56 protein-coding genes (1 of these 56 cut by a window edge) are annotated in these 55,847 nt (G+C 63.8%); 21 read left to right on the top strand and 35 right to left on the bottom strand.

Translation table 11 applies throughout. From position 1 onward, the window contains the following. From folC to ACEN9T_RS15090, 19 genes are all read right to left on the bottom strand, one after another. Positions 1–469, bottom strand: the 5' portion of a protein-coding gene (gene folC / locus ACEN9T_RS15180) for a bifunctional tetrahydrofolate synthase/dihydrofolate synthase (RefSeq protein WP_413708158.1). Its footprint begins 830 nt before the window's first position; only the first 469 of its 1,299 coding nucleotides appear in the window; the start codon lies at positions 467–469; its stop codon lies off the left edge, out of view. Positions 470–561: 92 nt separating this feature from the next. Then, entirely contained in the window at positions 562–1,434 is an 873-nt protein-coding gene (gene accD, locus ACEN9T_RS15175) for an acetyl-CoA carboxylase, carboxyltransferase subunit beta (protein WP_092969676.1), read from the bottom strand. Positions 1,435–1,464: 30 nt separating this feature from the next. Further along, positions 1,465–2,262: a tryptophan synthase subunit alpha gene (gene trpA, locus ACEN9T_RS15170; RefSeq protein ID WP_413708157.1), complete on the bottom strand. Its 798-nt coding sequence runs from the start codon at positions 2,260–2,262 to the stop codon at positions 1,465–1,467. Positions 2,263–2,277: 15 nt separating this feature from the next. Continuing rightward, on the bottom strand, positions 2,278–3,099 hold the full coding sequence (locus ACEN9T_RS15165; RefSeq protein ID WP_413708156.1) for a DNA-methyltransferase: 822 nt from the start codon (positions 3,097–3,099) through the stop codon (positions 2,278–2,280). Between the two features lie 16 nt (positions 3,100–3,115). Continuing rightward, positions 3,116–4,309: a tryptophan synthase subunit beta gene (gene trpB, locus ACEN9T_RS15160; RefSeq protein WP_413708155.1), complete on the bottom strand. Its 1,194-nt coding sequence runs from the start codon at positions 4,307–4,309 to the stop codon at positions 3,116–3,118. A gap of 95 nt (positions 4,310–4,404) precedes the next feature. Beyond that, positions 4,405–5,106, bottom strand: a complete 702-nt coding sequence (locus ACEN9T_RS15155) for a phosphoribosylanthranilate isomerase (RefSeq protein ID WP_413708456.1) — start codon at positions 5,104–5,106, stop codon at positions 4,405–4,407. A 14-nt stretch (positions 5,107–5,120) separates the two neighbouring features. Next, positions 5,121–5,945, bottom strand: coding sequence for a tRNA pseudouridine(38-40) synthase TruA (gene truA / locus ACEN9T_RS15150; RefSeq protein ID WP_413708154.1), 825 nt, complete (start codon positions 5,943–5,945; stop codon positions 5,121–5,123). Between the two features lie 83 nt (positions 5,946–6,028). Then, positions 6,029–8,935 carry a FimV/HubP family polar landmark-like protein TapV gene (tapV, locus tag ACEN9T_RS15145; RefSeq protein ID WP_413708153.1) on the bottom strand — a complete coding sequence of 969 codons (2,907 nt, stop codon included), beginning with the start codon at positions 8,933–8,935 and terminating at the stop codon, positions 6,029–6,031. Between the two features lie 387 nt (positions 8,936–9,322). Continuing rightward, a complete protein-coding gene (gene asd / locus ACEN9T_RS15140) occupies positions 9,323–10,426 on the bottom strand; it encodes an aspartate-semialdehyde dehydrogenase (protein WP_252691217.1) in 1,104 nt (367 codons plus the stop codon). A 340-nt stretch (positions 10,427–10,766) separates the two neighbouring features. Then, entirely contained in the window at positions 10,767–11,837 is a 1,071-nt protein-coding gene (leuB, locus tag ACEN9T_RS15135) for a 3-isopropylmalate dehydrogenase (RefSeq protein WP_092969660.1), read from the bottom strand. A 33-nt stretch (positions 11,838–11,870) separates the two neighbouring features. Continuing rightward, positions 11,871–12,521, bottom strand: coding sequence for a 3-isopropylmalate dehydratase small subunit (gene leuD / locus ACEN9T_RS15130; protein WP_027681084.1), 651 nt, complete (start codon positions 12,519–12,521; stop codon positions 11,871–11,873). Between the two features lie 23 nt (positions 12,522–12,544). Further along, a complete protein-coding gene (gene leuC / locus ACEN9T_RS15125; protein WP_092970689.1) occupies positions 12,545–13,954 on the bottom strand; it encodes a 3-isopropylmalate dehydratase large subunit in 1,410 nt (469 codons plus the stop codon). A gap of 226 nt (positions 13,955–14,180) precedes the next feature. After that, entirely contained in the window at positions 14,181–15,482 is a 1,302-nt protein-coding gene (gene gltA / locus ACEN9T_RS15120) for a citrate synthase (protein WP_092969658.1), read from the bottom strand. Positions 15,483–15,604: 122 nt separating this feature from the next. Then, positions 15,605–15,892 (bottom strand): succinate dehydrogenase assembly factor 2, encoded by a 288-nt coding sequence (locus ACEN9T_RS15115; RefSeq protein WP_009241006.1) that lies wholly within the window; start codon positions 15,890–15,892, stop codon positions 15,605–15,607. A gap of 71 nt (positions 15,893–15,963) precedes the next feature. Further along, a complete protein-coding gene (locus tag ACEN9T_RS15110; protein ID WP_009241007.1) occupies positions 15,964–16,665 on the bottom strand; it encodes a succinate dehydrogenase iron-sulfur subunit in 702 nt (233 codons plus the stop codon). A gap of 22 nt (positions 16,666–16,687) precedes the next feature. After that, positions 16,688–18,466: a succinate dehydrogenase flavoprotein subunit gene (gene sdhA / locus ACEN9T_RS15105; RefSeq protein WP_045206860.1), complete on the bottom strand. Its 1,779-nt coding sequence runs from the start codon at positions 18,464–18,466 to the stop codon at positions 16,688–16,690. Positions 18,467–18,469: 3 nt separating this feature from the next. After that, complete coding sequence (gene sdhD, locus ACEN9T_RS15100; protein WP_004637532.1) at positions 18,470–18,835, bottom strand: succinate dehydrogenase, hydrophobic membrane anchor protein; 366 nt, start codon at positions 18,833–18,835, stop codon at positions 18,470–18,472. A gap of 10 nt (positions 18,836–18,845) precedes the next feature. Beyond that, entirely contained in the window at positions 18,846–19,256 is a 411-nt protein-coding gene (sdhC, locus tag ACEN9T_RS15095) for a succinate dehydrogenase, cytochrome b556 subunit (RefSeq protein WP_012436028.1), read from the bottom strand. Between the two features lie 272 nt (positions 19,257–19,528). Then, the gene (locus tag ACEN9T_RS15090; RefSeq protein ID WP_413708152.1) at positions 19,529–20,305 is read right to left on the bottom strand and encodes a GntR family transcriptional regulator; all 777 of its coding nucleotides are present in this window, start codon (positions 20,303–20,305) and stop codon (positions 19,529–19,531) included. Between the two features lie 385 nt (positions 20,306–20,690). Between ACEN9T_RS15090 and ACEN9T_RS15085 the strand changes: the two genes are divergently transcribed. The 10 genes from ACEN9T_RS15085 (at position 20,691) to ACEN9T_RS15040 (ending at position 32,274) form a co-directional block, all read left to right on the top strand. Beyond that, positions 20,691–21,677 (top strand): malate dehydrogenase, encoded by a 987-nt coding sequence (locus tag ACEN9T_RS15085; protein WP_024975343.1) that lies wholly within the window; start codon positions 20,691–20,693, stop codon positions 21,675–21,677. A 118-nt stretch (positions 21,678–21,795) separates the two neighbouring features. Then, the gene (locus tag ACEN9T_RS15080) at positions 21,796–22,776 is read left to right on the top strand and encodes an HpcH/HpaI aldolase/citrate lyase family protein (protein ID WP_413708151.1); all 981 of its coding nucleotides are present in this window, start codon (positions 21,796–21,798) and stop codon (positions 22,774–22,776) included. A 23-nt stretch (positions 22,777–22,799) separates the two neighbouring features. Next, entirely contained in the window at positions 22,800–23,696 is an 897-nt protein-coding gene (prpB, locus tag ACEN9T_RS15075) for a methylisocitrate lyase (protein WP_413708150.1), read from the top strand. 258 nt (positions 23,697–23,954) lie between these two features. After that, the gene (locus ACEN9T_RS15070) at positions 23,955–24,494 is read left to right on the top strand and encodes a hypothetical protein (RefSeq protein ID WP_413708149.1); all 540 of its coding nucleotides are present in this window, start codon (positions 23,955–23,957) and stop codon (positions 24,492–24,494) included. 35 nt (positions 24,495–24,529) lie between these two features. After that, positions 24,530–24,928, top strand: coding sequence for a 2-methylcitrate dehydratase (locus ACEN9T_RS15065; protein WP_413708148.1), 399 nt, complete (start codon positions 24,530–24,532; stop codon positions 24,926–24,928). A 77-nt stretch (positions 24,929–25,005) separates the two neighbouring features. Further along, complete coding sequence (gene acnA / locus ACEN9T_RS15060) at positions 25,006–27,711, top strand: aconitate hydratase AcnA (protein ID WP_413708147.1); 2,706 nt, start codon at positions 25,006–25,008, stop codon at positions 27,709–27,711. 217 nt (positions 27,712–27,928) lie between these two features. After that, on the top strand, positions 27,929–28,210 hold the full coding sequence (locus ACEN9T_RS15055; RefSeq protein ID WP_092969640.1) for a hypothetical protein: 282 nt from the start codon (positions 27,929–27,931) through the stop codon (positions 28,208–28,210). Positions 28,211–28,307: 97 nt separating this feature from the next. Then, positions 28,308–29,519, top strand: coding sequence for a DUF2863 family protein (locus tag ACEN9T_RS15050; protein ID WP_092969638.1), 1,212 nt, complete (start codon positions 28,308–28,310; stop codon positions 29,517–29,519). 161 nt (positions 29,520–29,680) lie between these two features. Continuing rightward, positions 29,681–31,279 (top strand): ABC transporter substrate-binding protein, encoded by a 1,599-nt coding sequence (locus tag ACEN9T_RS15045; protein WP_413708146.1) that lies wholly within the window; start codon positions 29,681–29,683, stop codon positions 31,277–31,279. Positions 31,280–31,437: 158 nt separating this feature from the next. Beyond that, positions 31,438–32,274, top strand: coding sequence for a BspC domain-containing protein (locus ACEN9T_RS15040; protein WP_413708145.1), 837 nt, complete (start codon positions 31,438–31,440; stop codon positions 32,272–32,274). 40 nt (positions 32,275–32,314) lie between these two features. Here the strand turns inward: ACEN9T_RS15040 and ACEN9T_RS15035 are convergent, their stop codons facing one another. Continuing rightward, positions 32,315–33,460 (bottom strand): M14-type cytosolic carboxypeptidase, encoded by a 1,146-nt coding sequence (locus ACEN9T_RS15035; protein ID WP_413708144.1) that lies wholly within the window; start codon positions 33,458–33,460, stop codon positions 32,315–32,317. Between the two features lie 14 nt (positions 33,461–33,474). Further along, positions 33,475–34,248 (bottom strand): peroxide stress protein YaaA, encoded by a 774-nt coding sequence (yaaA, locus tag ACEN9T_RS15030; RefSeq protein ID WP_413708143.1) that lies wholly within the window; start codon positions 34,246–34,248, stop codon positions 33,475–33,477. Between the two features lie 37 nt (positions 34,249–34,285). On the opposite strand from yaaA, the gene ACEN9T_RS15025 reads away from it, so the two are divergent. Then, the gene (locus tag ACEN9T_RS15025) at positions 34,286–34,810 is read left to right on the top strand and encodes a putative toxin-antitoxin system toxin component, PIN family (protein WP_413708142.1); all 525 of its coding nucleotides are present in this window, start codon (positions 34,286–34,288) and stop codon (positions 34,808–34,810) included. Positions 34,811–34,822: 12 nt separating this feature from the next. Next, the gene (locus tag ACEN9T_RS15020; RefSeq protein WP_092969627.1) at positions 34,823–35,995 is read left to right on the top strand and encodes a pyridoxal phosphate-dependent aminotransferase; all 1,173 of its coding nucleotides are present in this window, start codon (positions 34,823–34,825) and stop codon (positions 35,993–35,995) included. A gap of 20 nt (positions 35,996–36,015) precedes the next feature. Here the strand turns inward: ACEN9T_RS15020 and ACEN9T_RS15015 are convergent, their stop codons facing one another. Beyond that, positions 36,016–36,669 (bottom strand): glutathione S-transferase, encoded by a 654-nt coding sequence (locus ACEN9T_RS15015; protein ID WP_092969625.1) that lies wholly within the window; start codon positions 36,667–36,669, stop codon positions 36,016–36,018. A 109-nt stretch (positions 36,670–36,778) separates the two neighbouring features. Here ACEN9T_RS15015 and ACEN9T_RS15010 point away from each other — a divergent pair, with 109 nt between their 5' ends. The 4 genes from ACEN9T_RS15010 to ACEN9T_RS14995 are packed head-to-tail and all read left to right on the top strand — an operon-like array spanning position 36,779 to position 40,967. Next, positions 36,779–38,287 carry a 3-hydroxyacyl-CoA dehydrogenase gene (locus ACEN9T_RS15010; protein ID WP_413708141.1) on the top strand — a complete coding sequence of 503 codons (1,509 nt, stop codon included), beginning with the start codon at positions 36,779–36,781 and terminating at the stop codon, positions 38,285–38,287. A gap of 26 nt (positions 38,288–38,313) precedes the next feature. Next, a complete protein-coding gene (locus ACEN9T_RS15005; RefSeq protein WP_413708140.1) occupies positions 38,314–39,093 on the top strand; it encodes an oxepin-CoA hydrolase, alternative type in 780 nt (259 codons plus the stop codon). A 12-nt stretch (positions 39,094–39,105) separates the two neighbouring features. Beyond that, a complete protein-coding gene (locus ACEN9T_RS15000; protein WP_092969619.1) occupies positions 39,106–39,840 on the top strand; it encodes a histidine phosphatase family protein in 735 nt (244 codons plus the stop codon). A gap of 38 nt (positions 39,841–39,878) precedes the next feature. Then, positions 39,879–40,967, top strand: coding sequence for a phosphotransferase (locus ACEN9T_RS14995; protein WP_413708139.1), 1,089 nt, complete (start codon positions 39,879–39,881; stop codon positions 40,965–40,967). Positions 40,968–40,977: 10 nt separating this feature from the next. Here the strand turns inward: ACEN9T_RS14995 and ACEN9T_RS14990 are convergent, their stop codons facing one another. Then, the gene (locus tag ACEN9T_RS14990; protein ID WP_092969615.1) at positions 40,978–41,382 is read right to left on the bottom strand and encodes a glyoxalase; all 405 of its coding nucleotides are present in this window, start codon (positions 41,380–41,382) and stop codon (positions 40,978–40,980) included. Continuing rightward, entirely contained in the window at positions 41,379–42,092 is a 714-nt protein-coding gene (locus ACEN9T_RS14985; protein ID WP_413708138.1) for an SDR family oxidoreductase, read from the bottom strand. The genes ACEN9T_RS14990 and ACEN9T_RS14985 overlap by 4 nt, the downstream gene beginning before the upstream one ends. A 120-nt stretch (positions 42,093–42,212) precedes the next feature. Here ACEN9T_RS14985 and ACEN9T_RS14980 point away from each other — a divergent pair, with 120 nt between their 5' ends. Next, positions 42,213–43,217: a LysR family transcriptional regulator gene (locus ACEN9T_RS14980; protein WP_413708137.1), complete on the top strand. Its 1,005-nt coding sequence runs from the start codon at positions 42,213–42,215 to the stop codon at positions 43,215–43,217. 52 nt (positions 43,218–43,269) lie between these two features. Here ACEN9T_RS14980 and ACEN9T_RS14975 read toward each other — a convergent pair whose 3' ends face one another. Next, positions 43,270–44,214: a LysR family transcriptional regulator gene (locus ACEN9T_RS14975; protein ID WP_045206216.1), complete on the bottom strand. Its 945-nt coding sequence runs from the start codon at positions 44,212–44,214 to the stop codon at positions 43,270–43,272. A gap of 93 nt (positions 44,215–44,307) precedes the next feature. Here ACEN9T_RS14975 and ACEN9T_RS14970 point away from each other — a divergent pair, with 93 nt between their 5' ends. The 4 genes from ACEN9T_RS14970 to ACEN9T_RS14955 all read left to right on the top strand — a co-directional run bounded on the left by ACEN9T_RS14970 (position 44,308) and on the right by ACEN9T_RS14955 (position 47,731). After that, a complete protein-coding gene (locus ACEN9T_RS14970; RefSeq protein WP_413708136.1) occupies positions 44,308–44,745 on the top strand; it encodes a PaaI family thioesterase in 438 nt (145 codons plus the stop codon). A 76-nt stretch (positions 44,746–44,821) separates the two neighbouring features. Continuing rightward, positions 44,822–46,081 (top strand): acyl-CoA dehydrogenase family protein, encoded by a 1,260-nt coding sequence (locus tag ACEN9T_RS14965; protein WP_045206214.1) that lies wholly within the window; start codon positions 44,822–44,824, stop codon positions 46,079–46,081. A gap of 169 nt (positions 46,082–46,250) precedes the next feature. Then, positions 46,251–46,943 carry a glutathione S-transferase N-terminal domain-containing protein gene (locus ACEN9T_RS14960; protein ID WP_413708135.1) on the top strand — a complete coding sequence of 231 codons (693 nt, stop codon included), beginning with the start codon at positions 46,251–46,253 and terminating at the stop codon, positions 46,941–46,943. A gap of 128 nt (positions 46,944–47,071) precedes the next feature. Beyond that, positions 47,072–47,731, top strand: coding sequence for a methyltransferase family protein (locus tag ACEN9T_RS14955; protein WP_413708134.1), 660 nt, complete (start codon positions 47,072–47,074; stop codon positions 47,729–47,731). Between the two features lie 109 nt (positions 47,732–47,840). Here ACEN9T_RS14955 and ACEN9T_RS14950 read toward each other — a convergent pair whose 3' ends face one another. The 10 genes from ACEN9T_RS14950 to urtE form a co-directional block, all read right to left on the bottom strand. Continuing rightward, complete coding sequence (locus ACEN9T_RS14950; protein ID WP_413708133.1) at positions 47,841–48,143, bottom strand: hypothetical protein; 303 nt, start codon at positions 48,141–48,143, stop codon at positions 47,841–47,843. Positions 48,144–48,208: 65 nt separating this feature from the next. Further along, positions 48,209–48,835: an urease accessory protein UreG gene (gene ureG / locus ACEN9T_RS14945; RefSeq protein ID WP_009241038.1), complete on the bottom strand. Its 627-nt coding sequence runs from the start codon at positions 48,833–48,835 to the stop codon at positions 48,209–48,211. A gap of 11 nt (positions 48,836–48,846) precedes the next feature. Next, the gene (locus tag ACEN9T_RS14940; RefSeq protein ID WP_413708455.1) at positions 48,847–49,536 is read right to left on the bottom strand and encodes an urease accessory protein UreF; all 690 of its coding nucleotides are present in this window, start codon (positions 49,534–49,536) and stop codon (positions 48,847–48,849) included. Next, positions 49,529–50,197: an urease accessory protein UreE gene (ureE, locus tag ACEN9T_RS14935; RefSeq protein ID WP_413708132.1), complete on the bottom strand. Its 669-nt coding sequence runs from the start codon at positions 50,195–50,197 to the stop codon at positions 49,529–49,531. The genes ACEN9T_RS14940 and ureE overlap by 8 nt, the downstream gene beginning before the upstream one ends. 895 nt (positions 50,198–51,092) lie before the next feature. Further along, the gene (ureC, locus tag ACEN9T_RS14930) at positions 51,093–52,811 is read right to left on the bottom strand and encodes an urease subunit alpha (protein WP_413708131.1); all 1,719 of its coding nucleotides are present in this window, start codon (positions 52,809–52,811) and stop codon (positions 51,093–51,095) included. Positions 52,812–52,824: 13 nt separating this feature from the next. After that, positions 52,825–53,130, bottom strand: coding sequence for an urease subunit beta (locus tag ACEN9T_RS14925; protein WP_004630755.1), 306 nt, complete (start codon positions 53,128–53,130; stop codon positions 52,825–52,827). 11 nt (positions 53,131–53,141) lie between these two features. Further along, a complete protein-coding gene (locus tag ACEN9T_RS14920; RefSeq protein ID WP_413708130.1) occupies positions 53,142–53,759 on the bottom strand; it encodes a HupE/UreJ family protein in 618 nt (205 codons plus the stop codon). 34 nt (positions 53,760–53,793) lie between these two features. Further along, positions 53,794–54,096 carry an urease subunit gamma gene (gene ureA / locus ACEN9T_RS14915; RefSeq protein WP_045206205.1) on the bottom strand — a complete coding sequence of 101 codons (303 nt, stop codon included), beginning with the start codon at positions 54,094–54,096 and terminating at the stop codon, positions 53,794–53,796. Positions 54,097–54,175: 79 nt separating this feature from the next. Next, the gene (locus ACEN9T_RS14910; protein WP_413708129.1) at positions 54,176–55,063 is read right to left on the bottom strand and encodes an urease accessory protein UreD; all 888 of its coding nucleotides are present in this window, start codon (positions 55,061–55,063) and stop codon (positions 54,176–54,178) included. A 90-nt stretch (positions 55,064–55,153) separates the two neighbouring features. Then, positions 55,154–55,846, bottom strand: coding sequence for an urea ABC transporter ATP-binding subunit UrtE (gene urtE, locus ACEN9T_RS14905; RefSeq protein WP_004630761.1), 693 nt, complete (start codon positions 55,844–55,846; stop codon positions 55,154–55,156). Position 55,847: the final 1 nt, after the last annotated feature.

The raw sequence follows: 55,847 nt of genomic DNA, 5'->3' as shown, positions 1-55,847 counted from the left end.
CGATGATGTTAACCGCATCCAACCGGCCGCCCAGGCCGACTTCCAGGATCACCGCATCAAGGCCTGCATTGGCGAACAGATGCATGATCGCCAGCGTGGTGAATTCGAAATAGGTCAGGCTGACGGGCTCGGGGAAGCTGCAGCGCGCACGCTCCACCGCGTCAAAGTGCGGCAGCAACATCGCGTCTGTGGCGATCTCCCCATTCACGCGAGCACGCTCGTTAAAGTCGATCAGGTGCGGCGAAGTATGGCAACCCACCTTGTAGCCGGCCGCCAGCAGGATCGCCTCCAGCATCGCGCAGGTCGAGCCCTTGCCATTGGTGCCGCCCACCGTGAAGACGACTGACTTCAATTCCAGCCCGAGCGCCTCGCGCACGCGACTGATGCGGGCCAAGCCCATGTCGATGCCGACCGGGTGTGCGGTTTCCAGGTGGGCCAGCCAGTCGGGCAACGTGTCGAATGTAGGCATGCGAAATAGGTGGCGCGGCTTCAGGAAATGGGCCGCGCAAAAACAAGAAGCGCGGACTCACGCCCGCGCTTCGGTTCAACAGATGTGCTGCATCAGGCCAGTGCGTCGGCCGGTTGCTTCTGCAGGAGCGCCAGGAGCTCGGCGATCTCGCGGCGCATGTTGCGGCGGTCGACAATCATGTCGATGGCGCCCTTCGTCAGAAGGAACTCAGCGCGCTGGAAGCCTTCCGGCAGCTTTTCCCGAACGGTCTGCTCGATCACGCGCGGGCCGGCAAAGCCGATCATTGCCTTGGGCTCGGCGATCACCACGTCGCCCATGAAGGCGAAGCTGGCAGACACACCGCCCGTGGTCGGGTCGGTCAGCACGCTGATGAACGGCAGCTTGGCTTCCGCCAGCTTCTGGACCATCGCAGTGGTCTTGGCCATTTGCATGAGCGACAGCAGGCTTTCCTGCATGCGCGCACCGCCCGACGCCGTCACACAGATGAACGGAACCTTCTGTTCCAGCGCCATCTGTGCACCACGCGCGAAACGCTCGCCCACTACAGAGCCCATCGAGCCCGTCATGAACTCGAACTCGAAGCAAGCTACCACCACCGGCAGCGCATGGATTGCGCCGCCCAGCACGACCATGGCATCGGTCTCGCCGGTGTTGTCCATGGCCGCCTTGATGCGGTCGGGGTACTTTTTGCTGTCCTTGAACTTGAGCGCGTCGACCGGAAGGATCTCCTGGCCCAACTCATAGCGGCCCTCGGCGTCCAACAGCGCGTCCAGACGGGCACGCGCGCCAATGCGCATGTGATGATCGCACTTGGGGCAGACGTGCAGATTGGCTTCGACGTCGGTACGGTACAACACCGACTCGCAGGCCGGGCATTTGACCCAGAGGCCTTCCGGAATGCCCTTGCGTTGCGACGGATCGGTCTGTTGGATCTTGGGCGGAAGCAGTTTGTCCAGCCAGCTCATGCGTGCTCCTTGAATGCAGTGTCGCCGAGATCAGGCGTCGAGCGCCTGGCGAATCTCTGCGATGAAATCAGTCAAGTATTGTACCGCTTGTTCGCGAGGTGCTTCTTCAAGCAATTGCACAATGCGGGATCCGATGACTACCGCATCCGCCACACCGCTGATCGCGCGTGCTGTTGCCGCATCACGGATACCAAACCCGACACCCACCGGCAACCGCGCGTGCTGGCGAATTTGCGGAATGCGCGCGGCGACCGCGTCCAGGTCGATGGTGGCCGCGCCTGTCACGCCTTTAAGCGACACGTAGTAGATGTAGCCGCTCGCCACGCGGGCAATCTGGGCGATGCGCGCCTCGGTGGACGTGGGCGCCAACAGGAAGATTGGATCGATGCCGGCGGCGCGCATGGTCTTGGCAAAGGCCTCGCACTCTTCGGGCGGATAGTCGACCACCAGCACGCCGTCGACACCCGCTTCGGATGCGGCCTTGGCAAAGGCATCCACGCCCATGCGTTCGATCGGGTTGGCGTAGCCCATGAGCACCACGGGCGTCGTTGAATCCGTGGTGCGGAATATGCGCACATAGTCCAGCACCGTGCGCAGGCCCACCTTCTTGGCCAATGCGCGCTCCGACGCACGCTGGATGACAGGGCCGTCGGCCATCGGGTCTGAGAACGGCACGCCCAGTTCGATGACGTTGGAGCCGCCCTTGACCAGCGCGTGCATCAGGTCGACGGTCATCTCGGGGTACGGATCGCCGGCCGTGATGAACGGAATCAGGCCTTTGCGGCCCTGCGCAGAGAGTTGTGAGAAGGTTTGAGCAATGCGGGACATAGCGGGATCAGTGTGTCAGGCGACCTTGATGGTGGCGGGCGCCGGAGATTCAGTCGGTTGGGCGGCAAATTCGGCGGCGGCATGCACAGCAGCCACGCGCTCGCGTGCCACGCGGCAATAGTCGGCGTTGATCTCGAAGCCGGCGAAGCGGCGGCTGAGCCTTGCACACGCGGCAGCCGTCGTGCCACTGCCCAGGAACGGGTCCAACACCAGGCCGCCCGGCGGGCAGCTTGCCAGGATCATGCGCTCCACCAGTTCCAGTGGCTTCTGTGTCGGATGCTCAGCGCGCTCCGGGTCTTGCCGGTGCAGGCGCGACACGCTCCACACGTCTTTCGGGTTGTAGCCGACTTCCAGCCACTTCTTGCCCTCGAAACGCTTGCGGCTGCGCGCCTTCTTCGTCTCGGCATCGTACGGAATGCGCACGGCGTCGACATCGAAGTAGTAATCGCGCGAAGCAGCAAAGAAACCGATGTTGTCGTGCACCGACGAGAACTTGCGCGTGCTGCCGCCCATGCTGGGCACGCGGCGATCCCAGATGATCTCGTTGACCATCGTGAGGCGCCGCTTAAGCATGACGAACAGTTCCGGCGCGTATTGCCACGTGCAGAACAGGTAGAGCGATCCGTTGCGCGCCAGCTTCGGCCGCACCGCATCGATCCAGCGCTCGGACCAGGCGAGGTACGCGTCGCCCGACAGCTTGTCGGAGTCGTTGCCGTAATCCTTGCCCAGCCCGTACGGCGGATCGGCGATGACGAGGTCCACGCTGCCGTCGGCCAGATGCCCGACCCCGGTAATGCAGTCCTCGTTGAAGATGCCGTCGATGGCGCGCTCGGTCATGCGTGTGCCAGTGCCGTTAGAGTTTGATGCCGGAGAATTCGGCGACGGTATGCATGTCCTTGTCGCCACGGCCGGACAGGTTCACCAGCAGGATCTTGTCCTTGGGTAGCGTCGGCGCCAGCTTGCACGCATACGCCAGCGCATGGCTCGATTCCAGCGCCGGGATGATGCCCTCCATGCGGCACAGGTCGTGGAAGGACTGCAGCGCTTCCTTGTCGGTAATGCCGACGTATTCCGCGCGCTTCACATCTTTCAACCACGCGTGTTCCGGACCGACGCCCGGATAATCGAGCCCGGCCGAGATCGAATGCGTCTCGATGATCTGGCCGTCTTCATCCTGCAGCAGATAGGTGCGGTTGCCGTGCAGCACGCCCGGCGAGCCACCCGTGAGCGACGCGGCGTGGCGACCAGTCTCGATGCCCTCGCCTGCTGCTTCCACCCCGATCAGCTTCACGTCGGCATGGTCAATGTACGGGTAGAAGATGCCCATGGCGTTGGAGCCGCCGCCCACGCAGGCGATGACGGCATCGGGCTGACGCCCGGTCATCTCCGGCATCTGCACTTTGCATTCCTCGCCGATCACAGCCTGGAAGTCGCGCACCATCATCGGATACGGGTGCGGGCCTGCCACCGTGCCGATGATGTAGAAGGTGTCGGCCACGTTGGTCACCCAGTCGCGCATCGCTTCGTTCAGTGCGTCCTTGAGCGTACGCGAGCCGGACTCCACCGGCACCACGGTCGCGCCCAGCAGCTTCATGCGATACACATTGGCGGCCTGGCGGCGCACGTCTTCGCTGCCCATGTAGACGACGCATTCCATGCCGTAGCGCGCAGCGATCGTGGCGGTGGCCACGCCGTGCTGGCCGGCACCGGTTTCAGCAATCACGCGTGGCTTGCCCATGCGGCGTGCCAGCAGCGCTTGGCCGATCACGTTGTTCACCTTGTGCGCGCCGGTGTGGTTCAAGTCTTCGCGCTTGAGGTAGATCTGCGCGCCGCCGCAGTGTTCGGTCAGGCGGCGTGCGTGATAGATGGGCGACGGACGGCCAACGAAATGCTTCAGCTCGTATTCGTATTCCTTGACGAATTCGGGATCGTGCTGGTAACGCGCGTAGGCGTCGCGCAATTCATCGAGCGCGTGAGACAGCGTTTCCGCAACGAAGGTACCGCCGTAGGGGCCGAAATGGCCGTGGGCGTCGGGCAGGTTGTACATGGCAATCTCTCGAGGCATCCGCCGAGGTCAGGTTGAAGACCTGTCGGCGGAGATGTTCAGGAAGGCGTACGTCGCGAGAAACCGGCCAGATCGGCTCAGGCCTGCACCGATGCGTCCTGGGCTGCATCGGCCTCGCGGACCGCACGCACAAATTCGGTCATCCGGGCGTGGTCTTTCACGCCCCGTGCGGCTTCGATTCCGCTGCTGACGTCAACAGCGTACGGCCGCACGCGTTCAATCGCGCCAGCGACGTTTTGCGCGCTCAACCCACCACTCAAAACGAGCCGAGGAGCGGCGCTTGTGGTTGGCAAGGATGGCGATTGCGGGAGCCATTGCGGAGGAATGAGGGTCCAGTCGAAGACATGGCCGCCACCGCCATAACCCTCAACAAATGCGTCGAGCAGCAGACCTTGGGCAGCGGCAAACCGATCGGCGAATTCTACCAAATCGGCCCCGGGCTGAACACGCAGGGCGCGCAGCCAGGGCAGCCCCACCTTCCCCGCAATCTCGGCGCACAGCTCTGCCGGCTCGTCACCGTGGAACTGAAGCAACGTAAGCGGCACTTGGTCAAGCACCCGCGCCACGTCATCCGCGCTGGCGTTGACGAACAGGCCGGTCACGGTGACGAATGGACCAGCGCGGCGTGCCAGCTCTGCCGCACGTTCGATGGTGACGTAACGCGGGCTGGGCGGATAGAAAACGAGCCCGATCGCATCGGCGCCGAGCGTGACGGCGTGGTCGACGTCGGCCGGCTGGGTCAGGCCACACAGCTTGATACGGGTACGGTGCAACGGCATGGCGGAAGCGGAATTCACGGACCGGCGTATTCGTCGAACACGCCACGAAACAGGCTGGACGATGCCGGAGAGGCCGGCAACGAGAAAGCATCAGGATAGCCGACCTCGGCCAGATACAAGCCGTCGGGCATGAAAGTCGGGGCGGCGGCTACGCGGCTGCGGGCAGCCAGCACATCGCGCATCCACGACGCGGGCTGCCGGCCGCGCCCGATCGCCACCAAGCACCCCATGATGTTGCGCACCATGTGGTGCAGGAAGGCGCTGCCGCGAATGCGCACGAATACCCATTCACCCTCGCCTCGCACCTCGATGGAGTACATCGTTTTGACGGGCGACTTGGCTTGGCATTCGGCCGCGCGGAACGACGAGAAATCGTGCTCGCCGACAAGCGCCTGTGCAGCCTCGTTCATGGCTGCCACGTCAAGGGATTGGCCAGGCGGCAGCATCACGTAGCCGGCCTTGTCTTCGAGCAGCGGTGCGCGCGTCGGGCCGAAGGTCAGCGCGTAGTAATACGTGCGGCGATGGGCGGAGAAGCGCGCGTGGAAATCCTCCGGCATCTCCTGCGCCCATCGCACGGCCACCGTGGGCGGCAGAAAGGCGTTGGTGCCACGCACCCACGAGAACGGCTCGCGCACGAGGTCGGTATCCAGGTGGACGACCTGGCCCAGCGCGTGCACTCCTGCATCGGTGCGGCCGGCCACCGTGGTCGGCAACGCCACGCCGGCAAACTGCCGCAGCGCCTCCTCCAGCGCATCCTGCACAGTGTTGCCGTGCGGCTGTGATTGCCAACCCGAAAACGCGGCACCGTCGTACTGGATGCCAAGCGCGATGCGCGTCATGCCGTGTGAATCCTCATGCGGAAAGAAAAACGCCGGCAGGATACCACCCTGCCGGCGCTGTCGATGGCGTAAAACGCGTTGCGTCAGCCGATCTGGCGCATCAAGGCTTGCGCCTCGGCGTGGAACGACGGATCGCCCAAGTCCAGCACTTCCTGCAGAAGTTCGCGGGCGCCTTCCTTGTCGCCGATCTCGATGTAGGCCTTGGCCAGGTCGAACTTGATCTGCAGATCGCGCACGCCGTCGGCACCGTGCTCGCCGGACAGCGTGTGCGGCAGGTTGGTGTCCAGACGGATGGCAGATTGCGGTTCGTCGTTCGCGACCTCGGCGTGATGCGGCTCGGATTCGAAATGCATCGGGGCCTGCGACAGGTCGGTCGGCTGAGCCCAGCTCGGCAGGCTTTCCTCCGCGGCAACCGAGGCTGCCGGAGCCGCCGTTTCTGCGGCGGGCGGCGTCGGGTTCAGATCCAGCGACAAATCCGACAGATCCATATGCAGCGGGGGCGCAGCGACGGGCTGATAAGCCTCGCCAGCGTGCGCGTTGAACTGCGGCAGATCCGCCTCGGGTTCGGCGTGCACCTTGAAGATGTCCGATGCTTCTTCCGGCGCGGTGATCGGCTCGCCTGCTGCCGGCGCCGGGAACGACTCCAGCGGCAGATCGAAATCGGCCAGTTGCGGCGCCTTGGTCGACGGCGCGGACGGGTCCAGATCCGGAGACAGCGTAGTCCAGTCGTCCCCACGACGGGTGGTCTGCCCCGTTACCGTCGGGCTGAAGGCCTCGGCAGCCACCGCAGCGCCCACACCGGCCAGCGCAGCGGCACCTGCCACTGCGGCGCCAGCGTGGCTCGGCTCCGCATGCGCTTCGGCACCAACATGGCTTCCATCACCCTGCACCGTCAGGTACAGCGGGTTAGCTGGGTCGAACTTGCGGCCCATCGCAGCAGCCTCTGCCCATTCCGAAGAGGCCGCGCCAACTTGCGCCAGCATCTCTTCAGCAATGGTCTGGAAGCCATGGGCGTCCTGACGATTGGCGTAAATTTCCATCAACTTCAGGCGAATGGCTTGGCGCTCCGGATGCTGCTCCAGAGCCTCGCGCAGGATTTCTTCGGCTTGTACGTCGCGACCGTAGGCGATATAGACATCGGCCTCGGCAATCGGGTCGACTTCATTGCTCTCGTTGCCGCCGCCAATGCGGAAATCCGCACCGAACACGCTGTGCTGCGAGGTGTCGACGCTTTGACCACCGGCCGCGCCAAACAGCGAGTTGGCACCCGCCATCACGGTACTTTCCTGCGACAACAGACTGTCCTGGAAGCCATGTGCCTGCTCAGGCTTCTGCTGGCGGCGGCGATACACCACCAGACCACCCAGCAAGGCGACCACCAAGCCGCCCAGACCCAAAGCCATCGGGTTGCCCAGCAGCGACGAGAGGAACGATTCCTCTTGAATCGGGGGCGGCGGGGCCACCACGACCGGCGCCTTCTTCGGCGCGGCAGCGGGTGCCGAGGCAGCCGCCATCGGGGCGCTGGCCGCCTGCGGTGCCGAGGCTGCAGCCACCGGCGCCGATGCCGCTTCCGGTGCCGAAGCTGCCGCCGTGGCCGTTGTCGAGGAGGCCGGTGCGGCGGCTGCCGTTTCTGCAAGAGCAGCGGCAGCAGGAGCCGGCGCTGACGATGCGGCTGCCACCGGCGCGGGAGCCGGCGCATTGGCTGCCGCCACTGCCGGAGCAGCCGTCGACGGTGCAGCACCAGCGGCCGGCTTGGCAGCGCTGGCAGCCTTGGCCAGTTCAGCGTTCTTCAATTCAACCAGGCGCTGCATGTCAGAGAGATTCTTCTCCAACTGTGCAACGCGTGATTCCATTTCCTTGAGCGCCCGTTCCTTGGCGACGAGTTCCTCATCGCGGGCCGCAGCCGCCCCGGCCTTACCGGTGCGGTCGGCCTTGGACAGACGCAATTCATCACGGCCGCTGGCAGCAGGCGTGGCTTGATCCTGCACACGGGCCGACACGCTGCCGCTCTGCTGGCGGGCGGAGTCGGTATCCGTGGCCGCGTTGGCTTCAGCCGCCGTTGCGAGGCGGTTCCGGTAGCCTGCGAAGCCGGACGTTTGCGCAATGACTTCGCGGCGCGCCTCGCGCGCAGGCGTTTTCTGCGCTTCGGCCTGCGACGGCACTTTCAGCACCGAGCCGGTACGCAGCCGGTTGATATTGCCGCCAATGAAAGCGTTGGGATTGTTCCGATACAGGGCCAGCAGCATCTGGTCGAGCGACACGGCGTCTTGGCCTTGCGCGGCGGTCGATGCCACGTCGTACAGGCTATCGCCGCGCTGCACGGTGTACGAGCCACCGGGCGTAGCGTCCGGGGTGGCAGCAGCAGGAGCAGCTTGCTGGGCACGCGCGGCTTGGCGAGCAGCACGGGGCTGGCGTGCCGGTGCGGGCGCTGCGGCAGCCGGCGCCGCAGCTTGCGGTTGGGCGGTCGAAGCAGCCGGCGCCGACTCAACGGTGCCGGGCGTGGTGGCCTGCACCACCGGTGTCGGCGCAAAATTCTGTGCGGTATTGCTGGAACCCACCGGGTCAAGCAGGAACGTATAAGCGCGCGAAACGTGGCCGCTTGCCCAGTTCAGGTCAACCAGGACATCAACGAACGGCTCAGCGACGGGCTGGGTCGAGCGCAGACGCACCACGTAGTTGCCATTCGACTGGCGCTCCAGCGAGGCACGCAGCGAGGAGACGATCGGGTTGTAGGTCAGCCCGGCGCGCGAATAGGCATCCGGCGCAGCCAATTTGGCGACCAGGTTTTGCGCCTCTTCGGGCGTCACGCCGGTCAGATCGATTTCGGCCTGCAGCGGCTGGCCGAGGCTGGAACGCACGTGCAGCGCGCCGAAACCGGCCGCTTGCGCTGCGGGCTGAATCAGCAGCAGGCTCGCCGCAGCAAACGCGACGGCCGACCAGCGAGGACTGCGATGGGACGATTCTCTCCGGCGGTATTGGCTCACCCTCACCTTCGACTCCGTTATCTTTTAATGTGCAAACGAACTTAACATCAACGAGTTAGCGCAGCAAGTTCACCCAAAAAGTGAAGTGCTGGATAAGAACCGCCGTCAATCTTTATGAAAACGACACAATTGGCGAGATTCTGAAGCACCCGACGTACCCCCCGGAATGCGCGTGCTTCATGTGGCGCTAACCCTTCCCCGTGCCCCGTCCACCCCACGAATGGGCGGACAGCGTTCCGGCCGCTATTGTGTACCAACGTTACAGACCGTGGGCATCCAGATGGCACAACGCCGCGCAGGCCGCGCGGCGTTGGTAGAAAAAGCGTACTTTCTGTTGTCAGGCCGCAACGACAGCTGCCGACGGCCAGCCTGACAAGGAAAGCAAAGCTCGAATCACTTGTCCAGCAGGATACGCAGCGTGCGGCGCAGCGGCTCGGCAGCACCCCACAGAAGTTGGTCGCCAATCACGAAGGCGCTCACATACTCGGGCCCCATGTTCAGCTTGCGCACACGGCCCACACCGATTTCCAGACCACCAGTGATGGATGCCGGCGTCAGCTCCTTCTCGGTGATGCTGCGGTCGTTCGGCACCCACTTCACCCAGGGGTTGCCCGAGCGGATGATCTGCTCGATTTCTTCGAGCGGCAGGTCGCGCTTAAGCTTGAGCGTCAGGCCCAGGCTGTGGCAGCGCATTGCGCCAATCCGCACACACAGGCCGTCGACCGGAATCGTCTGCGCCGTGCCCAGGATCTTGTTGACCTCGGCCTGGCCCTTCCACTCTTCCTTCGACTGACCGTTGTCGAGCTGCTTGTCGATCCAGGGGATCAAACCGCCCGCCAGCGGGGCCGGGAAGAATTCGGTCGGCACGTCCTCGCGGATGGTCTTGGCAACCTTGCGATCGATGTCCAGGATGGCGGACGCCGGATTGGCCAGTTCATCGGCCACGGCGCTATGGATCACGCCCATGCCCTTGAGCAGTTCGCGCATGTGGTTTGCGCCACCGCCCGAAGCTGCCTGATAGGTCATCGAGCTGACCCATTCGACCAGGCCTTCGCGGAACAGGCCGCCCACGCCCATCAGCAGAATCGAGTTGGTACAGTTGCCGCCGATGAAATTCTTGGTGCCGGCCGCCACCGCATTCTTGATGAGCGACAGGTTGACCGGGTCCAGCACGATCACGGCGTCATCTTCCATGCGGAGCGTCGAAGCGGCGTCGATCCAGTAGCCGTTCCAGCCGGCAGCGCGCAGCTTCGGGAAGACTTCGGTGGTGTAGTCGCCACCCTGGCACGTGATGATCGTGTCGCATGCCTTGAGCGCTTCGATGTCGTTGGCGTCAGCCAGGGGCGCATCCGTCTTGGCGAATGCGGGCGCCTTACCGCCGGCGTTGCTGGTGCTAAAAAACACCGTGTCGATCAGGTCGAAATCCTTTTCTTCCTGCATGCGCTGCATCAGCACGCTGCCAACCATGCCGCGCCAACCGACGAGACCTACCTTCATGATTGTGAACCTCTAGTGATTTTCCCCGCCTCGGTCGCCCGGCGTGACCGCGCGGGGAAGGCGAACGGACACGACGGACGATCTACGAGATCGTTTTTTTGGTAATGATTTTCGTGGTCGTGCGAATCTCGACAGGCGTCATGCGAGCGCGCGCGGCGGTGCCCTTGGCGACGATAGCCAGGGTGCCCAGAATGCCCAGTACGAGGACGGGGAGCGCGATCGAGATCATCTGCAAAAATATACACGATTTGGCGGTCGCACAATGCACTGCAACATGTGTCCGCCGAAAAAATGACGATTGCGGCGCCGCATGTGACGGCACCGCAACGCACGTTTTGATTTACAAGGCAGCGACCACCGCGTCGCCCATCTCCACAGTGCCGACTTGCTTGCAGCCCGGCGTCAGGATGTCGCCGGTCCGGTAGCCCTGTGCCAGCACCTTCTTGACAGCCGTTTCGATGCGATCAGCCTGCTCGGCCTTGTTCAGCGAATAGCGCAGCATCATCGCCGCCGACAGGATCGTCGCCAGCGGGTTGGCAACGCCCTTGCCCGCGATGTCCGGCGCAGAACCGTGCGACGGCTCATACAAGCCTTTGTTGTTCGCGTCGAGCGACGCCGACGGCAGCATGCCGATCGAGCCGGTCAGCATGGCTGCCTCATCCGAGAGGATGTCGCCGAACATGTTGCCGGTGACGATCACGTCGAAGTTCTTCGGCGCCTTGACGAGCTGCATGGCCGCGTTGTCGACATACATGTGCGACAGCTCGACTTCCGGATACTCCTTGTGCACATCGGTGACGATGTCCTTCCAGAACTGGAACGTCTCGAGCACGTTGGCCTTGTCGACGCTGCACAGTTTCTTGCCGCGCTTGGCGGCAGCCTGGAAGGCGACGTGCGCGATGCGGCGGATTTCTGGCTCGGCGTAGCGCATGGTGTCGAATCCTTCGCGTGCACCGGCGAACGCGCCGTCCGGGGCCGAACGCACGCCGCGCGGCTGGCCGAAGTAGATGTCGCCGGTCAGTTCGCGCACGATCAGGATGTCGAGGCCGGAGACGATCTCGGGCTTCAGGCTCGATGCACCGGCCAGCTCCGGATAGCAGATCGCAGGACGGAAATTGGCGAACAGCTGCAAATGCTTGCGCAAGCCGAGGATAGCCTGCTCGGGGCGCAGTTCGCGCGCCAGCGTGTCGTACTTCCAGTCGCCCACGGCACCGAACAGGATGGCATCAGCCTCCTTGGCAAGCTTGAGCGTGTCTTCGGGCAGCGGATGGCCCTTGGCTTCGTAGCCTGCGCCGCCCACGGGGGCGAATTCCATCTCGAACGGCTCGCCCAGTACCTTGAGCACCTTCACGGCCTCGGCGACGATTTCCTTGCCAATGCCGTCACCCGGCAACACTGCAATCTTGGTCATGTGTTTGGTTGTCCTTGTTGTTCTAGCGTCAGCTCAGCCGACGAGCTTGTGCGCGAGCCACGGCATCTTGGCCAGGCGCTGCGCTTCGTAAGCCTTGATCTGGTCGGCGTAGCGCAGGGTCAGACCGATGTCGTCGAAGCCGTTCAGCAGGCAGTATTTGCGGAACGCCGTGATGTCGAACGGATACGCCGTACCGCCCGGCGTGACGACGACCTGCTTGTCCAGATCGACGGTCAGCTGGTAGCCCGTAAAGGCTTGCGTTTCGTTGAACAGATGGTCGACTTGCGACTCCGTCAGCACGATCGGCAGCAGGCCGTTCTTGAAGCAGTTGTTGAAGAAAATGTCGGCAAAGCTCGGCGCGATGATGGCGCGAAAGCCGTACTGCTGCAGCGCCCACGGCGCGTGTTCACGCGAGCTGCCGCAACCGAAGTTCTTGCGCGCCAGCAACACGGAGGCGCCCTTGTAACGCGGCTGGTTCAGCACGAAGTCCGGGTTCAGCGGACGCTTGCTGTTGTCCTGACCAGGCTCGCCGACGTCCTTGTAGCGCCACTCGTCGAACAGGTTCGGGCCGAAACCCGTGCGCTTGATCGACTTGAGGAATTGCTTCGGGATGATGGCGTCGGTGTCGACGTTCTCGCGGTCAAGCGGGGCAACGAGGCCGGTGTGGATGGTGAATTGTTCCATGATTGCTCTCTCTATCCTGCCGCTCAAGCGAGCTTGCGCACGTCAACGAAGTGGCCTTCCAGCGCGGCCGCTGCAGCCATCGCCGGGCTTACCAGATGGGTGCGGCCACCCGCGCCCTGACGGCCTTCGAAGTTGCGGTTGGACGTGGATGCGCAGCGCTCGCCCGGGTCGAGGCGGTCGGCGTTCATTGCGAGACACATCGAGCAGCCCGGCTCGCGCCATTCAAAGCCAGCCGCCTTGAAGATCTTGTCGAGCCCTTCGCGCTCGGCCTGCTCCTTCACGAGGCCCGAGCCCGGCACGACCATCGCCAGCTTCACGTTCGAGGCAATGCGCTTGCCGAGCTTCTGCACGACCCACGCGGCAGCGCGCATGTCTTCGATGCGGCTGTTGGTGCAGGAGCCGATGAACACCTTGTCGATGTTGATGTCGCTGATGGCGACGTTCGGCTGCAGACCCATATATTCGAGCGCGCGCTCCATGGCGTTGCGCTTGTTCGGGTCTTTCTCCTTGTCGGGATCCGGCACGCGGTCTTCAATGCTGACCACCATTTCCGGTGACGTGCCCCAGCTCACCTGCGGACGGATCTCTTCAGCACGCAACTCGACCACGTGATCGAAATGCGCACCTTCATCGGAATGCAGCGTGCGCCAGTACGTCACGGCCTGATCCCATTCCACGCCCTGTGGCGCGAACGGACGACCCTTGATGTATTCCAGCGTGACATCATCCACGGCGACCATACCAGCGCGAGCGCCGCCTTCGATTGCCATGTTGCACACCGTCATGCGGCCTTCCATCGACAGCGCGCGAATCGCCGAACCGCCGAACTCCATGGCGTAGCCCGTACCGCCTGCGGTGCCGATCTTGCCGATGATGGCGAGCACGATGTCCTTGGCCGTGCAGCCACGCGGCAGCGTGCCTTCCACCTTCACGAGCATGTTCTTGCTCTTCTTGGCGAGCAGCGTTTGCGTGGCCAGCACATGCTCGACTTCCGACGTGCCGATGCCGTGCGCGAGCGCGCCGAATGCGCCGTGCGTGCTGGTGTGCGAATCACCGCAGACCACTGTCATGCCCGGCAGCGTCGCGCCCTGCTCCGGCCCGATCACGTGCACGATGCCCTGACGCTTGTCGTTCATCTTGAATTGTGTGATGCCATAGCTGTCGCAGTTGGCGTCAAGCGTATCGACCTGGAGCTTGGAAACCGGATCGGCAATGCCGTGCGAGCGGTCGGTGGTCGGCACGTTGTGGTCCGACACAGCCAGGTTGGCGCTGATGCGCCACACCGGGCGCTCGGCCAACTTCAGGCCCTCGAAGGCCTGCGGGCTCGTCACTTCGTGCAGCAGTTGACGATCGATGTAGAGGACAGTCGTGCCGTCTTCTTCGGTATGAACGACGTGATCGTCCCAAAGTTTGTCGTAGAGCGTCTTGGCCATGATGCGATCCGTGCACAACGCACCCATTTTGAAATTCTGGGCCGCTGCGCGAGCAGTTTCGTGGGGAGTGATCGATTATGCCACCCGGTGCATTGGGCACCGGACGTGACTGACGAAAGGGGGTTTCGCCATTTCGCGAAGGCCCTTTCCGGGCACCTCAAGCGGCGCGCAACAAAAAACCCCGCCGGTTTCCCGGGCGGGGTTTCTGCAAGGCGAACAACTTGGCTTAGCGCTTGTCGATCGACGGCACTTCGCGGGTGGCGGCGCCGTTGAACAGTTGGCGCGGGCGGCCGATCTTGTATTCCGGATCGGTGATCATCTCTTCCCATTGCGAAATCCAGCCCACCGATCGAGCCAGCGCGAAAATGCAAGTGAACATCGAGGTGGGGATGCCCAGCGCGCGCTGAACGATGCCCGAGTAGAAGTCGACGTTCGGGTACAGCTTGCGGCTGACGAAGTACTCGTCTTCCAGGGCGATCTTTTCCAGCTCCATGGCCAGCTTGAACAGCGGGTCATTGTGCAGGCCCAGCTCTTCGAGCACTTCGTGGCAGGTTTCGCGCATCAGCTTCGCGCGCGGATCGTAGTTCTTGTACACGCGGTGGCCAAAGCCCATCAGGCGCACGCCGCTGTTCTTGTCCTTCACCTGCTTGATGAACTCGGGCACCTTGTCGACGGTACCGATTTCTTCCAGCATGTTCAGCGCAGCTTCGTTCGCGCCGCCGTGCGCCGGGCCCCACAGGCAAGCGATACCGGCGGCAATGGCAGCGATCGGGTTGGTACCCGACGAACCCGCCAGACGCACCGTCGACGTCGACGCATTCTGTTCGTGATCCGCGTGCAGGATGAAGATGCGGTCCAGTGCCTTTTCCAGCACCGGATTCACCTTGTAGTCTTCGCACGGTGTGGCAAACATCATGCGCATGAAGTTGCCGGTGTACGACAGGTTGTTCTGCGGATAGATGAGCGGCTGGCCGATGTTGTACTTGTATGCCATGGCCACCAGCGTCGGCAGCTTGGCGATCAGGCGAATCTGCGAGATTTCGCGCTCGCGCGGGTCGTTGATGTTGGCAGCGTCCGGATAGAACGCGCTCATGGCGCCAACCAGGCCCGTCAGCACGGCCATCGGATGAGCGTCACGACGGAAACCGCGCAGGAAGAACTGCATCTGTTCGTGCACCATGGTGTGATTCGTCACCACATGGTTGAACTCTTCCTTCTGCTTGGCGTTGGGCAGCTCGCCCTTCAACAGCAGGTAGCAAATTTCCATGAAATCGCACTTGCTGGCCAGATCGTCGATGGCGTAGCCGCGATACAGCAGCTCACCTTTGTCACCATCGATGTAGGTGATCTTGGAATTGCACGACGCGGTCGACATGAAGCCGGGGTCGTACGTGAACTTGCCCGTCTGACCGTACAGCTTGCGAATGTCGATCACGTCCGGGCCAACCGTGCCCTTATAGATCGGCAGCTCGACGCTGGGCGAGCCATCGGAAAACGATAGGGTGGCTTTCACTTCGGACGGCGTCATGTCGGTTTCCTTCTCTGCTGTTTATAAAAATGAAGTCGGGAGACTCCCGCCAGACGGATCGAGGGGCGCCGGCCGGGGGCGGCTGGAACGATTCGTCTTGCGGCAACCTCTCGCGCGCCGGTTCAGACCGAGCGCAGCAAGGTCAGGACGTGCTGGATATGAGGCACGTCGAGTTCGCCCTCCGGCTCCTTGCGCGCAAGCAGGAGATCCATCAGGTCGTTGTCGGGTAGCTCGAACAACTGCGAGAGTGCGGCAACGTCGTCATCCGACAGCTCCGTCTCGTAGCGGTTGAAAAAGCGCTCGACGATGATGTCGTTCTCAAGCAGGCCGCGTCGGGCACGCCAGCGCAAACGGGCACGCTTGTGCGGATCGGACTGATGGGAGAACGTTGGAGTGTTCACAGCAACCATACTTCCTGAAAATGTGTCGCCGGAGAAACCGCTCCGGCGACACACAATGCCAAAGTGCGCTGACTCGCGGCTTACACCGCGCGCCGCACCATCAATTCCTTGATCTTGCCGATGGCCTTGGTCGGGTTGAGACCCTTCGGGCACACATCGACGCAGTTCATGATGGTGTGGCAGCGGAACAGGCGATACGGATCTTCCAGATTGTCCAGACGCTCGCTGGTAGCCTGGTCGCGGCTGTCGGCGATGAAACGATACGCCTGCAGCAGACCGGCCGGGCCGACGAACTTGTCCGGATTCCACCAGAACGACGGGCACGACGTCGAGCAGCTCGCGCACAGAATGCACTCGTACAGGCCGTCGAGCTCTTCGCGCTCTTCCGGCGATTGCAGGCGCTCCTTCTCGGGCGGCGGCTCGTCGTTGATCAGGTACGGCTTGATCGAGTGGTACTGGTTGAAGAACTGCGTCATGTCGACGATCAGGTCGCGCACCACGGGCAGCCCCGGCAGCGGGCGCAGCACGATCTTCTCGGGCAGCTCGCGCATGTTGGTCAGGCAGGCCAGACCATTCTTGCCGTTGATGTTCATGGCGTCGGAGCCGCACACGCCTTCACGGCACGAGCGACGGAACGCGATCGACTCGTCGAGCTTCTTCAGCTTGACCAGCGCGTCGAGCAGCATGCGCTCGTGACCGTCGAGCTCAACCTCGTAGGTCTGCATGCGGGGCGCTGCGTCCTTGTCCGGATCGTAGCGATAGACTTCAAAAATACGCTTCATTTTTGTGGGCCCTTCTTATCCGTTAGAACGTACGCGCCTTGGGCGGCACCGATTCCACCGACAGCGGCTTCAACTGCACGGGCTTGTAGTCGAGGCGGTTGCCTTCGCTGTACCACAGCGAGTGCTTCATCCAGTTTTCGTCGTCGCGGTTCGGGAAGTCGCTGTGTGCGTGGGCACCGCGCGATTCCTTGCGGGCGGCGGCCGACACCATCGTCGCCTTTGCCACTTCCACCAGGTTGGCCACTTCCAGCGCTTCGACGCGCGCGGTGTTGAACACCTTGGACTTGTCCTTCAGGTGGATGCTGCCAGCGCGCTCGGCCACTTCCAGGATGCGCTCGACGCCTTCATCCATCAGCTTTTGCGTGCGGAACACGCCGGCGTGCGACTGCATGTTGCGGCGGATGTCGTTGGCGACGTCCTGCGCGTACTCGCCCGAGCTGGACGAATCGAGCTTGGCCAGGCGCGACAGTGCGCGGTCCGCTGCATCGGCCGGCAACGGCTTGTGCTCACGGTTCTTCAGGTTCTGCGCAATGATGTGGTTGCCCGCCGACCGGCCGAACACCACCAGGTCGAGCAGCGAGTTCGTGCCCAGGCGGTTGGCGCCGTGCACCGACACGCACGAGCATTCGCCAATCGCGTAGAAGCCGTTGATGACCTCGTTCGGGTTGCCGTTCTTCGGCACCACGACCTGGCCGTGATAGTTCGTCGGAATGCCACCCATCTGGTAGTGGATGGTCGGCACCACCGGGATCGGTTCCTTGATGGCGTCGACGTTGGCGAACTTCAGGCCGATCTCGCGGATCGACGGCAGGCGCTTCATGATGGTCTCGGCACCGACGTGGGTCAGGTCGAGCAGCACGTAGTCGCCGTTCGGGCCGCAGCCGCGGCCTTCCTTGATCTCCTGATCCATCGAGCGCGACACGAAGTCACGCGGCGCCAGATCCTTCAGCGTCGGGGCATAGCGCTCCATGAAGCGCTCGCCATCCTTGTTACGCAGGATGCCGCCCTCGCCACGCACGCCTTCCGTGATCAGCACGCCCGCGCCGGCCACGCCGGTCGGGTGGAACTGCCAGAACTCCATGTCTTCCAGCGGGACGCCTGCGCGCGCTGCCATGCCCAGGCCGTCACCGGTGTTGATGAAGGCGTTGGTCGAGGCTGCGTAGATCCGGCCTGCACCGCCCGTGGCGAACAGCGTCGTCTTCGCTTCGAGGATGTAGACCTCGCCGGTTTCCATTTCCAGCGCGGTCACGCCCAGCACGTCGCCGTCCTGGTCGCGGATCAGATCCAGCGCCATCCATTCGACGAAGAAGTGGGTCTTGGCCTTGACGTTACGCTGGTACAGCGTGTGCAGCAGCGCGTGGCCAGTACGGTCAGCCGCGGCGCAGGCACGCTGCACGGGCTTCTCACCGTAATTCGACGTGTGACCGCCGAACGGACGCTGATAGATGGTGCCGTCGGCGTTGCGGTCGAACGGCATGCCGAAGTGTTCCAGCTCATAGACCACGTTCGGCGCCTGGCGGCACATGAACTCGATCGCGTCCTGGTCGCCGAGCCAGTCGGAGCCCTTGACGGTGTCGTAGAAGTGATAGTGCCAGTTGTCTTCGCTCATGTTACCCAGCGAAGCGCCGATACCACCCTGCGCCGCAACGGTGTGCGAGCGGGTGGGGAAAACCTTGGACAGCACGGCCACGGAGAGGCCGGCCTCTGCCAGCTGCAGCGATGCGCGCATGCCCGAACCGCCCGCACCGACGATCACGACGTCGAATTTGCGGCGCGGCAGCCCAGTCTTGACTGCGACCATGTCTTAAACCCTCCAGAGAATCTGAGCTGCGTAGCCCGCACAACCGACGAGCCACAGAATCGTCAACACTTGCAGCGTCAAACGCACTGCCACGGGCTTCACGTAGTCCATCCAGATGTCACGGACACCGATCCAGGCGTGATACGTGAGCGACACGAACGCCAGGAACGTCAGCATCTTCATCCACTGGTTGGAGAACAGCCCCGCCCAGCTTTGGTAAGACGTGTCTTTGGAGAGCAGGAACGCAGCCAGCAGCACGACGGTATAGACCGCCATGATCACGGCGGTGACGCGCTGCGCGAGGAAGTCCTTCAGGCCGTAGTGCGCGCCGACAACGAGGCGCTTGGGACCGATATTGTTATTTGCCATCAGGGGCTCCTCAGAACAGGCCGAACAGCTTGGCGCCGAACACGACGGTCAGCAGCAGGCTGACGATCAGCACGCTCACAGCCGACTTGGAGGCCGAAGCCTTGTCGATGCCGATATGCAGATCGAGGATCAGGTAACGGACACCTGCGCAGAAGTGGTGCAGGTATGCCCAGATGAGGGCAAGGACAACAACCTTGGCAAAGCCGTTGGACAGAAGCGCCGAGAACTTGGCGAAACTGATTTCCGACGTGAGACTTTGCTCGAACAAGTACAGCACGAACGGAAGAAGAAGGAACATCAGCGCACCGCTGGCACGGTGCAAGATGGACACCTTACCGGCCCAGGGCAAGCGGTAACGGGCGATATCGCCCAAACCGATGTTCCTGTATACCGGCCTGGCTTTCTTGATGGCTTCTGCCATGGTCAGACCCCAATTGGCTAATCAACAAACAAAACAGCTTTGCACAAATCCGCGAGATTCTAGCGCGCTTTTGTTGCGCAGCGCACCATTAATTCCATGCGACGCGCTCCACTTTTGTGCTTCCTGCCCTCGCCTGCCAGTGGCGTGATACGGGGGCCGATTGTCCTCTCTACATTGCCTTCATGACGCGCAATACGCCGTTGCGCGACGCACAAACCGCGATGCCACCGAAGTGGCAACGGCCCGCACGAATCGGGCCCGGCAACGCGTCGTCAATTCAATTCGTTCTGGTAGTAGTGCCGCGTCGTGACGTACAGGCCACGACGTATCTCCACCGGTTTGTCGCCGAACGTGTGCGACACACGCTCCACCGAGAGCAGCGGCGATTCAACTGCAACTGATAGCAGCTCAGCCGTGGTCGCGTCAGCCGCTACCGCACGGAGGCGCTCGGTAGCACGCAACATGCGGACACCGAATTCCGCCTCGAAAAACGCGTACATCGGGCCCTTCCACTCGGTCAGCTTTTCAGCCGTCAGCCCTTTGAAACTCGCCCCCGGCAGCCAGATTTCTTCCAGCACGGTCGGTTCGCCCGAAAAAAACAGGATGCGGCGGATCTGCACGACGCTGTCGCCAGCCTTGAGTTCGAGCAGGCGTGCGATCTCGGCCGGGGCGCGCATACGCTTGCACTCCAGCACGCGACTGCTCGGATAGTGCTGCTCACCCTGCTCCGGCATCAGACGCAAGAAACGGAATTGCACCCCTTCTTCGTAGTGCGTGGTAACGAAGGTGCCTTTGCCCTGGCGCCGGGCGACCAAGTTTTCGGCCGCCAGCTCGTCGATCGCCTTGCGCACGGTCCCTTGGCTGACCTTGTAGCGGGCGGCCAATTCCATCTCACTCGGGATCATCTCGCCCGGCTTCCATTCGCCGGCCTGCAAGCTTTGCAGGATCAGGGTCTTGATCTGCTGATACAGCGGGCTGAAGGTGGGAGAGCCGCCCCCGCCTCCCGCAGAAGCGGGCGATGCGCCGCCTTCGCCGCCCGGAGGAGGCATCGCAGCGGATAGAGGGCTGGGTGTGCTCGACATAACTGCCGATTTCACCACAAAAGCGACAAGGGCGTCCAGCCCGTTTATAGAATGTCTTATGTCTTATATAAGACAGAAGATTCATTGACTTTCCCACGGGCACCGACCTACACTCGCGCCTGTTCCGGGCGACGGCCCACACACACGCCACGATGGCTCAAAGGTCAATCGCAAGTGTGTTTCCACATCGTCATGCGGACGCAGTAAACTGCGAGGCTCTTGCCGTTCCCGAGCCGACCGCCCACGAGGCGCCGACCGTTGCCGGCAACGCCTGCGAGGCTGCACCGACATCCTGCCGGGATGCGCGCCGCGCGCAGTGCGATCCGCTTTCACTACCGTTTGGAGAGTTCTCATGGCAAAAGCACCCATGCGCGTCGCAGTGACCGGCGCTGCTGGACAGATCGGTTACGCCCTGCTGTTCCGCATCGCCGCCGGCGAAATGCTGGGCAAGGATCAACCCGTCATCCTGCAACTGCTGGAAATCCCCGATGAGAAGGCCCAAAAGGCGCTCAAGGGCGTGATGATGGAGATCGAAGACTGCGCATTCCCGCTGCTGGCTGGCATGGAAGCGCATTCCGACCCGATGACCGCATTCAAGGACGCCGATGTGGCTCTGCTGGTGGGCGCCCGCCCCCGTGGCCCGGGCATGGAACGTGCGGATCTGCTGTCGGCCAATGCCCAGATCTTCACGGCACAAGGCAAGGCACTGAACGCCGTGGCTTCGCGCAACGTCAAGGTGCTGGTGGTCGGCAACCCGGCCAACACGAACGCCTACATCGCCATGAAGTCGGCGCCGGATCTGCCGCGCGAGAACTTCACCGCCATGCTGCGCCTGGACCACAACCGCGCCCTGTCGCAGATCGCCGCCAAGACCGGCAAGCCGGTGTCGAGCATTGAGAAGCTGTTCGTGTGGGGCAACCACAGCCCGACGATGTACGCCGACTACCGCTACGCCACGATCGACGGCAAGAGCGTCAAGGACATGATCAACGACCCGGTGTGGAACAACGACGTGTTCCTGCCGACCGTTGGCAAGCGCGGCGCCGCGATCATCGAAGCCCGTGGCCTGTCGTCGGCTGCTTCGGCTGCCAACGCCGCCATCGACCACGTGCGCGACTGGGTACTCGGCACCAACGGCAAGATTGTCACGATGGGCATCCCGTCGAACGGCGAGTACGGCATTCCGAAGGACGTGATGTTCGGCTTCCCGGTCACCACCGAGAATGGCAAGTACAAGATCGTCGAAGGCCTGGAAATCGACGAGTACAGCCAAGGCAAGATCAAGATCACGCTCGACGAGCTGGAAGGCGAGCGTGCGGGCGTGCAGCATCTGCTGTGATCCGCATGATCTAAAAGAAGAAACCGGAGCGGATCGGCAGCGAACCCTCCGGTTTTTTTACACCTGCATTTCGAACAAAACGCAGGCGTTACCCGCGCCGCCCAACCGATACCAACCCGTGCACCCCACCGAGGTTTTGTTCCAGGACGATGCCCTGCCGGCCCAATTGCCGGTCTGCGACCACTACGCGGGCGCAGAAAAACTGATGCGCAAGTCGCTCGCCCTGCAACAAGCCCTTGGCCCCGTTTTCGATATCACGTTTGACTGCGAAGACGGCGCTGCCGTCGGCCAGGAACGTGCGCACGCCGAAATGGCCGCCGCACTCATCAACGGTGACGACAACCGCTTCAACCGCGTTGGCGTGCGCATCCACGATCCGAACCACGATGCGTGGACGCAGGACGTCGACATCCTAGTAGGCCTTGCCGGCCGCCGACTCGCCTACGTGACCGTGCCCAAGGTACGTGACGTGGTGGAAGCGGCGCGCGTGACCGATCGCATCAACCAGGCCGCCAAGGCTGCGGGCATTGCGCGACACCTGCCGATCCACGTGCTGATCGAAACGCATGGCGCGCTGGCGCAGGTGTTCGATATCGCTTCGTTGGTGCAGGTGGAATGCCTGAGCTTCGGCCTGATGGATTTTGTTTCGGCGCACAACGGTGCGATTCCGGGCGCGGCGATGGGCTCGCCCGAGCAGTTCGAGCATCCGCTGATCCGCCGCGCGCTGACCGATATTTCCGCCGCGTGCCACGCGCACGGCAAGGTGCCATCGCACAACGTCAGCACCGACATCAAGCACCCGGAGCGGGCCGGCGCCGATGCCGCCCGTGCCCGCAACGAGTTCGGCTATCTGCGCAAGTGGAGCATCCATCCGGATCAGATCGCGCCAATCGTTTCCGCCTTCCGCCCATCGCACGAAGAAGTGACACACGCGAGCGCCATTCTTGCGGCTGCGCAGGATGCCGCGTGGGGCCCGATCCAGCATGAAGGCCGGCTGCATGACCGCGCAAGCTATCGCTATTGGTGGGCCGTGCTGCAACGCGCGCACACCACCGGCGTGGAAATGCCAGCCGACGCCGTAGCGCGCTTCTTTGCGTGACGAGCATAAAGAGGAGATTCGCCATGACGGCAAACACCCAAACCAGCGCAGGTGCGCGCTTCCGCCAGGCGCTGGTCGAAGAATCGCCGTTGCAGATCGTCGGCGCCATCAACGCCAACCACGCGCTGCTGGCCAAGCGCGCCGGCTATCGCGCAATTTATCTGTCGGGCGGCGGTGTGGCTGCGGGCTCGCTGGGCTTGCCTGACCTCGGCATATCGGGCCTGGACGACGTTCTGACCGACGTCCGCCGCATCACCGATGTGTGTGACGTGCCGCTACTGGTGGACGTCGACACGGGTTTCGGCGCTTCCGCCTTCAACGTGGCGCGCACGACCAAGTCGCTCATCAAGTTTGGCGCTGCAGCCATGCATATCGAAGACCAGGTCGGCGCCAAGCGCTGTGGCCATCGACCCAACAAAGAGATCGTCTCGAAGGACGAGATGGTCGATCGCATCAAGGCGGCCGTCGACGCGCGCACCGACGCCAGCTTTGTCGTCATGGCCCGCACCGATGCGCTGGCCGTCGAGGGATTCGACCGCGCCCTTGAACGCGCCGTGGCCTGCGTGGAAGCCGGCGCCGACGCGATCTTTCCCGAGGCGATGACGGAACTGTCGATGTACCGCAGGTTTGTCGACGCGGTGAAGGTACCGGTGCTGGCCAACATCACCGAATTTGGCCAGACGCCGCTTTTCACGCGCGATGAGCTGGCCTCCGCAGGCGTGTCGATGATCCTGTACCCGCTGTCGGCATTCCGCGCGATGAACAAGGCCGCAGAGAACGTCTACGCCGCTATTCGTCGCGATGGCACGCAACAAAATGTGGTCGACACCATGCAGACGCGCATGGAACTGTACGACAGCATCGGTTACCACGACTACGAGGCCAAGCTGGACGCGCTGTTCGCACAGAATCGCAGTTGAGCCGGGCCAAGATCCACACCAACGCAAACAAGGAGAACGGAAGGCAAAACTGCGGGGGTAAGTTGCCCGGGAACGCCCCGAAAAACGACGCTGATGCTAGCGCGACACCTCCGTTTGGCGGAGATGCCGGGCAAGCATGTAACAGAACGTTGGGCACGGCGGGCAAATCGGTCAAAATACCGGCCGGTGTGCGAAATGCCGTGGCATTCCGTGGCCTGGCAGCCGCCTCCCCCACTCTGTCTTACCGAAGGAAACCCTATGAACAAATTCATCGTGGGCGCCTGTGCTGGCGTTCTTTCGCTGGCTGCATCGCAATATGCAACCGCCCAGGCCCCGGCCAAGCCGGCTGCCAAGAAGGCTCCGGCCAAGAAGCGCGCCGCCAAGAAGGCCGCGCCTGTTGCCGCCGTCAAGCCGGAAGGCGTCGAATGGAAGTGTGAGCTTGGCAACGAGCTGTATCTCAAGGGCGACATGGCCCGCGACCAGATCATCACGATGTACTGGAAGGGCAAGAACTACCAGCTGCCGCGCCAGATGACCCGCACCGGCGCCGACCGTTACTTCGACCAGAAGACCGGCATGGACCTGGTGGTGATCCCGTCCAAGGCCATGCTGTTCGATCGCAACGAAGGCCACCGCCTGGCCGACGAGTGCCAGACCGCCGAGATGGCTGCCGGCGCACCGGCCCCGACGCAAGCCGGCGCCCTGCGCGCCCCGGCCGGCCTGCCGCTGATGACGCCGGACAGCCCGGCTCCAGCTCCGGCCCCGGCGCCGGGCACGGCCCAACCGGCCCAGCAGTAATCCGCCATCGCGCAAGAGGCCCAGAGGAACCGCCCATGTCCGCGCCGGTTGCGAACACACGCACGAATCCAGACAAGGTCATCGTCGACGATATGACCTTGCCCGGATGCGCCGGGCGCCTTGGGCCCACCGTATCCGGGACCGTCGAGCCAACTGGCACGATGGCTCCCGGTACCGCCCTCTTCGCCTATCAGGCCATCGAGGGGCACCAGGATACCGTCGCCCGCGGCGCTCGCAGCACTGTGCTGCGGATGAAAAACGCCCGCGTGGACGACAAGCCTTTCACCACGAATGACCACGACGCCAAGAAGCGTCCGATCGCCCATGGCATCACCGCCCGCATCAACGGCGGCAAGACGTTCAGCGGGGTCGTGGCGAAGTACCAGACCGGTCAGAAGCCAGGCCGGTCAACGCGTTTGTCGGTTTGTACCTGATTTGATTTTGTCGATTTGATGTATCCGCAAGGGGCGCCCCGGCACCCCGCGCAATCCTCAAGCCTTGGAGTCATGCCATGCCCCACAATCTGAAAAAAACACTCAAGGAATTTAAGATCAACGGCGGCCAGACCGGCAAGTTCCACTCCCTGCCGCAACTGGGCAAGGAACTGGGCGTGGCGATCGAGCGCCTGCCGGTGTCGATCCGCATCGTGCTGGAGTCCGTGCTGCGCAACTGCGACGGCAAGAAGGTGACCGAAGAGCACGTTGCGCAACTGGCTAACTGGAAGCCGAACGCCGAGCGCGTCGACGAAATCCCGTTCGTGGTTGCCCGCGTGGTGCTACAGGACTTTACCGGCGTGCCGCTGCTGGCCGACCTGGCCGCCATGCGCAACGTGGCCGAGCGCATGGGCAAGAACCCAAAGAAGATCGAGCCGCTGGTGCCGGTCGACCTCGTGGTGGATCACTCGGTGCAGGTCGACCACTTCCGCGAGAAGAAAGCCCTGGACCTGAACATGCAACTGGAGTTCTCGCGCAACAACGAGCGCTACCAGTTCATGAAGTGGGGCATGCAGGCATTCGACACGTTTGGCGTGGTGCAGCCGGGCTTCGGCATCGTCCACCAGGTGAACCTGGAATACCTGGCACGCGGCGTCCATAAGAAAGACGGCGTGTTCTACCCGGATACGCTGGTCGGCACCGACAGCCACACCACCATGATCAACGGTATTGGCGTGGTGGGCTGGGGCGTGGGCGGCATCGAGGCCGAGGCCGGCATGCTGGGCCAGCCGGTGTATTTCCTGACGCCGGACGTCGTGGGTGTGGAGCTGAAGGGCCGCCTGCGCGAAGGCTGCACGGCAACGGACCTTGTGCTCACGATTACCGAAATGCTGCGCAAGGAGAAGGTCGTCGGCAAGTTCGTCGAGTTCTTCGGCGAAGGCACGGCCAGCCTGTCGCTGCCGGACCGCGCGACCATCGGCAACATGGCTCCGGAATACGGCGCCACGATGGGCTTCTTCCCGGTGGACGACAAGACCATCGATTATTTCAAGGGCACGGGCCGCACGAAGGAAGAAATCGCTGCGTTCGAAGGCTACTTCAAGGCGCAGAAGCTGTTCGGCGTACCGAAGGCCGGCGAAATCGACTACACCAAGACGCTGACGCTGGATCTGGGCACGGTGGCCCCGTCGCTCGCCGGCCCGAAGCGTCCGCAAGACCGTATCGAAATCGGCAACGTGAAGTCGACGTTCTCGTCGCTGTTCTCGAAGCCGGTCGCGGAAAACGGGTTCAACAAGAAGTCGGAAGACCTCGACAAGACCTTCACGACCACCAACGGCGTCGACGTGAAGAGCGGCGACGTGCTGATCGCTGCGATCACCTCGTGCACGAACACGTCCAACCCGAGCGTGCTGCTGGCGGCAGGCCTGCTGGCCAAGAAGGCCGTCGAAGCCGGCTTGGAAGTGGCTCCGCACATCAAGACGTCGCTCGCCCCGGGAAGCCGCGTGGTGACGAAGTATCTGGAAGCCGCCGGCCTGCTGCCGTACCTTGAGAAGCTGGGCTTTGGCGTGACCGCATACGGCTGCACGACCTGTATCGGCAACGCCGGCGACCTGACGCCGGAACTGAACGAAGCCATCGTGAAGAACGACATCGTTGCTGCCGCTGTGCTGTCGGGCAACCGCAACTTTGAAGCGCGTATCCACCCGAACATCCGTGCCAACTTCCTGGCCTCGCCGCCGCTGGTCGTTGCTTACGCCATCGCGGGCAACGTGACGCGAGACCTGATGACCGAGCCGGTCGGCAAGGGCAAGAACGGCAAGGACGTGTATCTGGGTGACATTTGGCCGACCTCGGATGAGATCGCCAAGCTGATGAAGTTCGCGATGAACGCCGACACGTTCCGCACGAACTACGAGCAGGTCAAGAAGCCGTCCAAGCTGTGGGCCAACGTCAAGGGCACGAAGGGCCAGGTCTACGACTGGCCGAAGTCGACGTACATCGCCGAGCCCCCGTTCTTCGAAGGCTTTGGCATGACGCCGGCTGCTGCCTCGGCATCGGTCAAGGGCGCACGCGCACTCGGCGTGTTTGGGGATTCCGTGACGACTGACCACATCTCCCCGGCCGGTTCGATCAAGGAAACGTCGCCCGCCGGTAAATACCTGCTGGCCAACGGCGTGCTCAAGGCCGACTTCAACAGCTACGGCTCCCGCCGCGGCAACCATGAGGTGATGATGCGCGGCACGTTCGCCAACGTGCGCATCAAGAACCTGATGATCCCGGCCCAGGCCGACGGTTCGCGCGTGGAAGGCGGCGAGACGCTGTTCCAGCCGAGCGGCGAACAAATGTCGATCTACGACGCTGCCATGAAGTACATCGCCGAAGGCACGCCGACGGTCGTGTTTGGTGGCGAAGAGTACGGCACGGGCAGCTCGCGCGACTGGGCCGCCAAGGGCACGCAGCTCCTGGGCGTGAAGGCCGTGATCGCACGCAGCTTCGAGCGTATCCACCGATCGAACCTGGTCGGCATGGGCGTGTTGCCGCTGCAGTTCAAGGGCAGCGACTCGGCACAATCGCTGGGCATCGTGGGCGACGAGACCTTCGACATCGAAGGCCTGGACGGCGAAATCAAGCCGCAACAGGACGTCACACTGGTCATCCATCGCGCCAACGGCGAGACCACGCGTGCGCAAGTGCTGCTGCGCATCGACACCCCGATCGAAGTCGACTACTACAAGCACGGCGGCATCCTGCCGTTCGTGCTGCGTCAGCTGCTGGCGGCTTAAGCTTCACGCATTGCGCTGCCCCGGTGCAGAACGGAAACCGGCTCTTCGGAGCCGGTTTTTTATTGCCTGCCGAATCAAACAAGGTGACGATGCTCCAATCCGCACGCAGGCTTTGATACAGTGTGCCGAATCGGCCGCGTGATGTGCTCGTCCCCCCTCGGCGGCGAAATTGCCATCCGCCCTTGCCTGACCGTTTCATTGCTGGAGTCCCGCACCCATGGCCCAAGTAGTACTAGCCTTCATCGTCGTGGCGGCTGCCGTGTTCTACATCCTGGTCAAGGCACCCCAGACCGACGCCCAGACGCCAGCCTCCGCCGCGCCCGCTGTAGCGGCTGCGCCCGTGCCCCCGCCTCCACCGCTGGCTGCCTCCGCGCCCGTTGCCGAGGCTCAGGTGGCACCAGCCAGCACGCCGGCCGCATCAGAACCCACAGCGGCTTCCGTACCTGCGGCCGCAAGCAGCGTGGCCTCGGGAGCATCGATACCCGTAGCCAAGCCTTAACGTTTTCGCCCTATGGGTTTCGCTATGGGCGTCGCGCAGCAGCGTACAAGGGTAAAATAATGCCCCTTCATTCTTCCAACGAACGGTACGGCACAGCATGGCAGGATTCCGCTCCAAGGCTCCCCAACGTCTTTCCCCCGATGCAGAACGGCTGGTGGCCGATGCGCTGGCGCTCGACGCGTCGGGCAGCCGCATCGAAGACGTCTATTGGGAACAAAGGCTGTCCGAACGTCTTTCCCGGCTGCTCAAGAACGGCAGCCAGACCGCGCTCGACGCCGCGCTAGACCATCTTTTCAAACACAACGAGGAAGCTTCCGACGTGCTGGCCGAACAGGCCGAGACACTGGCCGAATCGGCCATCCTCAGCTCGGGCGGCGTCGAATATGACGCGTTGCTGATCGCAGCGCCGATCCTGGCACACACGCGCTACATGATCCCGTCGGGCACGATCAAGCCCGAGATGGCGCAGACGCTACAGGTGCACCTGCAGGCCCACGTGATGGCTTCAAACGCTCGCGTGGCGCTCGCGCCGTATCTGTACAGCATCGACCAGCTGCCGCGCACCCATTCCGACACCTTTGCGCTTACGCACAAGCTGGCAGCCTATGCGCTGTCGGGCCAGCCTGCCAAGGTCGAATTGCGCGATATGCCCGAGACGGCACCGATCCTGGCCGATCCGCGCTATCTGGTGGCAATCGTCGTGGCGCAGCACGGCCAGGCGCTGTTCCGCTGGCAGGAGGACGCCAAGGAGCACCACGCAGAGCGCTCCGCCTGCCTGGAGCAATGGCGCGAACAGGTCACGCCGACCATCTCAACGCTGATGCCCGGCTGCGAGTTCGATCTGCTGCTGCCGGACGCCTTCTTCCTGTCCTGCCGCGAGTCCGACAAGCAGATCCGCCCGCTGACCGTCCGCGCTGCCGTCAATTACCTGCAGGGCGCGCTCGATATGCCGGCCAACCGGTTCGGCGCCATCATCGGCGCATTCGGTGAAGAGCAGATCGAGGAGTACCGCGTGGCTTTCACAGTGCGCGGCGAAAAAGATCTCATCTACGGCATCGTCTGGCCAGTCTACGGCCGCGACGGCGGCGCCACGGATGTCGCCGCGGAAGGCGAACCCGGCAGCCCCCTGGAGCAGATCTGCGACGAGTTGCGCGCCTGCGGCATCGAAGACATCTTCCGCCACGGCCAGCTCTTCGAACCGGAGTACTGCGAAGACTGCGGCGCCCCGCTCTATGCAGACCGCTCGGCCGAAATCGTCCACGCAGAAATGCCGGAAGACGCGCCGACCCAGCAGCCGCTGTTCCACTGACGGGCAACGCGCGTGATCAAAGCCACCTCCGGGTGGCTTTTTTATTGCTCCGCGATCGTTCATATTGATTGTCGGTTTGCGTCGCACGCGCCCCGCCGGGCTGCGGCACAATGACGGTCTTCCGCCACATGGCATCACCGCCGAACCCCAGGAGCCTCCCGATGACAACCCGTGCCCTCTTGTGTGTTCCCATCCGCGCCCTGATCCGCAACCTCGCAGCCTGTGCGCTGGCAGCGGCTGCCGCGGCGCCGTTCGCCGCGCACGCCGACGACCTGCGCATCGGCCTATCCGCCGACGTCACGTCGATGGACCCGCAGTGGAACAACGCCGGCCCCAACAACGCCATGGCGCTGCACATTTTCGAGTCGCTGGTCTTTCTCGACAAGAACGGCCGCTACACGCCTGGCTTGGCCACGTCTTGGAAACCCGTCGACGCCAACACCTGGGAGATCAAGCTCCGCCCCAACGTGAAGTGGAGCGACGGCACGCCGTTCACCGGCGAAGACGTGAAGGCATCGATCGAGCGGCCCGCGCGCCTGACCAACAGCCCGGGCCCGTTCACGAGCTATACGAAGTCGATTACCGACGTACAGATCGTCGATCCGCTCACAGTGCGACTGAAGTTGTCGACGCCCAATTACGCGAGCATCCCGAACGATCTGAACAGCCTGCCCATCATCCCGAAGAAAGTGGCCAACGCGGCGCAGGCGGACTTTGATGCGGGCCGCGCCATGATCGGCACCGGGCCGTTCCTGTTCGACCACTTCACGCGCGGGCAGGAAATCGTTCTGAAGAAGAATCCGCACTACTGGGGCCGCGTGCCGCAGTGGGACAAGGTGACGTTCAAGATCATCACCGATAATGCCGCGCGCACTGCCGCGCTGCTCTCGGGCGATGTGGATGTCGTCGAGGCCGTGCCAGCCGCGGACGTGCCGCGCATCAAGCAGGACCCGAAGTTCCACCTCGAACAGCAGGTGTCGTGGCGCACGATTTTCTGGCAGATGGACCAGAGCCGCGATATGTCGCCGTTCGTGACCGACAAGGCCGGCAAGCCGCTGGCCAAAAACCCCTTGAAGGACCATCGCGTGCGTGAGGCCATCGCACTGGCCATCAACCGCGATGCCATCGTCAGCCGCGTGCTTGAGGGCCAGGGCGTGGTCGCATCGAGCATCGTGTCGCCGCAGATCTTTGGGCATCCGGGCGGTAAGCCAATTCCATATGACCCTGCTCGCGCGAAGAAACTGCTTGCCGAGGCGGGCTATCCGGACGGCTTCGGACTCACGCTGCACGCCACCAACAACCGCTATCTGAATGATGCGCAGGTCGCGCAAACCACCGCACAGCTGCTCACGCGCATCGGCATTCAGACGAAGGTGGAAACGCTGCCGGTGGCGGCGTATTTCTCGCGTGCGCGTCAGGGCGAGTTCTCGTTCATGATGCTCGGCTGGGGCTCGGTGGCGGCCGATGTGGCGCTGCGCAGCATTCTCGGCACGCCCAACGCCCAAACGGGCTACGGCTCGTGGAACTGGGGCCGCTATAGCAACCCGGAGCTGGACAAGCTGGTGCAGACGTCGCTATCGACGGTCTCGAGCGAACAGGCACACGAGCAGGCCGCCAAGACTGCAGCGCGCTTTGCACAGACCGATTACGCGATCATCCCGTCGCATCACCAACTGGCCACGTGGGCCATGCGCAAGGGCATCCGCTACGAAGCGCGCACCGACGAATGGTCGCTCGCGTGGTTGTTCACCAAGCAATGATGATCACTTGGTAACCAACACCTTGCCGTAACGCGCTGTTACAGCAAATTCGTCGGAAGTGCCGCGTTGGGGACGCATTGGGGTAACTAGCAGGAACTTTCATCCTTGGCTTTCCTCTATCATGGCGATTTCCACGCCGACACCCTGTAACACTCGTGATGTTGCGACCCAAACTACTCTGTCTCGGCGTCGTCGCTTTGCTGGCCGCCTGCTCCAACCTGCAGACTGAACCGACCGATGCGTCGGCCCAGGCCACCAAAGCCACGCCGAGTACCCCGGCCGCGCCAGCCAAGCCGGCCACTCAGCCCGTCCCGACCACGCCGCCCATCGTCTTCGACTCGACCGATAGCAGCGGCACAACGACGGTCAATCTCCCCTCCAAGGACAAGATGAGCTTGTCCGAATACCGCGCACAAACCCGTGACCGCCTGATTCAATCGGAAGGTGCCCGCCCCGACGTGGCCGACTGCGCTGCGCATGCGAGCTGGATCATTCCGCGCTCGACCAATTTCGACCAGTTCCGCCTCCCGACGGGCGCGCTTTCCAGCGACCAAGCCAAGGTCGAGCCATGGGACTCCCGCTTCTCGTCCAGCAAGCAAGGCGCGATCAAGGTGTCGAGCGTGGTCAGCTTCAATGCCGCCGTGCACAAGCGCGGCACGGGCAATGACCAGTGGGAGCCCGTGCGCGTGCGCTGCGGGTATGACGAAGGGATGATGCTGGCGTATGAGTTGCTCGACGCCAATGGCCAGCCGTTCGCTGCCCCAGCCGCTGCGCCCTCGTCGTCGACAGCACGCACGCACTGCCGCCGCGGCCATCGCTGCACGACCAGTGCGGCTGTACGCGGCAAGAGCACGGCCAAGGGCAAGGCGTCGACAAGAGCGACGGCCAAGTCTGCCAAGGGCAGCGGCACCGCCAAGACCAAGTCGACCACGGCAAGCAAATCTACCGCCAAGTCGACGGCAAAGAAGACGACGAAGAAGTCGTCCTCCAACTAAGCGCAATGCGCCGCCGACCCAGGCGGCGCAGCGTTTATCTTCAGCCGAGATACTCCAGGATCGCCTGCAGCATGGCCGCGCCCAACGCGGCACTGCGGGCGCCATCCCAGCCCACGCGTGCGTCCGGCAGGTCGGCGTTGTCCTTGAACGGCATTTCCAGCGTCAACGACAAGCACCCATAGGTATGGCCGATGTACTTGGAGGCGAGCTTCAGCGCGTCTTCGTTGTACTTGCTAGCCTCGTAGCCGTACCGCGTCTGGAAATCCGGTGATGCACGCAGGAAGGCCGCGACAAAGCGGTCCTGATCAGCGCGCTGAGCATCGGTAAAGCCGGGCAGCATTTCACTGCCGGCCACGAACACATAGGGCAGCGCCTCGTCGCCGTGGATGTCGAAGAACAGGTCGACACCGGTTTGCTCGATGGCCTGACGCACCGCCAGGACTTCGGGACTGCGCTGGGCGTCAGGCTCCATCCACTCGCGGTTCAGGTTGGCGCCTGCGGCATTGGTGCGCAAGTTGCCCAGCGCCGAACCGTCCGGGTTCATGTTCGGCACGATATGGAAGACGGCGCGCTCGGCAAGCACACGGCCGATGGGATCGCCGCTCCAGACACCTTGGCGCGTCAGACGTGCGAGCAGGCCTTCAACGAACCACTCAGCCATCGTCTCGCCCGGATGCTGACGCGCGATGATCCACACGTTCTTCTTGCCGCGACCCGGTTCGCCGACGGTGATGCTGGTCATATCGCGGCCCTGCACCGTTTGCCCCAGGCGTTGCGTGCGCACGCCCGCCTTCGTTTGCGCAGCGGCCACGAGCGAGAGGTGGCGCTCATCCGAGTACGGCTCGAAGTATGCAAACCAGATGCTGTCATGCTCCGGCGTCACCTCGATGGTCATGGTCTTGCCGTCATAGCGTGTAGGCACCCGAAACCAGTGCTCGCGGTCGTACGAGGCGACGGCGCGGTAGTCTTTCCAGCCGGCGGCGTAGGTGCATTCACCGGCGTTTTCCAGCGCGAGCCTGCAGGCTTGGCCCTGCACGCCTTGCAGCCGGAAGTGGAACCACTGCATGAAGTCTGCGTGCGAATCGCGGCGAATGCGCAGGCGGATGGCATCGGCGCGGGCGGCATCGATGATTTCGATGGCGCCGCTGTCGAACGCGCTGGAGATGTGCGGTTGATTGGCGGTCATGTCGGATCCTGTCATCAGGTGAGCTTGCGGCGGAAGACCCAGCGCTCGTCGTCGGAATCGGCAGCGGCAAAGGCATAGCCGTCGACATCGAACGCCTTGAGCTTGCGCGGATCGGTGAGGCGGTGCTCGATCGCGTAGCGCGCCATCAGACCGCGGGCACGCTTCGCGTAGAACGAAATGATCTTGTACTGGCCGTTCTTCCAGTCTTCAAAAACCGGCGTGACGATGCGCGCCTTGAGCACCTTGGGCCGCACCACCTTGAAATACTCTTCCGACGCGAGATTGACGAGCACGGGATCGTCGTCCTGCTTGAAGAGCTTGTTCAGCGCCAGCGTCACCTCGTCGCCCCAGAAGGCGTACAGGTCCTTGCCGCGCGGATTGGCAAGGCGCGTGCCCATTTCCAGCCGATACGGCTGCATCCAGTCGAGCGGGCGCAGCACGCCGTACAGCCCCGACAGAATCCGCAGATGCTTCTGCGCGAACTGCAGATCGTCGACGGCCAGCGAATTGGCGTCGAGCCCGCCGTAGACATCACCGTCGAAGGCCAGCGCGGCCTGCTTGCTGTTCTCGGCCGTGAATTCGGACGACCAATCCGCATAGCGCGTGGCATTAAGCGCCGCCAGCGGGTCGGAAATGTGCATCAGCGTGCCGATCTGGGCCGGCGACAGCTTGCGAAGCACTTCAATGAGTTCTGCGGAGCGCGCGATGAAATCGGGCAGCGTGTGGGTCTTGGTGCGCGGCGGTGTGTCGTAGTCGAGCGACTTGGCCGGCGAGAGGACGATGATCATGTCAGAATCGCGGTTCACAAGTTTGGAATTGTATCGAATGGCAGACGCTGCCGCCCTCGCCCACTCCACCCAGGCTCCGGCCCCGCGCGTGGTGCTGGACTCCAACATCTGGGTCGACATCCTGATCTTCGACGATGCGGTGGCGCGACCGATCCGCGCCGCGCTGGAAGCCGGCCGGCTGGACGCCATCATCAGCCCGGCCTGTCGCGAAGAACTGCGCCGCGTGCTCGACTACCCGCAATTCGCGCATTACGCCGTCGACGCGCAAGCCGCTCTGGCGTGGGTCGATCGCGTGACACGGTCCGTTGCAGATCCTGAAGAAGCCGCCCGGACGCAAGGCGAGGCGTTCGTCCCGCGTTGCAAGGATCGCGACGACCAGAAATTCCTCGCGCTGGCCGATGCCGCCGACGTTGCCTATCTCGTTTCCAAGGATCGCGCCGTACTCAAGCTCAAGCGCCGCATGGCCAAGTACTGCGACGTGGCGGTGCTGCCGCCCAAGCAGTTCGTCGCAGCGGTCCAGTTGGAAAGCGCTCCCCTCGCTGAAACCCAAAATCAAGCCTGAAGCCGTATTGCCATGACCACCGTTGAATCGCTCGCGCCCATCGCACCGCCGCCGTCGCGGCTGCCGAATGTCGGTACCACCATCTTCACCGTGATGTCGGCGCTGGCCGTGGAAAAGCAGGCCGTCAACCTGGGCCAGGGCTTTCCGGATTTCGATTGCGACCCGCGCATCGTCGATGCGGTGTCCGACGCCATGCGCGCCGGCCTGAACCAATACCCGCCGATGACGGGCGTGCCCGCCCTGCGCCAGGCCATCGCCGCGAAGGTCGCTAATCTGTACGGCCACGCTTACGATGCCGACCGCGAGATCACCGTCACCGCCGGCGCCACGCAGGCGCTGCTGACGACCGTGCTGTGCTGCGTGCATCCGGGCGATGAAGTCATCGTCTTCGAGCCGACGTACGACAGCTACATTCCGTCGATTGAACTGGCGGGCGGCAAGGTCGTGCCAATCACACTGAATGCGCCGGACTTCCGCATCCCGTTCGACACGCTGGCGGCGGCCATCACACCGCGCACGCGCCTGATCATGCTCAACACACCGCACAACCCGACCGGCACGGTCTGGCATGCGGACGACATGCGCAGGCTCGCCGAGATCCTGGCGCCGACCAACGTGCTGCTGCTCTCCGATGAGGTGTACGAGCACATGGTGTACGACGGCGTGCCGCACGCCTCCGTCGCACGCATTCCCGAGCTGGCGCGGCGCGCCTTCGTGGTGTCGAGCTTCGGCAAGACGTATCACGTGACGGGCTGGAAGGTCGGCTACGTGGCCGCCCCCGCCGCACTCATGGCGGAATTCCGCAAGGTGCACCAGTTCAACGTGTTCACCGTCAACACGCCAATGCAGCACGGCCTGGCGAGCTACATGGCGGATCCGCGTCCGTATCTGGAGTTGCCGGCGTTCTACCAGCACAAGCGCGACCTGTTCCGCGCCGGGCTGGAGAAGACGCGCTTCAAGCTGCTGCCCTGCCAGGGCACGTACTTCCAGTGCGTGGATTACAGCGCCATCTCCGATCTGCCCGAGGCCGAGTTCGCCAAGTGGCTGACGAGCGAGATTGGTGTGGCGGCGATCCCCGTATCGGCGTTCTACTCCCAGCCGCACGAATCGGGCGTGGTGCGCTTCTGCTTCGCCAAGAAAGACGAAACGCTCCAGGTTGCCCTGGAGCGCTTGTCGAAGGTGTAAGACCGTAAGGCCGAGGCCGATCAGCGCTTGCTGGCGTAGTGCGCCAGCATCTGCTCCAGATTGGCCTTGCTGTCTGCCCGAACTTTCTGCACGTTCGGGTTTTCCGCCATCTGGGCCAGGTAGGGCTTGACGCCCTCGACCTGCGCCAGCAGGTCTTCACCGTAGATGATCTTGGTGGCCTGGCTGACCAGCGGGAAGTGCACAATGGCCGCGCAGTCCGCAATGGTGAACGTGTCGCCCGCGACGTAAGGCGAGAACTTGAACAGCTTGGCCGCCGCCGGAATGTTCTTCTGCAGTTGTTCGCGCACCTTGACCTTCAGGTTGTCGCTGATCTTGCCGCCGAAGAACGCTTCGGGAAACAGCTGGCGCGCCACCAATTCCAGGTGCAGCTCCAGGAAAGTCACGACCTCTCGCACCTTGGCTGCCTGAAACGGATCGGCCGGAATCAGCGGATGTTCCGGATAGCCCGCTTCCAGATAGTCGACAATGACCTGCGATTCGCACATGCCGCGATCGCCATCTTTCAGATACGGCACCTTGTGCAGCGGCGAGATTTCGCCGTCGGTCTGGTCCGGCCAGCGCAGTGATTCCTCAAAAGGGATGCCCTTTTCCAGCAGGGCGAGCTTGACCTTGTTGTAGTAGTTGCTCGCAGAAAAGCCGTAAAGCGTCAGCATGAACCCGTCTCCTTGGTAATTTGGCCGCTGGTTATGGTCGGTGCGGATGCCAGAAATCGCACGCTCGTGCTATTTTAGCCAGACTTCTTTCGATCGCAGCGGATTTCATATGCAGACTATCGGGATTGTGGGCACGGGCGCCATGGGGCGCGGCATTGCGCAGATCGCGGCCCAGGCAGGTTTGCGCGTCAAGCTGTTCGACGCCAACCCGCAAGCCGTGGAAGCGGCGCGCACTGCACTAGCCGATACGCTCGCCAAGTTGGCCGCCAAGGGCAAGATGACGGCGGAGGAAGCCGACGCCACCGTCGCGCGGCTCGTTCCTGCAGGCGCGCTCACCGATCTGGCGGACTGCGATCTCGTGGTCGAGGCCATCGTCGAGAAGCTGGACGTCAAACGCGACCTCTTCCGTCAGCTCGAAAACATCGTCCGCGCGGATGCGATCCTGGCGTCGAATACATCGTCGCTGTCGATCACTGCGATTGCCGCGACATGCAAGCACCCCGAACGCGTCGCGGGTTTCCACTTCTTCAACCCGGTGCCGCTGATGAAGGTGGTCGAAGTCATCGACGGCCTGCGCAGCGCGCCCGCCACCGGTGACGCCCTGGCCGCACTCGCCAAGCGCATGGGGCACAGCGCCGTGCGCTGCATCGACATGCCGGGCTTCATCGTCAACCACGCCGGGCGCGGCATGAATACCGAGGGCCTGCGCGTGGCCCAGGAAAGTGTGGCGGCGTATGCGGACATCGACGCCATCATGCGCGAGCAGGCGGGCTTCCGCATGGGGCCGTTCGAGTTGATGGACCTCACAGGGCTGGATGTCTCGCATCCGGTAATGGAATCGGTCTACCGCCAGTTCTACGACGAGCCGCGCTATCGTCCGTCGCAGATCACGGCGGTGCGCTTTGCGGGCGGCATCCTGGGCCGCAAGACGGGCGAAGGTTTCTACCGCTATCCGGAAGGACAGAAGCAGATCCCCGCTGAGGCGCCAGTACCGTCTGCGCGCCCATCTTCGGTGTGGATCAGCCGCGCGCATGACGCCGGCCACGCCGCGGCGCAGCGCCTGTTGCTCGATCTGGGCATCACGCCCGAAGCCGGTTCCAAACCGTCCGCCGATGCACTGATCATCGTCACGCCGCGCGGGCTTGATGCCACGGCCTGCGTGGCCGCCGAGGGCCTTGACGCACGCCGCACAGTCGCGCTCGACACGCTCTATCCGTTTGCCGCCACCAAGCGCCGCACGCTGATGACGACACCCGCCACAGATGCGGCCTACCGCGATGCCGCACACGGCTTGCTCGCGTCCGACGGCGTACCCGTCACGGTGATCCGCGATTCCGGTGGGTTTGTCGCGCAACGCATCGTGGCCTGCATCGTCAACATCGCGTGCGACATCGCTCAGCAGCGCATTGCCACGCCCACGGACATCGATCTGGCCGTCACGCTGGGGCTCGGTTACCCGCAAGGGCCATTGGCACTCGGCGATACGCTAGGCGCGAACGCCATTCTGGAAGTCCTGCAAAACCTCTACACGCTCTATGGCGACCCGCGTTATCGCCCGAGCCCGTGGCTGCTGCGCCGTGCCCGTCTGGGCATGTCGCTGCTCACGCTTGATGCCTGATTGCCGCTTACCCTGACGAGGCCGCCATGACCGCGCAATTGCTCTCCAAACGCATCGGTTCGACGCTGGTGCTGACGCTGTCCAACCCTGACGCGCGCAACGCGCTGGACCCCGTGATGTACACCGCGTCGATGGAAGCGCTAGACCGCGCCGTCACCGACAACGAGATCCGCGCCGTCATCTTCACGGGCGCAGGCAATGCCTTCTGTGCGGGCGGCAACCTGAACCGCCTGCTGGAAAACCGGAGCAAACCGAGAAGCGTTCAGGAAGAAGGCATCGACGCGCTCAACCACTGGATCGAGACGATCCGCACGTTTCCCAAGCCGGTGATTGCCGCAGTGGAAGGCCCGGCAGCCGGCGCAGGTTTCTCGCTGGTGCTGGCGTGCGACTTTGCGATTGCCGCGTCGGATGCGAAGTTCGTGATGGCGTACGTGAACGTGGCGCTCACGCCGGACGGCGGCGGCTCCTGGCACATCGCGCGCTTCCTGCCGCGCCCGCTGGCGAGCGAAATCATCATGCTCGGCAAGCCCGTTGGCGCGGAGCGGCTGGCGCACTTCGGCCTCGTCAACGAAGTGGTCAAACCCGGCGAGGCGCTGGACCAGGCGTTGGCGCTGGCGGAAAAACTCGCAGCGCAATCACCGCATGCGGTAGGCCGGATCAAGGGTCTGATCACCCACGCTGAAGACGCCTCGCTGCACGATCACCTCAAGGCCGAGCAGCTCAGCTTTGTCGAAGCGCTGCACCACGCCGACGGCAACGAAGGCATCTCGGCGTTCCTGCAAAAGCGCAAACCTCAATATCGCTAATTTCCGGCTCGCATGGTTCCCTTCCCGACACCCCAGCGTCGCCGCATCTATCTGATGCGTCATGGCGCCGTGACGTACTTCGACGAAACCGGCCGCCCCGTTCCGTCGCCCGAAGCCGTACCGCTGAACGAACTCGGCCGCAGCCAAACCACCGCTGCAGGCAAAATCTTCGCCGCAGAAAACATCGTCTTCGACCGCGTGATCGTCAGCGGCCTACCGCGCACGGTGGAAACCGCGCAGCGTGTGCTGGCCGAGATGCCCGCGATGCAGGAACGCGGCATCGCGCTTGAACACTGGCCCGAGCTGCAGGAAATCCGCGGCGGCAAGCTGGCGGAGATTCCCGAGCATGAACTCGCGCAAGCGTTCATCGGCGCGTTTGAAGGCACGGTGTCGGAAGACCGGCGCTTCCTCAACGGTGAGAGCATCGGCGAATTTCTTGACCGGGTGATTCCGCCAATCGCCCAGTTGCGCGCGCAAACCGACTGGGACACCGTACTGCTGGTGCTGCATGGCGGCACCAACCGCGCGATCCTCTCGCACGCCATCACCGGCGGCGAGCGCGTGTTCTTCGGCAGCCTCGCGCAAACCGCCGGCTGCATCAACGTGCTCGATGTTGGCGAGGCCCCGACCGACTGGGTGCTGCGCATGAGCAATTTTTCGGCGCCTTCGCCAACGCATGTCGGCTCACGACTCACGACGATGGAAGTGCTGCTGCAGCAATACCTTCGCCATCGCCAACCGACCTGAACTTTCCTCGATACACAACAAGATTCGGAGACACACCCATGGCACAAACGGACCAGCAGGATTTCTCGGCGTTCGAGGGCACGCGCCCGGTAGCGGATCAGCAGAAGTTCGACATCGGCGCGCTAGAGGCGTGGATGCGCGAACACGTTGAAGGCTTTGCCGGCCCGCTCACCGTTGAGCAATTCAAGGGCGGCCAGTCGAACCCGACGTTCAAGCTGATCACGCCGTCGCGCACGTACGTGATGCGCGCGAAGCCCGGTCCGAAGGCGAAGCTGCTGCCGTCCGCACACGCGATCGAACGCGAGTACCGGGTGATGGATGCACTGGCCAAGACCGACGTGCCCGTCGCCAAGATGTTCGCGTTGTGCGAAGACGAAGCCGTGATCGGCCGCGCCTTCTACATCATGGAATTCGTCCAGGGCCGCGTGCTGTGGGATCAGGCCCTGCCCGGCATGGAGCCCGCCGAGCGCACCGCCATCTATGACGAGATGAACCGCGTCATCTCAGCACTGCACACCGTCGACTACGCCGCCATCGGCCTGGCCGATTACGGCAAACCCGGCAACTATTTCGCGCGTCAGATCGAGCGCTGGAGCAAGCAGTACAAGCTGTCGGAAACCGAGTCGATTCCGGCCATGGACAACCTGATCGAATGGCTGCCCAAGCACGTGCCGCAGGAAGCCGAGGAAATCACCAGCATCGTCCACGGCGACTACCGGCTCGACAACCTGATCTTCCACCCGACCGAGCCGCGCGTGCTGGCCATCCTCGACTGGGAGCTGTCAACGCTCGGCCATCCGCTGGCCGATTTCAGCTACCACTGCATGAGCTGGCACATCGAGCCGGGGCAGTTCCGCGGCGTGGCGGGTCTGGACTTCGCGGCACTGGGCATTCCCACCGAAGCCGAGTACATCCGCCAATACGAAGAACGCACCGGCCGCCGCATCACGGGCGACTGGAACTTCTACCTCGCCTACAACATGTTCCGCATTGCCGGCATCCTGCAGGGGATCATGAAGCGCGTGGTGGATGGCACGGCGTCTTCGGCACAGGCGCTGGAGGCAGGCAAACGCGCCCGCCCGATGGCCGAACTGGGCTGGAAGTACGCGCAGCAGGCCGGCGCCTGACGCCGCGGCTTTACTCGTACTCGCGCGCCGCTTCCAGCGGACCGGACATTGGCGCTTCCAGCTCCAGCACCACCCCGCCCGGCAACTGCACGAAGATCTGTGCGGCAGGCCGCGCGGGGTGTTTTCTGACCTGGTGCGGCACGCCACTCTCGCGCACGGCGGCCAGCACATCGGCCGCGTCCTTCCCGGTGCGGAACGCGATGTGCGAGAACACCAGTTCCGGCGTGTCGCCCTCCTGCGTCACGAGGTGGACCAGCGCATCGTCGTTCTGGTACAGCCACGTGCCGGGAAACGGAAACGCCGGGCGCGGCCCCGGTTTCCAGCCAAGCACATCGGCGAAGAATTTCAGGATGGGCGCATCTCCTGCCACGTGAAAGTTCACGTGGTCGAAGGTCCAATCACTGTCAGTCGTCATAGCAAACCACCTCCTTCAATGTCGATGATGGCGCCGGTCATGAAGCCGTTGGTCAAGGCCAGCAGATAGCCTTGGGCAAGGTCTTCCGGCGTGCCGACACGGCCGACCGGCAAGCCGCTGCCGATGCGTGCGAGCATGGCCTGCCGATCGGCTGGCGCGCCCCACACTTCCGTATCCACCACGCCCGGGCTGATCACGTTGACGCGGCGCGGTGCGAGTTCCTTCGCCAGGTTCTTGGCGGCGGCTTCCACTGCAGCATTGATCGAGCCACGCAGCAAGCCGGTTGCCGTTGCCTTGCGCGAGAGCAGACCCGAGGTGAGCGTAATCGATGCGCGTTCCGCCAGATACGGCAACGCAGCCTGCACCGCCATCAGTGCGGCAAACAACTTGGTGCCGAAGGCCTGCTCAAGATCGGCACGCTGCAGCGAAGCAAACGGCGGCGGGCTCGTGCGCGAGCCGATGGTGATGACAAGGTGATCGATCTTGCCACTGGGCGACAACTGGGCTGCCTGCGCCAGCGCGCTGCCCAGCGACGCCGTGTCGTTCGCGTCGACAGCAATGCCGTGCGTGCCGTCCGTCGCTTTGGCCGAGCGCCCCAGCACCGTCACGCGCGCCCCCTCGGCTGCCGCCGCGTGCGCCACCGCCTGGCCAATACCGGCCGTACCGCCCAACACCACCACGGACTGATCCTGCAAGGTCTTCGAAGTCATGCCAATGCTCCTTTGAGAAGAGAAACAAAAAAACCGTCAATCGACTGGGGCCATTTTTTCATCAAACAAAAGCAAGATAATCTGGCTATGCTTTGATGATTCTCCAAATCTGCTTTGACAATGATCGCCCTCGACGACCTCCGCCTGCTGGTGCGCATTGCTGACGCCGGCAACCTCTCCGCCGCCGCGCGTCAGCTCGGCTGGCTGCCCGCCACCGCCAGCGCGGCGCTCAAGCGCGTGGAGACCGAACTCGGCGCCCGCCTGTTCGAGCGCACCACACGCAGCATGCGGCCGACTGAAGCCGGTCAGCGCTATCTAGGCTATGCAAGACAGGCGCTGGAGGCGCTGGACGAAGGTGCAGAAAGCCTGGGGCAGGATCGCACCGAGCTGTCTGGCCCCATCCGCATTGCAGCCACATCCGACCTAGGGCGACACATCCTGCGCCCATGGCTCGATGCCTTCTGCGATGAGCACCCCGGTGTGCGCATCACGCTGGTGCTCGGTGACCGGCTGGCCGATCTGATGCGCGAAGACCTCGACTTCGCGCTGCGCTACGGGCATCTGCAGGATTCGGCGCTCGTGCGGCGGCCGTTGGCGTCGCATCCACGCGTGATCGTGGGCGCGCCGTCGTATTTCAAACAGCATGGCCGGCCCGCACACCCGAGCGACCTTGCCGACCACCGCTGCCTGATCCTCCTGCGCAACGGCGAGCCCGTCACGCGCTGGCAACTCACGCACGCCAGCGGCCCCGCCCCGATCGACGTGCGCGGCGATTTCCAATGCGACGACGGCGCCGTGGTGCGCGACTGGGCGATCGCGGGGCGTGGCCTAGCGTTCAAATCATGGTTGGATGTAGCGCAAGACGTGAGCGCCGGCCGGTTGGAGGTGGCATTGCCGGCATGGAGCCATGCACCCACGCCGCTGCAGCTTGTCGCCCTTGCGCGCCGCCATCGACCAGCGCGGCTGACGGCCTGCTCGGACTTTCTTGCCGCACGCTTTGCGGAGTTCAGCGCGCGTTACCCGTTCCCGTCGGCAACGGCGGCAACGGCGGCAACGGCGGCAACGACATCGCCCAAGCCGGTCAAGGCCACCAAAGCCAAGTCGGCCGTCGCGGTGAATACGTAGGCATTCTTATTGGATGTTGCGGCGGCGCTGATTGCGTCCGCTTCTGCGTTCGTCAACGCCCATCGGCGAATGCGGCCACCGCGTCATCCAGCGCCACCTCCGCCATTGCGGCGAATACGTGATCGCGCAGCCAGCGGCTGGCGGCGTCCTGGTCGCTGTTGGTGTGCCAGTACAGGTACAGCTCCAGCGGCTGCACGTTGAACGGCAGCGGCAGCATCACGTTGCCATACGGCTCATTGGCGATGCGCGCGTAGCGGATCGGCAATGTGGCGAGCAGATCCGTGCAGCTCACCACGCGGCAGGCGGCCGGGTAATGCTGGCAACGCAGCCGCACGCGCCGCTCATGGCCGAGCCGGCGCAACTCCACATCTTCCAGCCCTGCCCCGCGACGCCGGGACGACACATGCACGTGTTCGCACGCCAGATAGCGCTCCAGCGTCAACGGCGCATTTGCGATGGGGTGGCCCGGGCGCGCCAGCACCACCATCGGGTCGGTCAGCAGCGGCGCATGCCGAATGGCCGGAGATGCCGGCAGCAGAATGTCCGCAGCCGCATCAATGGTGCCCGCCAGCAACTCGGTTTCGAGCTGGCGGCGGTCTCCACGCACGGTCGTCACGTCGATGCGCGGCGCCTCCTTGGCAATGGCGGCCATGAGCGGCGGCAGCAGTGTGGCTTCCAGCGCATCGCGCATCGACAACGTGAAGCGGCGCTCGCTCGTGGCGGGGTCGAAACGCGTGCCTTCGCGCAAAGTGCGCTCGAAGCCCTGCAGTGCGCTGCGCACCTCGGCGATGAGCGTGCGCGCCAGCGGCGTCGGCACCATGCCTTGCCCGCGCCGCTCGAACAGCGGGTCGTCAAACAGCTCGCGCAATCGCCCCAGCGCGTGGCTTACGGCGGGCTGCGTCAGGTTGAGCGTGCGTGCGGCCGCCGTGATGCCGCCCTCCGTGTAGATCGCATCGAAGACGACAAACAGGTTCAGGTCGACCCGGGAAATATGCATGGTATTGATGGACTGTAATCTACTAAATTCATTTCTCTTATTGTAGGCGAAGGCTTATTCTGCGGACACCACTTGGGAGTTGCGCCACGCGCCATGACCACACCCCCCGATCTCGCCATTCCCCCGGGCTTTGTTCTGCTGAACAAGCCGAGCCCTTTCCTGACGATGCTGGGGCCGGTGTATGCCAAGGGGATGGGCGCGTCGATGGTGATGGGTTTTCACATACAGCATCACCACCTGAACCGGCGCGGCATTCTGCATGGCGGCGTGGTGGCATCGCTGGCCGATGCGGCGCTCGGTTATTGCCTGGCCGAACCCGGCGAAGGCACCGGCGGCGCGCTGGCCATGTCGACCGCCAGCCTGACGGTGGATTTCATCGCCTCTGCCGGAGAAGGCGACTGGATCGAGATCACCCCGGAAGGATTGCGCACGGGCAGCAAGCTGGCCTTTGCGCAGGCGCTCTTCCATCGCGGCGACCGGTTGATTGCGCGCGCGAGTGCCGTATTTGCCGTGCTAGGCGGACGTATTTGACGGATGGCCGAGCCCGTCTGAACTGAGTTGCTGGTTGCCCGTTCGAGGCGCTTGTTCGATGTACTGAGGAGACACCATGAATTTCGATTACACGCCCAAGGTCAAGGAAATGCAGGCACGCCTGCTCGAATTCTTTGATCAGCACATCTATCCGAACGAGCACCGCTTCCACGAAGAAGTCGAAGCCAACCGCCGTGCCGGCAACGCGTGGATTCCCACCAAGGTCATCGAAGAACTCAAGCCGCTGGCACGCAAGGCCGGGCTCTGGAACCTGTTCCTGCCGCGTTCGCCGCGCGCCCCCGAAGGGCTGTCGAACCTCGAATACGCGCCGCTGTGCGAGATCATGGGCCGCGTGCCCTGGGCGCCCGAGGTGTTCAACTGCTCCGCGCCCGACACCGGCAACATGGAAACGCTGGAGCGCTACGCCTCGGAAGAACTGAAAGACCGCTGGCTGGAGCCGCTGCTGCGCGGTGAGATCCGCTCGGCCTTCCTGATGACCGAGCCGGCCGTGGCCTCGTCGGACGCCACCAACATCGAATGCCGCATCGAGCGCCAGGGCGACGAATACGTCATCAACGGCCGCAAGTGGTGGTCGTCGGGCGCTGGCGACCCGCGCTGCGCCGTCTACATCGTCATGGGCAAGACCAACCCCGATGCCGGCCGCCACGAGCAGCAATCGATGATCGTGGTGCCGGCCAATGCGCCGGGCATCACCGTCATGCGTCCGCTGTCGGTGTTCGGTTACGACGATGCGCCGCACGGCCACATGGAAGTCGACCTGAAAGACGTACGCGTGCCGGTAGGCAACATCCTGCTGGGCGAAGGCCGCGGTTTCGAGATCGCACAAGGCCGCCTGGGCCCGGGCCGCATCCACCACTGCATGCGTAGCATCGGCGTCGCCGAGCGCGCGCTCGAACTGATGTGCAAGCGCTTGAGTTCGCGCATCGCATTCGGCAAGGCCATCGCGCAGCACAGCGTCTGGCACGAACGCATTGCCGAAGCCCGCTGCATGATCGAACAGGCCCGCCTGCTGACGCTCAAGGCCGCGTACATGATGGACACCGTCGGCAACAAGGTCGCCAAGGCCGAGATCGCGATGATCAAGGTCGTGGCTCCGAACATCGCCTGCCAGATCGTCGACTGGGCGATCCAGGCACACGGCGGCGGCGGCGTGTCGGGTGATTTCCCGCTGGCTTCGGCCTACGCACACCAGCGCACGCTGCGCCTGGCCGACGGCCCGGACGAAGTGCACCGCGCAGCCATCGCCAAGCTCGAACTGGCCAAGCATCTGCACCTGAAGGACGTTGCCGACATGCCGGTCACACGCGGCTCCTGACCTGCGGCACGGCTGTACCGTTCACTCCTTAACCCCGCCTTGAGCGGGGATTTTTTTCGCCTCGGCGCGGCGTCTGCGCGCTTTTCGGTTCTGTGCTGGAATGGAACACTTTGCAGGCTGCTGGTGGCCTGCAAATCTCTTCCCGGCCAGAAGCCAAGGAGCCACCTCGATGATCGACGTCTATAGCTGGGCCACACCCAACGGCCACAAAGTGCACATCATGCTGGAAGAATGCGGGCTGCCTTACCGCGTTCACGGCATCAACATCGGCGCCGGCGACCAGTTCAAGCCCGACTTCCTCAAGATCAGCCCCAACAACAAGATCCCGGCGATCGTCGATCAGGACGGCCCGGACGGCAAACCGATCTCGCTGTTCGAATCGGGCGCGATCCTGCTGTACCTCGCGGGCAAGACGGGCAAGTTCATGCCCGACGACGTGCGCGGCAAATACGAAGTGCTGCAATGGGTGATGTTCCAGATGGGCGGTGTCGGCCCGATGCTCGGCCAGGCGCACCACTTCCGCATCTATGCGCCCGAGAAGATCGAGTACGCGATCAACCGCTACACGAACGAAGCCAGGCGCCTGTACGGCGTGATCGACAAGCGCCTGAGCGAATCGAAATTCCTCGGTGGCGCGGATTACTCCATCGCCGATATGGCGACGTGGCCCTGGCTGCGCAGCTGGAAGAACCAGGGGATCGAGCTGTCGGATTTCCCGAAGCTGCAGCGCTGGTTCGAAGCCATTGAAGAACGCCCCGCCGTGCAGCGCGCGGTGAAGGTGCTGGCCAACGAACGGCCGGCTGTGCAGGACGACAAGGCGAAGGAAATCCTCTTCGGCGCGACGCAGTACGAGCGGCGCTGATTCCGCTTCTTCGCATCGGAAAACAGGCCGTGTGATGCGGCCTTTTTCTTTTGGAGGTCGTCAATGCGGCGCGCTGGCGAGCGGCCTACACTGGCTTCACCTCACTCACGCGTTCGTGCACAAACGCTATGGCAGCCTCACTCAAAATGGGCCTCGCGGCTGCGGTGTCCATCGTGGTTTATCTCGGCCTTGCCGCGCTCGGTTGGGGTGGCGTGGGCGCGTTCCTTGCCCACCCCGCGCGGGTCGCACTTGTGGTGATCACCGTGTTGCTGGCCATCGCCGCGCTGCTTGCCGGCGGCAACCTCAGCCCCGGAGAACGTGAAGATCGATCCAACCGCTGGGTGCTGCCGGTGTTTGGCGTGATCGGCTTCGCCAGTGCATGGCTGCCGGCGTACACGGACCGGCTCAACCTCTGGTGCATCGATGGCGATGCCGTACGTTGGCTGGGCGTGGTGCTCTACGCCGCAGGTGGCGCGTTGCGTGTGTGGCCGGTGGTCGTGCTGGGCAATCGATTCAGCGGACTGGTCGCGATCCAGCCCGGCCATACGCTCGTGACCGGCGGCATCTACCAATACGTGCGCAACCCGAGCTACCTGGGGTTGCTGATCGGCACGCTGGGCTGGGGGCTAGCCTTCCGGGCAGTAGCCGGTGTGGTGCTGACGCTCCTGCTGATCCCACCCCTGGGGGCGCGCATGCGTGCCGAAGAAGCCCTGCTGCAATCGCAGTTCGGCGCGGAGTACGACGCGTACCGCGCCCGGACGTGGCGCCTCATTCCCGGACTCTACTGACGCCGTCCACCACCAGGCTCGACATCGTTGCCGCGCGATTGCGTGCGCGCCCGGTTGGCCCGGTGGCGCAGGCGCTCTGACGCGACCTCACGGAAGACGCCTGATCGCATTACCGGGGCAATGCGAAGCACTGCACGTCCGGCGCGGTGTAGACCGTCGGATACGGCGACCGCGGCCCCGTCTGCAACCGCAGCGGCTGCGTCGCCAGCACTTCGGCCTCGTTACGCTCGCGCGCTGTCAGCGGCTCCGGCGGCGGGCTCGGCAAGCGCACCGGTTGATTGACCGCACACCGCACGGGTTTCCCGTCCGCCAGCCGCACATCCATCGTGTAATACGGCCCGACGATGGTCGGCGCGCAGGCGGCTGCGCCCAAGACCACCGTCATCAGCACCGCAGCATGCAGCGTCTTCATCACTCACCTCCGCAACGCGCGCGTCAGTGTTTTTGACTCAGTGCAGTCTCTGCAAGTGCCCTGCATCAGGCAGCCGCCGTCAGCATCCCCTGCTTCTCAATAAAGCGGATCACTTCATCCAACCCGCCCTGCGCCCGCAGATTGCACATCACGAACGGCCGATCGCCGCGCATCTTGCGGGTGTCGCTTTCCATCACTTCCAGCGACGCCCCCACATACGGCGCCAGGTCCGTCTTGTTGATGATGAGCAGGTCCGACTTGGTGATGCCCGGGCCGCCCTTGCGCGGGATCTTCTCCCCACCCGCCACATCGATCACGTAGATCGTCAGGTCCGACAGCTCGGGGCTGAAGGTCGCCGCGAGGTTGTCACCGCCCGACTCGATGAAGACCACATCCGCATCTGGAAACTTGGACAGCATGCGATCCACCGCTTCGAGGTTGATCGACGCATCTTCGCGGATGGCCGTGTGCGGGCAGCCGCCCGTTTCGACGCCCATGATCCGTTCGGCCGGCAACGCGCCGGAGATGGTCAGCAGCCGCTGGTCTTCCTTCGTGTAGATGTCGTTGGTGATGGCCACCAGGTCATAGCGCTCTCGCATGGCCTTGCAGAGCATTTCGAGCAGCGTGGTCTTGCCGGAGCCCACCGGGCCGCCCACGCCAACGCGCAGGGCAGGAAGTTTCTTGGTTCGCATGTTGATCAGGTTCAGGATCGAAAGAGTCGTGAGTATTGTGTTTCATGCCGCGCAGACAACACGCCCAGCCCTGGCGAAAACGTAGACAGTTCAGGCGGATGACAGGCCGCACGCCGCGTAGCCTCTTCCACCGCACGCGCTACCGCTGCGTGCAGGCCAAAGAGAATCCGTTGCCCCGCAGCCTGCCCGAGCGGCACGGCCTTCACTGCCGCCGCCATCTGGTTTTCCACCCAGGCAAAGCAATACGCCGTCACGCCGTCGCGCGGGTCGACATTCAGTGCGGCAGCGGCGGCGGCAAAGGCCGTCGGAAACGTCACTGAAGCGCGCGCGGCCAAGGCACCGCGCAGTGCGTCATCGCCCCATTCCATCTGCTGGATGAGCCGATTGAGCGACCAGCCCATCTGCGACGTTTCGAGCCGCAGCTCGCGTGTCTCGCGGGTGGCGAGAAACCACGCATCGCGCTCGGCCACGGCATCGAAGCGGCCTGCCTGCCAATCAGCGAACTGCAACAGCCACAGCGGTGCCTCGCAGGCGGCCAGCACGTCGAGGCCCTCGGCAATCCACGCCGCAGCCGACGCTTCATCCGCCACGTGCCGTACGTCCACCGCCGCTTCCAGCCCCTGCGAATAGCTGAACGCGCCCACCGGCAGCGCGGGGGACGCGAGATGCAGCAAGGCGGTGAGCTGCGCCGCGTTAGTCATGGTGAGGGTGGTGATGGCCGCAACCGGGCCCGTGGACATGGCCGTCGTCGTGACCGTCGTCGTGACCATGCGCGTGGTCGTGCGCGTGGTCGTGGCTATGCGCGTGGGCATGGTCATGATCATGCGAGTGCCCGTGATCGTGCCCGTGATGCTCGTGGTACAGCGCCTGCGCGGCCGCGTAGTCCTCTTCGAACGTCGCATCGTGGCCGTGACGATGGCCGCCGCCATAGGCGCCTGCCTCGGGCTCGAACGGCGCCTCCACATGCGCGACGGTCACACCCAGGCGGACCAGCATGTCTTCGAGCACCGGATCGGCTTCGAGCTGCAGTGCATCTGCACTGACCTGCACGGGCGTGTGGCGATTGCCGAGGTGGTAGGCAGCGCGCATCAAGGCGAGGCGGTTGTCGCCCGTCACGCGCAGGACTTGCTCAGGTGCGGCCTGCACTTCGACCAGCGTGCCGTCTTCAGCAACCAGCACGTCACCGCCACGCATGACAGTGCCGCGCGGCAGTACGACGGCCACGTCACGGCCATCGTCGAGGGTGACGCGCAGGCGGCTGCGGCTGCGCTCCAGGAATGGCAGCACCAGCTTGGGCGCACGCTTGACCAGCACGGAGGCCAGGCCATGTGGCGCGGGGAGGTGTTTGTTGATGGAAAGCATCTTTAGGACCTAATTCGTCATCCAACTATGAAGCTCGGGGTTCTGGACTCCACGCGCTGAGTTCTGAACTGCAAGCACCGGGTTCGGAGCTTCAAGCGTGGAGTTCTGAACTGCAAACGTCGGGTTCTGAACTCCAAACTCCGGGCTCGGAACTCCAAACGTGGAGTTCAGAACCTCAAGCGTCGGGTTCCTGGACTCCAAGCACCGGGTTCGGAACTTCAAGTGTCGAGTTCTGATCTCCAAACGGCGAGTTCTGATCCCCAAGCGTGGAGTTTTGATCTCGGCGCGACAGCGCATCGCTTATTTCACCCCCTGCCGGGGGCGACTCACTTTCTTTGTCTTGCCAAAGAAAGTAAGCAAAGAAAGGCGCGCCCGAGATGGCGACCCATCCCTTGAATTTTCGTAACCGGGCGGAGACGGGAAAAACTCGCTTCGCTCAGACAGTTTCCCGTCTTTTTTCCGCCCGCTTACGAAAATTCAAGGCGCCATCTAGGGCAGGGGTCAAGCACACAATCTTCTGCCTGCGCGCTACTCCGTTTTACGTTTCGAAGCGTCCCACGCACTTGCACTTGCACTTGCACTTGCACTTGCACTCGCCGAGCCCCGGCGCCCACCTCCGTTCCCCGCCGGTGTGTCCTTTGACGTTCCTGCCCTAGATGGCGCCTTGGATTTTTGTTGCGGGGAGGATCAAGAAGGGAGGCCTGTCTGAGCGCAGCGAGTTTGCCTCCCTTCCCTCCCCGCGACACAAATCCAAGGAGTCTTTCGCCATCTCGGGCGCGCCTTTCTTTTGCCTACTTTTCTTTGGCAAGACAAAGAAAAGTAGGTCGTGCCCGGCAGGGTACGAAACAGGGATGGACCAACAACAAAAGAATAGAGCCCAACCCCACCCCACCAGCTAGAACAAAAAATACCTCTGCGCCATCGGCAACACCTCCGCCGGCTCACAAGTCAACACCGTCCCATCCGCCACCACCTGATACGTCTCCGGATCCACAGTAATGTCAGGCCGCCAGTCGTTATGAATCATGTCCGCCTTGCTCACAGTACGCGTGCCTTTGACCACCGCCGTGGTCTTGGCCAACCCATACTGCTCCGCCACGCCAGCCGCAGCAGCCGATTGCGACAGGAACGTCAACGACGTCCGCCCCAACGCCCCACCCGCCGCCCCAAACATCGGCCGATAGTGCACCGGCTGCGGCGTCGGGATCGACGCATTCGCATCGCCCATCGCCGCAGAGGCAATCATCCCGCCCTTCAGGATCAGGCTCGGCTTCACGCCAAAGAACGCCGGTTTCCACAGCACGAGGTCGGCCCACTTGCCGACTTCAACCGAGCCCACTTCATGTGCGATGCCGTGCGTGAGCGCGGGGTTGATCGTGTACTTGGCCACGTACCGCTTGACGCGGAAGTTGTCATGCCCGCCGCGCGCATCGTTCGGGTCTCCGGCCAGCTTGCCGCGCTGCACCTTCATCTTGTGAGCGGTCTGCCAGGTGCGCAGCACGACTTCGCCCACGCGCCCCATGGCCTGCGAGTCGCTGGAGATCATCGAGAACGCGCCCAGGTCGTGCAGGATGTCTTCGGCGGCAATCGTCTCGCGGCGGATGCGGCTCTCGGCAAAGGCGATGTCTTCGGCGATGGACGCGTCGAGGTGATGGCACACCATCAGCATGTCCAGATGCTCGTCCAGCGTGTTGACGGTGAACGGCCGCGTCGGGTTGGTGGACGACGGCAGCACGTTGGATTCACCGCACACGCGGATGATGTCGGGCGCGTGCCCGCCGCCCGCGCCTTCGGTGTGATACGTATGGATCGTGCGGCCCTTGAACGCGGCGACGGTGGCCTCGACAAAGCCCGACTCGTTCAACGTATCGGTGTGGATGGCGACCTGCGTGTCGGTGTCGTCGGCCACGCCCAAACAGCAATCGATGGCGGCTGGCGTGGAGCCCCAGTCTTCGTGCAGCTTCAGGCCGATGGCGCCCGCGTCGATCTGCTCGCGCAGCGCGCCCGGGAGGCTGCCGTTGCCCTTGCCCAGAAAGCCGATGTTCATCGGGTAGGCATCGGCGGCCTGCAGCATGCGCTGCATATACCACGGGCCCGGCGTGCAGGTGGTCGCATAGGTGCCGGTGGCGGGGCCGGTGCCGCCGCCGATCATCGTGGTCACGCCGCTGTTCAGCGCTTCGTCGATCTGCTGCGGGCAGATGAAGTGGATGTGCGAGTCGACGCCGCCGGCGGTGACGATCATGCCCTCGCCCGCGATGATCTCGGTGCCGGGGCCGATGACGATCGTCACGCCGGGCTGGATGTCCGGATTGCCCGCCTTGCCGATCGCCGAGATGCGGCCGTGCTTCAGGCCGATGTCGGCCTTGACGATGCCCCAGTGGTCGATGATCAGCGCGTTGGTGATGACGGTGTCGGCGCAGTCTTTCGATTCGCGCTGGCTCTGGCCCATGCCATCGCGGATGACCTTGCCGCCGCCGAATTTCACTTCCTCGCCGTAGAGGGTGAAGTCGCGTTCGACTTCGACGATGAGGTCGGTGTCGGCCAGGCGAAGGCGGTCACCGGTCGTGGGGCCAAACATTTCCGCATAGGCGCGGCGATTGATCTTCAATGTCATGTCCGTGTCTCGCTCAAAGCTTGCCCATCACGCGTCCAGCAAAGCCGTAGACCACGCGGTCGCCGGCCAGCGCCACGAGTTCGACCGTGCGCTCCTGCCCCGGCTCGAAGCGCACGGCGGTTCCGGCGGCGATGTTCAGCCGAAAGCCGCGCGCAGCTTCGCGGTCAAAGCGCAGCGCATCATTGACTTCATAGAAGTGGTAATGCGAGCCGATCTGCACCGGGCGGTCGCCCGTGTTGGCCACCGTGACTGTCACCGTGGGGCGGCCTGCGTTGAGTTCCAGATCGCCGTCTTGCGGCAGGAGTTCACCGGGGATCATGTCGCGCCCCTTCAGACAGCCGCCGCCAGCAGGCCGGCACCGTACAGCGCCACGCCCACACCCGACAGACGCGCCAGCCATGCCAGACGCGGCTTCAGTGCAAAGCCCGCGCCGATACCGGCGGTATGCAGCAGCGCCGTCGCCACGGCAAAGCCGCCAACGAAGTACGGGAACATGGCTTGCGCGCCTGCGGGGAATTCCGTGCCGTGCGCATAGCCGTGGAACAGCGCGAACGCGCCGCACAGCAGTGCACCTTCCCAGGTCGGCAGCTGGGCGCGTGCGGCAATCAGCAGGCCGAACACCAGCAGCGATGCGGCGATCATCGGCTCGGCCATCGGCACCGCCACGCCGCCCGCGCCGAGCAGCGCACCCAGGATCATCAACGCGACAAAGGCGATCGGCGCCCACAATGCGTCGCGCACCGAGCGCGAGGCGAGCGCGCTCCATACACCCACGGCCACCATGGCCAGGAGGTGATCTGCGCCGGTGAGCGGATGCAGGAACCCCGCAAGCAGGCTGCCCTCGGCGGTATGGCCCGGATGCCCCGGGTGAGCGAAGGCAACGGAGGCGCCAAACGTGAGCGCAATGGCCGCAGCGGGCCGGACGAAGCGAGACAGAGTAGGCGTCATGGCAGGACTCGTAGTGGTGAGTGGCGTGCGGACTTCAAACAATCGGATGATGGACGGTGACGAGCTTCGTGCCGTCCGGAAACGTGGCTTCGACCTGGATGTCGGGAATCATCTCGGCCACCCCGTCCATCACGTCATTGCGGGTGAGGAGCGTGGTGCCGTAGTGCATCAGCTCGGCGACGGTCTTGCCGTCGCGTGCGCCTTCCATGATGGCGGCGCTGATGAAGGCGACGGCTTCCGGGTAGTTGAGCTTGAGGCCGCGGCCCTTGCGGCGCTCGGCCAGCAAGGCGGCGGTGAAGATCAGCAGCTTGTCTTTTTCGCGCGGGGTCAGTTCCACGAGGGGCTCTCTTCGGTGAGGGTCAATTCAGTTCAGTTCGGATCGGACGATGCGAGGTCACGTCGCCATCATGTGGCCGTCATGTAGACCAGAGGCGCAGCGGACGGCCCGCCACGCCATGCATCGGTTCGCGCAGCGCCAGCCACGTCTGGGCCAACAAGGCGCGTGCATCTTCGGGCCGGCGTGCAAGGACGCGCAGCAACAAAACGTTTGGCAGGCCGGGCGCATCTTGCGTGAGGCAGGTGACGCCCGCGCGCAGGTCGTCGTTGTACGGCAGGTGCTCGGCCATCGATTCGGCCAGGGCTTCGGTGGCGCCCTCGCCCACGGCCCAGAGCGTGCCGACAACGTGGAAGCCGGCCATGCCCGTCGTCGCGTTCAGCATGGGCGACTGCGTGTCGAAGGCGGCCGATTCAATCCACAGCGGCTGGCCGTTGCAGCGCAAGGCGGTGCGCATGACGATGCGGCCTTCGGCCCACGATTCACCGGCGGCGTGGCGGCCGAGCATGGTGGTGTCCCAGCCGATGGCCGTCGCGCCCGGTGCCAGGTCCAGCGCCAGGTCGATGATCGGGCAGGCCTGGTTGAAGACGATGTTCTCTTGCGGCAGCCAGTCGAGCCGCGCGCCTGCATCCATGCGGATGGCAACACGCTGCGTGGCCGTGCGGCCGAGCGACTTGTACCACTTGGTGGCGCCGGGCGTGGTCAGGACCGCATGCGCATCGGCACCGAGTTCGATGTCGATATCGAGCACATCGCCGCCGGCAATGCCTGCGGGCGGATGCAGCATGACGGCGTGGCAGACGCCCTCGCCTTCCGGATACAGCGCCTTCTGCACCCGCAGCGGCCCCTGATGCCGGCATGTGGCCAGCACGGTGCGCTCACCGCGCCGTGCAAACGCCAGGCGCAGCGAGGCTTCCCAGGACGCGAACGAATCGGTCTGCGGCGGGACAGGAAAATCGGGATGGCGCATCAGGAAGGCAGCACGGCGGCTAGGAATTTTCTCATCATAGCCAGATGCCACAGATTTGGCATTCGACTTTTTCCCCGGAACGCCGGGGCATCAAACGGCCACGAGATCACGCACGCCATCGGCTTCCATATTGGCGCCGTCGCCCTGGGCGATGACTTCGCCGCGGCTCATGACGACGTAGCGGTCGGCAATGCTGCGGGCAAAGTCGTAGTACTGCTCGACCAGCAGCACCGACATGCCGAACTCATCGACGAGGCGGCGCAGCGTGCGGCCGATCTCCTGGATGATCGACGGTTGGATACCTTCGGTCGGCTCATCCAGGATCAGCAGGCGCGGCTCGCTCATCAGCGCGCGGCCGATGGCAAGTTGCTGCTGCTGGCCGCCGGACAGGTCGCCGCCGCGTCGGCCCTTCATCTCTTTGAGCACCGGAAACAGCTCGTAGATCGAATCGGGCACCTTGGAGGGCGCGCGCTTGGCGGCCGCACCAATCAGCAGGTTCTCTTCCACCGTCAGGCGCGGGAAGATCTCGCGGCCCTGCGGCACATAGGCGAGCCCCTGCGAGACACGCTCATACGCGGGCAGCTTCTGGATGGTGCGCCCTTCCCAATCGATCGCACCGCTGGCGGTGGGCACCACCCCCATCAAGCATTTGAGCAGCGTCGTCTTGCCCACGCCGTTACGGCCAAGCAGCGTGGTGAGCTTGCCCGTGGGGACGTCAAAGCTGACGTTGCGCAGGATGTGGCTGCCGCCGTAGTACTGGTTCAGTTGTTGGACCTGCAACATA

This window comes from Ralstonia sp. Ralssp110 (genome assembly GCF_047325135.1).
Classification (GTDB): domain Bacteria; phylum Pseudomonadota; class Gammaproteobacteria; order Burkholderiales; family Burkholderiaceae; genus Ralstonia; species Ralstonia mojiangensis.
The sequence above is the reverse complement of the archived record's forward strand: the minus strand, read 5'-3'. Positions and strand labels throughout refer to the sequence as shown.

What these genes read in the sequence shown, in the direction of transcription:
- accD (WP_092969676.1), bottom strand. Translation starts at nt 1,434, where the DNA reads ATGAGCTGGCTGGACAAACTGCTTCCGCCCAAGATCCAACAGACCGAT.
- trpA (WP_413708157.1), bottom strand. Translation starts at nt 2,262, where the DNA reads ATGTCCCGCATTGCTCAAACCTTCTCACAACTCTCTGCGCAGGGCCGC.
- ACEN9T_RS15165 (WP_413708156.1), bottom strand. Translation starts at nt 3,099, where the DNA reads ATGACCGAGCGCGCCATCGACGGCATCTTCAACGAGGACTGCATTACC.
- trpB (WP_413708155.1), bottom strand. Translation starts at nt 4,309, where the DNA reads ATGTACAACCTGCCCGACGCCCACGGCCATTTCGGCCCCTACGGCGGT.
- ACEN9T_RS15155 (WP_413708456.1), bottom strand. Translation starts at nt 5,106, where the DNA reads ATGCCGTTGCACCGTACCCGTATCAAGCTGTGTGGCCTGACCCAGCCG.
- truA (WP_413708154.1), bottom strand. Translation starts at nt 5,945, where the DNA reads ATGACGCGCATCGCGCTTGGCATCCAGTACGACGGTGCCGCGTTTTCG.
- asd (WP_252691217.1), bottom strand. Translation starts at nt 10,426, where the DNA reads ATGAAGGTAGGTCTCGTCGGTTGGCGCGGCATGGTTGGCAGCGTGCTG.
- leuB (WP_092969660.1), bottom strand. Translation starts at nt 11,837, where the DNA reads ATGACCAAGATTGCAGTGTTGCCGGGTGACGGCATTGGCAAGGAAATC.
- leuD (WP_027681084.1), bottom strand. Translation starts at nt 12,521, where the DNA reads ATGGAACAATTCACCATCCACACCGGCCTCGTTGCCCCGCTTGACCGC.
- leuC (WP_092970689.1), bottom strand. Translation starts at nt 13,954, where the DNA reads ATGGCCAAGACGCTCTACGACAAACTTTGGGACGATCACGTCGTTCAT.
- gltA (WP_092969658.1), bottom strand. Translation starts at nt 15,482, where the DNA reads ATGACGCCGTCCGAAGTGAAAGCCACCCTATCGTTTTCCGATGGCTCG.
- ACEN9T_RS15115 (WP_009241006.1), bottom strand. Translation starts at nt 15,892, where the DNA reads ATGGTTGCTGTGAACACTCCAACGTTCTCCCATCAGTCCGATCCGCAC.
- ACEN9T_RS15110 (WP_009241007.1), bottom strand. Translation starts at nt 16,665, where the DNA reads ATGAAGCGTATTTTTGAAGTCTATCGCTACGATCCGGACAAGGACGCA.
- sdhA (WP_045206860.1), bottom strand. Translation starts at nt 18,466, where the DNA reads ATGGTCGCAGTCAAGACTGGGCTGCCGCGCCGCAAATTCGACGTCGTG.
- sdhD (WP_004637532.1), bottom strand. Translation starts at nt 18,835, where the DNA reads ATGGCAAATAACAATATCGGTCCCAAGCGCCTCGTTGTCGGCGCGCAC.
- sdhC (WP_012436028.1), bottom strand. Translation starts at nt 19,256, where the DNA reads ATGGCAGAAGCCATCAAGAAAGCCAGGCCGGTATACAGGAACATCGGT.
- ACEN9T_RS15090 (WP_413708152.1), bottom strand. Translation starts at nt 20,305, where the DNA reads ATGCCTCCTCCGGGCGGCGAAGGCGGCGCATCGCCCGCTTCTGCGGGA.
- ACEN9T_RS15085 (WP_024975343.1), top strand. Translation starts at nt 20,691, where the DNA reads ATGGCAAAAGCACCCATGCGCGTCGCAGTGACCGGCGCTGCTGGACAG.
- prpB (WP_413708150.1), top strand. Translation starts at nt 22,800, where the DNA reads ATGACGGCAAACACCCAAACCAGCGCAGGTGCGCGCTTCCGCCAGGCG.
- ACEN9T_RS15070 (WP_413708149.1), top strand. Translation starts at nt 23,955, where the DNA reads ATGAACAAATTCATCGTGGGCGCCTGTGCTGGCGTTCTTTCGCTGGCT.
- ACEN9T_RS15065 (WP_413708148.1), top strand. Translation starts at nt 24,530, where the DNA reads ATGTCCGCGCCGGTTGCGAACACACGCACGAATCCAGACAAGGTCATC.
- acnA (WP_413708147.1), top strand. Translation starts at nt 25,006, where the DNA reads ATGCCCCACAATCTGAAAAAAACACTCAAGGAATTTAAGATCAACGGC.
- ACEN9T_RS15055 (WP_092969640.1), top strand. Translation starts at nt 27,929, where the DNA reads ATGGCCCAAGTAGTACTAGCCTTCATCGTCGTGGCGGCTGCCGTGTTC.
- ACEN9T_RS15050 (WP_092969638.1), top strand. Translation starts at nt 28,308, where the DNA reads ATGGCAGGATTCCGCTCCAAGGCTCCCCAACGTCTTTCCCCCGATGCA.
- ACEN9T_RS15045 (WP_413708146.1), top strand. Translation starts at nt 29,681, where the DNA reads ATGACAACCCGTGCCCTCTTGTGTGTTCCCATCCGCGCCCTGATCCGC.
- ACEN9T_RS15040 (WP_413708145.1), top strand. Translation starts at nt 31,438, where the DNA reads ATGTTGCGACCCAAACTACTCTGTCTCGGCGTCGTCGCTTTGCTGGCC.
- ACEN9T_RS15035 (WP_413708144.1), bottom strand. Translation starts at nt 33,460, where the DNA reads ATGACCGCCAATCAACCGCACATCTCCAGCGCGTTCGACAGCGGCGCC.
- yaaA (WP_413708143.1), bottom strand. Translation starts at nt 34,248, where the DNA reads ATGATCATCGTCCTCTCGCCGGCCAAGTCGCTCGACTACGACACACCG.
- ACEN9T_RS15025 (WP_413708142.1), top strand. Translation starts at nt 34,286, where the DNA reads ATGGCAGACGCTGCCGCCCTCGCCCACTCCACCCAGGCTCCGGCCCCG.
- ACEN9T_RS15020 (WP_092969627.1), top strand. Translation starts at nt 34,823, where the DNA reads ATGACCACCGTTGAATCGCTCGCGCCCATCGCACCGCCGCCGTCGCGG.
- ACEN9T_RS15015 (WP_092969625.1), bottom strand. Translation starts at nt 36,669, where the DNA reads ATGCTGACGCTTTACGGCTTTTCTGCGAGCAACTACTACAACAAGGTC.
- ACEN9T_RS15010 (WP_413708141.1), top strand. Translation starts at nt 36,779, where the DNA reads ATGCAGACTATCGGGATTGTGGGCACGGGCGCCATGGGGCGCGGCATT.
- ACEN9T_RS15005 (WP_413708140.1), top strand. Translation starts at nt 38,314, where the DNA reads ATGACCGCGCAATTGCTCTCCAAACGCATCGGTTCGACGCTGGTGCTG.
- ACEN9T_RS15000 (WP_092969619.1), top strand. Translation starts at nt 39,106, where the DNA reads ATGGTTCCCTTCCCGACACCCCAGCGTCGCCGCATCTATCTGATGCGT.
- ACEN9T_RS14995 (WP_413708139.1), top strand. Translation starts at nt 39,879, where the DNA reads ATGGCACAAACGGACCAGCAGGATTTCTCGGCGTTCGAGGGCACGCGC.
- ACEN9T_RS14990 (WP_092969615.1), bottom strand. Translation starts at nt 41,382, where the DNA reads ATGACGACTGACAGTGATTGGACCTTCGACCACGTGAACTTTCACGTG.
- ACEN9T_RS14985 (WP_413708138.1), bottom strand. Translation starts at nt 42,092, where the DNA reads ATGACTTCGAAGACCTTGCAGGATCAGTCCGTGGTGGTGTTGGGCGGT.
- ACEN9T_RS14980 (WP_413708137.1), top strand. Translation starts at nt 42,213, where the DNA reads ATGATCGCCCTCGACGACCTCCGCCTGCTGGTGCGCATTGCTGACGCC.
- ACEN9T_RS14975 (WP_045206216.1), bottom strand. Translation starts at nt 44,214, where the DNA reads ATGCATATTTCCCGGGTCGACCTGAACCTGTTTGTCGTCTTCGATGCG.
- ACEN9T_RS14970 (WP_413708136.1), top strand. Translation starts at nt 44,308, where the DNA reads ATGACCACACCCCCCGATCTCGCCATTCCCCCGGGCTTTGTTCTGCTG.
- ACEN9T_RS14965 (WP_045206214.1), top strand. Translation starts at nt 44,822, where the DNA reads ATGAATTTCGATTACACGCCCAAGGTCAAGGAAATGCAGGCACGCCTG.
- ACEN9T_RS14960 (WP_413708135.1), top strand. Translation starts at nt 46,251, where the DNA reads ATGATCGACGTCTATAGCTGGGCCACACCCAACGGCCACAAAGTGCAC.
- ACEN9T_RS14955 (WP_413708134.1), top strand. Translation starts at nt 47,072, where the DNA reads ATGGCAGCCTCACTCAAAATGGGCCTCGCGGCTGCGGTGTCCATCGTG.
- ACEN9T_RS14950 (WP_413708133.1), bottom strand. Translation starts at nt 48,143, where the DNA reads ATGAAGACGCTGCATGCTGCGGTGCTGATGACGGTGGTCTTGGGCGCA.
- ureG (WP_009241038.1), bottom strand. Translation starts at nt 48,835, where the DNA reads ATGCGAACCAAGAAACTTCCTGCCCTGCGCGTTGGCGTGGGCGGCCCG.
- ACEN9T_RS14940 (WP_413708455.1), bottom strand. Translation starts at nt 49,536, where the DNA reads ATGACTAACGCGGCGCAGCTCACCGCCTTGCTGCATCTCGCGTCCCCC.
- ureE (WP_413708132.1), bottom strand. Translation starts at nt 50,197, where the DNA reads ATGCTTTCCATCAACAAACACCTCCCCGCGCCACATGGCCTGGCCTCC.
- ureC (WP_413708131.1), bottom strand. Translation starts at nt 52,811, where the DNA reads ATGACATTGAAGATCAATCGCCGCGCCTATGCGGAAATGTTTGGCCCC.
- ACEN9T_RS14925 (WP_004630755.1), bottom strand. Translation starts at nt 53,130, where the DNA reads ATGATCCCCGGTGAACTCCTGCCGCAAGACGGCGATCTGGAACTCAAC.
- ACEN9T_RS14920 (WP_413708130.1), bottom strand. Translation starts at nt 53,759, where the DNA reads ATGACGCCTACTCTGTCTCGCTTCGTCCGGCCCGCTGCGGCCATTGCG.
- ACEN9T_RS14910 (WP_413708129.1), bottom strand. Translation starts at nt 55,063, where the DNA reads ATGCGCCATCCCGATTTTCCTGTCCCGCCGCAGACCGATTCGTTCGCG.
- urtE (WP_004630761.1), bottom strand. Translation starts at nt 55,846, where the DNA reads ATGTTGCAGGTCCAACAACTGAACCAGTACTACGGCGGCAGCCACATC.